The 57,671-nt window shown below is 51.4% G+C and carries 51 protein-coding genes; 27 read left to right on the forward strand and 24 right to left on the reverse strand.

Annotated elements, in window-relative coordinates:
• Positions 1 to 193 precede the first annotated feature (193 nt).
• Positions 194 to 352, reverse strand: coding sequence for a hypothetical protein (locus FFS57_RS25275; RefSeq protein WP_171014032.1), 159 nt, complete (start codon positions 350 to 352; stop codon positions 194 to 196).
• Between the two features lie 647 nt (positions 353 to 999).
• On the opposite strand from FFS57_RS25275, the gene FFS57_RS17320 reads away from it, so the two are divergent.
• The 4 genes from FFS57_RS17320 (at position 1,000) to FFS57_RS17335 (ending at position 6,860) form a co-directional block, all read left to right on the forward strand.
• Positions 1,000 to 3,012, forward strand: coding sequence for a M13 family metallopeptidase (locus FFS57_RS17320; RefSeq protein ID WP_137939076.1), 2,013 nt, complete (start codon positions 1,000 to 1,002; stop codon positions 3,010 to 3,012).
• 972 nt (positions 3,013 to 3,984) lie between these two features.
• Positions 3,985 to 4,833, forward strand: a complete 849-nt coding sequence (locus FFS57_RS17325; RefSeq protein ID WP_137939077.1) for a TauD/TfdA dioxygenase family protein — start codon at positions 3,985 to 3,987, stop codon at positions 4,831 to 4,833.
• A complete protein-coding gene (locus FFS57_RS17330; protein ID WP_137939078.1) occupies positions 4,818 to 6,263 on the forward strand; it encodes an FAD-binding protein in 1,446 nt (481 codons plus the stop codon). The genes FFS57_RS17325 and FFS57_RS17330 overlap by 16 nt, the downstream gene beginning before the upstream one ends.
• 75 nt (positions 6,264 to 6,338) lie before the next feature.
• Complete coding sequence (locus FFS57_RS17335; protein WP_137939079.1) at positions 6,339 to 6,860, forward strand: phenolic acid decarboxylase; 522 nt, start codon at positions 6,339 to 6,341, stop codon at positions 6,858 to 6,860.
• A gap of 123 nt (positions 6,861 to 6,983) precedes the next feature.
• Here FFS57_RS17335 and FFS57_RS17340 read toward each other — a convergent pair whose 3' ends face one another.
• From FFS57_RS17340 to FFS57_RS17350, 3 genes are all read right to left on the reverse strand, one after another.
• The gene (locus tag FFS57_RS17340; RefSeq protein ID WP_137939080.1) at positions 6,984 to 7,874 is read right to left on the reverse strand and encodes a LysR family transcriptional regulator; all 891 of its coding nucleotides are present in this window, start codon (positions 7,872 to 7,874) and stop codon (positions 6,984 to 6,986) included.
• 1,028 nt (positions 7,875 to 8,902) lie between these two features.
• Positions 8,903 to 9,760, reverse strand: coding sequence for a class I SAM-dependent methyltransferase (locus FFS57_RS17345; RefSeq protein WP_137939081.1), 858 nt, complete (start codon positions 9,758 to 9,760; stop codon positions 8,903 to 8,905).
• Between the two features lie 913 nt (positions 9,761 to 10,673).
• Positions 10,674 to 11,972: an MFS transporter gene (locus tag FFS57_RS17350; protein WP_249384047.1), complete on the reverse strand. Its 1,299-nt coding sequence runs from the start codon at positions 11,970 to 11,972 to the stop codon at positions 10,674 to 10,676.
• A gap of 71 nt (positions 11,973 to 12,043) precedes the next feature.
• On the opposite strand from FFS57_RS17350, the gene FFS57_RS17355 reads away from it, so the two are divergent.
• The 9 genes from FFS57_RS17355 (at position 12,044) to FFS57_RS17395 (ending at position 20,657) form a co-directional block, all read left to right on the forward strand.
• Positions 12,044 to 12,937 (forward strand): LysR family transcriptional regulator, encoded by an 894-nt coding sequence (locus FFS57_RS17355; RefSeq protein ID WP_137939082.1) that lies wholly within the window; start codon positions 12,044 to 12,046, stop codon positions 12,935 to 12,937.
• A 163-nt stretch (positions 12,938 to 13,100) separates the two neighbouring features.
• Complete coding sequence (locus tag FFS57_RS17360) at positions 13,101 to 13,742, forward strand: carbonic anhydrase (RefSeq protein ID WP_137939083.1); 642 nt, start codon at positions 13,101 to 13,103, stop codon at positions 13,740 to 13,742.
• A gap of 145 nt (positions 13,743 to 13,887) precedes the next feature.
• Positions 13,888 to 14,547: a carbonic anhydrase gene (locus FFS57_RS17365; RefSeq protein ID WP_137939084.1), complete on the forward strand. Its 660-nt coding sequence runs from the start codon at positions 13,888 to 13,890 to the stop codon at positions 14,545 to 14,547.
• Between the two features lie 107 nt (positions 14,548 to 14,654).
• Positions 14,655 to 15,759, forward strand: a protein-coding gene (gene prfB / locus FFS57_RS17370; protein WP_137939085.1) for a peptide chain release factor 2 whose coding sequence is annotated in 2 segments (ribosomal slippage) — positions 14,655 to 14,735 and positions 14,737 to 15,759 — 1,104 coding nt in all. Because the reading frame shifts where the segments join, the coding sequence is not laid out codon by codon here.
• 103 nt (positions 15,760 to 15,862) lie between these two features.
• Positions 15,863 to 16,324 (forward strand): Ivy family c-type lysozyme inhibitor, encoded by a 462-nt coding sequence (locus FFS57_RS17375; RefSeq protein ID WP_137939086.1) that lies wholly within the window; start codon positions 15,863 to 15,865, stop codon positions 16,322 to 16,324.
• Positions 16,325 to 16,410: 86 nt separating this feature from the next.
• A complete protein-coding gene (gene lysS / locus FFS57_RS17380; protein WP_137939087.1) occupies positions 16,411 to 17,919 on the forward strand; it encodes a lysine--tRNA ligase in 1,509 nt (502 codons plus the stop codon).
• Between the two features lie 228 nt (positions 17,920 to 18,147).
• Positions 18,148 to 18,327, forward strand: coding sequence for a hypothetical protein (locus FFS57_RS17385; protein WP_137939088.1), 180 nt, complete (start codon positions 18,148 to 18,150; stop codon positions 18,325 to 18,327).
• Positions 18,324 to 18,548: a transposase gene (locus tag FFS57_RS17390; RefSeq protein ID WP_137939089.1), complete on the forward strand. Its 225-nt coding sequence runs from the start codon at positions 18,324 to 18,326 to the stop codon at positions 18,546 to 18,548. The genes FFS57_RS17385 and FFS57_RS17390 overlap by 4 nt, the downstream gene beginning before the upstream one ends.
• 894 nt (positions 18,549 to 19,442) lie before the next feature.
• The gene (locus FFS57_RS17395; RefSeq protein ID WP_137939090.1) at positions 19,443 to 20,657 is read left to right on the forward strand and encodes a hypothetical protein; all 1,215 of its coding nucleotides are present in this window, start codon (positions 19,443 to 19,445) and stop codon (positions 20,655 to 20,657) included.
• Positions 20,658 to 20,736: 79 nt separating this feature from the next.
• Here the strand turns inward: FFS57_RS17395 and FFS57_RS17400 are convergent, their stop codons facing one another.
• Positions 20,737 to 23,115 carry a zinc-dependent metalloprotease family protein gene (locus FFS57_RS17400; protein ID WP_171014033.1) on the reverse strand — a complete coding sequence of 793 codons (2,379 nt, stop codon included), beginning with the start codon at positions 23,113 to 23,115 and terminating at the stop codon, positions 20,737 to 20,739.
• A 411-nt stretch (positions 23,116 to 23,526) separates the two neighbouring features.
• Between FFS57_RS17400 and FFS57_RS17410 the strand changes: the two genes are divergently transcribed.
• From FFS57_RS17410 to FFS57_RS17440, 7 genes are all read left to right on the forward strand, one after another.
• Positions 23,527 to 24,852 carry a phytase gene (locus tag FFS57_RS17410; protein WP_137939093.1) on the forward strand — a complete coding sequence of 442 codons (1,326 nt, stop codon included), beginning with the start codon at positions 23,527 to 23,529 and terminating at the stop codon, positions 24,850 to 24,852.
• A gap of 340 nt (positions 24,853 to 25,192) precedes the next feature.
• Entirely contained in the window at positions 25,193 to 25,885 is a 693-nt protein-coding gene (locus FFS57_RS17415; RefSeq protein ID WP_137939094.1) for a choice-of-anchor J domain-containing protein, read from the forward strand.
• A gap of 107 nt (positions 25,886 to 25,992) precedes the next feature.
• Complete coding sequence (locus FFS57_RS17420) at positions 25,993 to 26,421, forward strand: post-PEP-CTERM-1 domain-containing protein (protein ID WP_137939095.1); 429 nt, start codon at positions 25,993 to 25,995, stop codon at positions 26,419 to 26,421.
• Entirely contained in the window at positions 26,411 to 27,829 is a 1,419-nt protein-coding gene (locus FFS57_RS17425) for a PA domain-containing protein (protein ID WP_137939096.1), read from the forward strand. Before FFS57_RS17420 ends, FFS57_RS17425 begins: the two co-directional genes overlap by 11 nt.
• Before the next feature lie 539 nt (positions 27,830 to 28,368).
• Entirely contained in the window at positions 28,369 to 28,794 is a 426-nt protein-coding gene (locus FFS57_RS17430; protein ID WP_137939097.1) for a post-PEP-CTERM-1 domain-containing protein, read from the forward strand.
• Positions 28,784 to 30,193, forward strand: coding sequence for a PA domain-containing protein (locus FFS57_RS17435; RefSeq protein WP_137939098.1), 1,410 nt, complete (start codon positions 28,784 to 28,786; stop codon positions 30,191 to 30,193). The genes FFS57_RS17430 and FFS57_RS17435 overlap by 11 nt, the downstream gene beginning before the upstream one ends.
• Before the next feature lie 241 nt (positions 30,194 to 30,434).
• Complete coding sequence (locus FFS57_RS17440) at positions 30,435 to 31,772, forward strand: dicarboxylate/amino acid:cation symporter (RefSeq protein WP_137939099.1); 1,338 nt, start codon at positions 30,435 to 30,437, stop codon at positions 31,770 to 31,772.
• An 82-nt stretch (positions 31,773 to 31,854) separates the two neighbouring features.
• Here the strand turns inward: FFS57_RS17440 and FFS57_RS17445 are convergent, their stop codons facing one another.
• The 3 genes from FFS57_RS17445 to pmbA all read right to left on the reverse strand — a co-directional run bounded on the left by FFS57_RS17445 (position 31,855) and on the right by pmbA (position 34,880).
• Positions 31,855 to 32,637 carry a tetratricopeptide repeat protein gene (locus FFS57_RS17445; RefSeq protein WP_137939100.1) on the reverse strand — a complete coding sequence of 261 codons (783 nt, stop codon included), beginning with the start codon at positions 32,635 to 32,637 and terminating at the stop codon, positions 31,855 to 31,857.
• 245 nt (positions 32,638 to 32,882) lie between these two features.
• On the reverse strand, positions 32,883 to 33,512 hold the full coding sequence (locus FFS57_RS17450; RefSeq protein WP_249384048.1) for a DNA-3-methyladenine glycosylase family protein: 630 nt from the start codon (positions 33,510 to 33,512) through the stop codon (positions 32,883 to 32,885).
• A gap of 9 nt (positions 33,513 to 33,521) precedes the next feature.
• Positions 33,522 to 34,880: a metalloprotease PmbA gene (gene pmbA, locus FFS57_RS17455; RefSeq protein ID WP_137939101.1), complete on the reverse strand. Its 1,359-nt coding sequence runs from the start codon at positions 34,878 to 34,880 to the stop codon at positions 33,522 to 33,524.
• A gap of 128 nt (positions 34,881 to 35,008) precedes the next feature.
• On the opposite strand from pmbA, the gene yjgA reads away from it, so the two are divergent.
• The 3 genes from yjgA to FFS57_RS17470 are packed head-to-tail and all read left to right on the forward strand — an operon-like array spanning position 35,009 to position 36,830.
• Positions 35,009 to 35,557, forward strand: coding sequence for a ribosome biogenesis factor YjgA (gene yjgA / locus FFS57_RS17460; protein ID WP_137939102.1), 549 nt, complete (start codon positions 35,009 to 35,011; stop codon positions 35,555 to 35,557).
• Positions 35,554 to 36,141, forward strand: coding sequence for a molybdopterin adenylyltransferase (mog, locus tag FFS57_RS17465; RefSeq protein WP_137939103.1), 588 nt, complete (start codon positions 35,554 to 35,556; stop codon positions 36,139 to 36,141). The genes yjgA and mog overlap by 4 nt, the downstream gene beginning before the upstream one ends.
• Positions 36,138 to 36,830: an alpha/beta hydrolase gene (locus FFS57_RS17470; protein ID WP_137939104.1), complete on the forward strand. Its 693-nt coding sequence runs from the start codon at positions 36,138 to 36,140 to the stop codon at positions 36,828 to 36,830. Before mog ends, FFS57_RS17470 begins: the two co-directional genes overlap by 4 nt.
• 78 nt (positions 36,831 to 36,908) lie before the next feature.
• On the opposite strand, the gene FFS57_RS17475 is transcribed toward FFS57_RS17470, so the two are convergent.
• The 5 genes from FFS57_RS17475 to FFS57_RS17495 form a co-directional block, all read right to left on the reverse strand.
• Entirely contained in the window at positions 36,909 to 38,585 is a 1,677-nt protein-coding gene (locus FFS57_RS17475) for a cyclic-di-GMP receptor FimW-related protein (protein WP_137939105.1), read from the reverse strand.
• 78 nt (positions 38,586 to 38,663) lie between these two features.
• On the reverse strand, positions 38,664 to 40,319 hold the full coding sequence (locus FFS57_RS17480; protein WP_137939106.1) for a cyclic-di-GMP receptor FimW-related protein: 1,656 nt from the start codon (positions 40,317 to 40,319) through the stop codon (positions 38,664 to 38,666).
• A 51-nt stretch (positions 40,320 to 40,370) separates the two neighbouring features.
• Entirely contained in the window at positions 40,371 to 40,715 is a 345-nt protein-coding gene (locus FFS57_RS17485; protein WP_137939107.1) for a SpoIIAA family protein, read from the reverse strand.
• Positions 40,716 to 40,848: 133 nt separating this feature from the next.
• On the reverse strand, positions 40,849 to 41,712 hold the full coding sequence (locus FFS57_RS17490) for a DMT family transporter (RefSeq protein ID WP_249384049.1): 864 nt from the start codon (positions 41,710 to 41,712) through the stop codon (positions 40,849 to 40,851).
• A 56-nt stretch (positions 41,713 to 41,768) separates the two neighbouring features.
• The gene (locus FFS57_RS17495; RefSeq protein WP_137939108.1) at positions 41,769 to 42,875 is read right to left on the reverse strand and encodes an aromatic ring-hydroxylating oxygenase subunit alpha; all 1,107 of its coding nucleotides are present in this window, start codon (positions 42,873 to 42,875) and stop codon (positions 41,769 to 41,771) included.
• 433 nt (positions 42,876 to 43,308) lie between these two features.
• Here FFS57_RS17495 and FFS57_RS17500 point away from each other — a divergent pair, with 433 nt between their 5' ends.
• The 4 genes from FFS57_RS17500 (at position 43,309) to folE2 (ending at position 47,247) form a co-directional block, all read left to right on the forward strand.
• A complete protein-coding gene (locus FFS57_RS17500) occupies positions 43,309 to 43,548 on the forward strand; it encodes an exodeoxyribonuclease VII small subunit (RefSeq protein WP_137939109.1) in 240 nt (79 codons plus the stop codon).
• Positions 43,535 to 44,431: a polyprenyl synthetase family protein gene (locus FFS57_RS17505; protein WP_137939110.1), complete on the forward strand. Its 897-nt coding sequence runs from the start codon at positions 43,535 to 43,537 to the stop codon at positions 44,429 to 44,431. The genes FFS57_RS17500 and FFS57_RS17505 overlap by 14 nt, the downstream gene beginning before the upstream one ends.
• A gap of 46 nt (positions 44,432 to 44,477) precedes the next feature.
• On the forward strand, positions 44,478 to 46,334 hold the full coding sequence (dxs, locus tag FFS57_RS17510; RefSeq protein ID WP_137939111.1) for a 1-deoxy-D-xylulose-5-phosphate synthase: 1,857 nt from the start codon (positions 44,478 to 44,480) through the stop codon (positions 46,332 to 46,334).
• A 109-nt stretch (positions 46,335 to 46,443) separates the two neighbouring features.
• The gene (gene folE2, locus FFS57_RS17515; RefSeq protein WP_137939112.1) at positions 46,444 to 47,247 is read left to right on the forward strand and encodes a GTP cyclohydrolase FolE2; all 804 of its coding nucleotides are present in this window, start codon (positions 46,444 to 46,446) and stop codon (positions 47,245 to 47,247) included.
• Positions 47,248 to 47,301: 54 nt separating this feature from the next.
• Here the strand turns inward: folE2 and FFS57_RS17520 are convergent, their stop codons facing one another.
• From FFS57_RS17520 to FFS57_RS17570, 11 genes are all read right to left on the reverse strand, one after another.
• Complete coding sequence (locus tag FFS57_RS17520; protein ID WP_171014034.1) at positions 47,302 to 47,943, reverse strand: retropepsin-like aspartic protease family protein; 642 nt, start codon at positions 47,941 to 47,943, stop codon at positions 47,302 to 47,304.
• 7 nt (positions 47,944 to 47,950) lie between these two features.
• Entirely contained in the window at positions 47,951 to 48,436 is a 486-nt protein-coding gene (locus FFS57_RS17525) for a YajQ family cyclic di-GMP-binding protein (RefSeq protein WP_137939114.1), read from the reverse strand.
• 101 nt (positions 48,437 to 48,537) lie between these two features.
• A complete protein-coding gene (locus FFS57_RS17530; protein ID WP_171014035.1) occupies positions 48,538 to 49,005 on the reverse strand; it encodes a DUF2799 domain-containing protein in 468 nt (155 codons plus the stop codon).
• 321 nt (positions 49,006 to 49,326) lie between these two features.
• Entirely contained in the window at positions 49,327 to 49,638 is a 312-nt protein-coding gene (ppnP, locus tag FFS57_RS17535) for a pyrimidine/purine nucleoside phosphorylase (protein WP_137939116.1), read from the reverse strand.
• 98 nt (positions 49,639 to 49,736) lie between these two features.
• On the reverse strand, positions 49,737 to 49,934 hold the full coding sequence (locus FFS57_RS17540) for a DUF2788 domain-containing protein (protein WP_137939117.1): 198 nt from the start codon (positions 49,932 to 49,934) through the stop codon (positions 49,737 to 49,739).
• Between the two features lie 267 nt (positions 49,935 to 50,201).
• On the reverse strand, positions 50,202 to 51,419 hold the full coding sequence (locus FFS57_RS17545) for an argininosuccinate synthase (RefSeq protein ID WP_137939118.1): 1,218 nt from the start codon (positions 51,417 to 51,419) through the stop codon (positions 50,202 to 50,204).
• Between the two features lie 12 nt (positions 51,420 to 51,431).
• Positions 51,432 to 51,794, reverse strand: a complete 363-nt coding sequence (locus tag FFS57_RS17550; RefSeq protein WP_171014036.1) for a 5-carboxymethyl-2-hydroxymuconate Delta-isomerase — start codon at positions 51,792 to 51,794, stop codon at positions 51,432 to 51,434.
• A gap of 5 nt (positions 51,795 to 51,799) precedes the next feature.
• Positions 51,800 to 52,186, reverse strand: coding sequence for a VOC family protein (locus FFS57_RS17555; protein WP_137939134.1), 387 nt, complete (start codon positions 52,184 to 52,186; stop codon positions 51,800 to 51,802).
• A 99-nt stretch (positions 52,187 to 52,285) separates the two neighbouring features.
• Complete coding sequence (gene argF / locus FFS57_RS17560; RefSeq protein WP_137939135.1) at positions 52,286 to 53,188, reverse strand: ornithine carbamoyltransferase; 903 nt, start codon at positions 53,186 to 53,188, stop codon at positions 52,286 to 52,288.
• A gap of 495 nt (positions 53,189 to 53,683) precedes the next feature.
• Positions 53,684 to 55,507: a tetratricopeptide repeat-containing diguanylate cyclase gene (locus FFS57_RS17565; RefSeq protein ID WP_171014037.1), complete on the reverse strand. Its 1,824-nt coding sequence runs from the start codon at positions 55,505 to 55,507 to the stop codon at positions 53,684 to 53,686.
• 87 nt (positions 55,508 to 55,594) lie between these two features.
• Complete coding sequence (locus FFS57_RS17570) at positions 55,595 to 57,418, reverse strand: tetratricopeptide repeat-containing diguanylate cyclase (protein WP_137939121.1); 1,824 nt, start codon at positions 57,416 to 57,418, stop codon at positions 55,595 to 55,597.
• Between the last annotated feature and the right edge of the window lie 253 nt (positions 57,419 to 57,671).

A 57,671-nucleotide genomic window follows, 5' to 3' on the forward strand; every position in this document is an offset into this window, starting at 1 on the left:
CCACCCACGCCTCCAGCAGCATTGGCATTCCTGATTGGTAACAAAACCTTAGCAATCCACATGGCGGAGATGTGCATGCCGATTTGGCAATGTAGGCATTGAAATTATTTTTGTACGCGACACCCCCTTTGGCTTGAATATGGGCTTTCAGGTCGGGACACGACCTTGTGGCGATGCCACGACGACAGGCCAGTCAGGGCCCGTTTGTTCGTAACACCTGCCGAGTGGCTGCTCCCACGGTTGCTGCCTGGATTGGCATGGTGGCAATCTGCGTCAACTCAGTCAGCAACGTACGCACCAGCACCATGGAATCGGCGATGCCCTCCGCCATCGGCCGGGCAACAGACGACATGGCCGCCGCCCCGTGACAGCGCTTCGACGATCTGGCCGAGGACGCGTGACCACGCAGGCCGATGAGGCCAATCTGTGTTTTCTCAAGCGCAGCAAGACCAGTCTGCCGGCCCTGCCATCTCGACGTGTTCAACGCTGCTCAAAACCTCTACGGACAGTTGAATGTGAGGCACGCCCGGGATGAGAAAAGCCATCCAGGCGACATCAGCCGTGAACAATTCGTAGTCATCAAGTCATTGTTGAAAAGTGCCCGTAAAACATCAGCCAGCAATACATGGATTTACTTGAAGCATTTACGCAGTACTGTATTGACTCTGGGGTGGATGCCATTGGACAAGGCCTCCCGAAGCCTTGTCCAAGTGGCGTACAGTGCATTTGTACTTCATCATAAGAACACCGACGCAACAGAGCCCAAAGGCTGCGATGCCAGCAAGACAGCCTCGTGTATCAAGCGGCATGTTGTGGCGGTTAGACAGGCCCTGCCGCACGTCACTGTGGTCACCTCCGCTGCGAAATTCCAGGTGTGCATGTGACAGTGCAGTCTGATGCCCTGTCGTTTCACGATGACCGGCTCTTTTGTACCCACACTTGAATCGCGGGTTCTTGTCGAGCCGTTGTTTCTATCTGCCAATACAAGGATACTGAAAGATGATTCTCCGCCCGAGCCGCCTGTTCCTGCTCCTAATACTGGCCTTGCCTGCCGCAGCAGCTTCCCCTGGACACGCCGGCATCGAACTCGACCATTTTGATCGCAGCGTTCGTATTCAGGACAATCTATTCCAAGCCGTCAATGGTAACTGGATCAAAAACACGGAGATTCCGGGCGACGAAAGCAGTTGGGGCGCGATGGACGAACTATACAAACTGTCGCAACAACGGGTAGGTGAAATGGTTGAAGCAGCAGTTGCCCACCCCAACAGCACCGAGGCCCGGCAGATGGCTGCGTTGTACCAAAGCTTCATGGATGAGGTACTGGCCGACCAACTCGGCCTTGAGCCGATCAAGCCGCTGCTGGACGAGATCGATGCTGCTACCGACCGCAAGGCATTGACCCGATTGCTCGGTCGCTTGCAGGTATACGACATCCAGACACCGCTACGGCCTTACGTTAACGTTGACGACAACAATCCATCCCAGTACGTGGTGATGGTCGACCAGTCCGGTCTTGGCATGCCCGACCGCAACTATTATCTGGAGGACAGTGCCAGCTTCCACAGTACCCGCACCGAATACTTGCGCTATCTGGAAACATTGTTGCGCCTAGCGAGCTTCCCCGAAGCAGAACGCCGCGCCAGGGCGGTACTGGCCTTGGAACGTCAGCTCGCCAAGAACCAATGGGACAGCGTAGCACTGCGTGACCCTTACAAGTCCCACAACAAATTCAAGCGTTCCAGCCTGACCAAGGCGACACCCAGATTCGATTGGACAGTGCTCCTTGACGGTGCAGAAATGGGGCAGGTCCAGGAAGTCGACGTTCGCGAGCCGAGCTATGTCAAAGCGGTGGGGCAACTGCTGGCGAGCGAGCCAATCGACGTCTGGCGTGACTACCTGCGTTTACGTGTACTTGATGACACCGCGCATCTGCTGAGCAAGCCATTCGTCGAGGCGCGCTTTGCATTTCACGGCAAGACCTTAAGCGGCATGGCACAAATGACCACGCGCGGGAAACGTGCCATTAAAATAGTCAACAGCTCGCTAGGTGAAAACATCGGTAAGCTCTACGTGGCCAAGTACTTCCCAGCTGAAGCCAAGGCCAAGCTCGAAATCTTGGTTGGCAATCTGCTCAAAGCATATGGCCAAAGCCTCGACCAGCTCGACTGGATGAGCCCGGCCACCAAAGCTGCAGCCAAGGACAAGCTATCCAAGTACCGGGCCAAGATAGGCTACCCAAGCGCATGGCGCGATTACACCAACCTGGAACTCCATGCTGACGACTTAATCGGCAACGTGCTGCGCATCAATCAGTTCAAGTACAGAGATAAGCTGACCCAGCTCGGCAAACCGGTCGATCGCGACGAATGGGGAATGACGCCGCAAACAGTCAACGCCTACTACGATGCGCCACTGAACGAGATCGTATTTCCAGCCGCCGTGCTACAACCTCCGTTTTTCCAACCTGATGCTGACGATGCCGTGAACTACGGCGCCATCGGCACCCTGATCGGCCACGAAATCAGCCACGGTTTCGACGACCTGGGCAGCCAATACGACGGTGACGGCAAGATGCGCAACTGGTGGCGGCCGGCAGACCGCAAAAGCTTCAAGAAGCTGGCCAACCGGTTGGTGGTACAGTTCAACGGCTATGAAGCGCTACCGAAGCACTTCGTCAATGGTCGACAGACGGTGGGCGAAAACATTGCCGACCTATCGGGTTTGCAGATCGCCTTCAAGGCCTACCAACTCAGCCTTAATGGCAAACCCTCAGAAACCCTTGACGGCTTTACCGGCGAACAGCGTTTCTTTATCGGTTTTGGCCAACTCTGGCGAGGTAAAGTACGCGAACCCGCACTCCTGAAACATCTCACCGCCGGTGCACACGCACCCAACAACTACCGCGCCATCGGCCCAGTGATGAACAGTGATGCCTTCCATCAGGCGTTCAGCACCAAACCAGGCGATGGTATGTTCAAGCCAGAGACGGATCGCATCCGCATCTGGTAGGTGGTTCGCTGCAAAGAACCGGATGCCCTCTTGGGACAGATCCGGTTTTTTGCAACACGGGCCATTGGCTCAGTATTCCATTACATCCAGTCAGTAGACTGGAAATTACCTTGAATCGACTGCCGCTATGCCAACTACGCACACTCAGTCAATACCTTACCACTTCAAGTAAAGTGAAGTAGCGCTAAGCAATGGTCGGCAAGCGCCTTATGCCATTCCGGCACACACGTCATTTCAGAACCTGTTCAAGGCCTGTGATGAGCGGCCACCAGCAGGGTGAAACCCAGCGCAAAAGCCATGGTGTCGGTGTGATACATGAGGATATTGAGCAGCACATGAGCCCTGATCGTGGTCGCGCAATAAGACATTGAACAGACTCTCAGCCCTTAAAAACCATTGGTCGCAAAAACGCCACGCCAGCCCACCAGCAACGAAAACATAAATACAAATCAATAGGATACGTAAAATAGCATGCCGTATGCACTATGCGTAATGGAATGACCTTATGCCTGTACGAGCCTGAATTGGCCCTACCTAATGACGACCGGTGTAATGACAGGGAATCATTCTGCCAAGACTGGTACCCTTAACGAAATCGACGCGAATCACCGTTTTCTTCCTGCGCCCCCGCGCTACTGCCCAATTGCAACAATGCTGGAATCAAGGGCTATCACGTTCAGTCGCCATGAATGTTCCGATATCGGTAACATTGGGTTCTGTTTTTGTCATCTAGTCAAAATATGAAATTCCACAAATAATCGGGCTATAGCTTGAATTTCAAAATGCTGTTGATTTAAATCATCTCCAACACGCTGCTTCACAAGCATATACCCGCTCCACCTAAATATCACGTCAATCGCTGGATGATTGCATCGTGAATCAATTCTACGGTAGATCCGGGGTATATTTTCCGATAAAAGTGTTGGCTGCCAATTCAGATGAGACACACTTTCAACTACAAAGGTCATGTACATGAGTTACACGGTGAACTACCTCAAGCCTTTTGGGGCACTGATAGAGGCCGATAGCAAACAGACAAAAGTAGATGATCTGGATATCAATAGTCTGCGAGAGATTTTTCGACAGGCACACATTGTGACATTGCGGGGATTTACGACGTTCGACACTCCCGATGCCTTGGCGGATTATTGTGAGCGCTGGGGCAAGGTCAGCGTATGGCCATTCGGCAAAGTGCTTGAACTGGTTCAGCAGGAAAATCCAGATGATCACATTTTTGACAGCAGCTACATGCCCATGCACTGGGATGGCATGTATCGCCCACAAGTGCCGGAGTACCAGATTTTCCAGTGTGTCGAAGCGCCACTGCCCGGCTGCGGCGGGAGAACCACCTTCTCCTCCACCATGCTGGCTTTGAAAAATGCCCCGGCTGAGCATGTCGCGCTCTGGAAGAAAGTAACAGGACACTATCAGCGAAAGATGGAGTTTTATGATAGCCGGACCAATTCGCCCATCATCACAAAGCATCCGTATAAAGACCATTCGGTCATCCGATACAACGAGCCCCATTTCAAGGAAAAGGGTGACCTGATCAATCCGGTGAACATGACGTTTTCGGGCATCCCGGAAGCAGAGGTACTGGCGTTTCATGAAACGCTGCGGCAGGCACTTTATGACCCGCGAAATTTCTACGCACATGAATGGCAGACCGGGGATATTGTGATCACCGACAACTTCTCCCTGCTACATGGCAGAGAAGCCTTTGTCTCCCACTCCCCTCGCCATATCCGGCGCGTTCAGGTGCTCAGCAATCCACCTTACGATAACCCCAGCCTGGAGTCTTACGCGTGTCCACAAAAGTAACTGATATCGTCATCATTGGGGCGGGCCCAGTCGGGCTGATGTGTGCCTATCTGGGGCAACTCTGCGGTTTACGCACAATCATCATCGATAAATCAAACGGGCCATTGGAGGTGGGCCGAGCCGATGCACTGAATGCACGAAGCCTGCAATTGCTTGAAGTGGCGAAGCTGTTCGACACATTGTATCCACTGGGCAAACCCTGCAATACCAGCTCAGTCTGGGCAGATGGCAAATTCATCTCACGACAGTCTGCCTGGTGGGATGCACTGGAGGGTTGTCTTCACAAGCACTTCTTGATGCTAGGCCAGTCTTTTGTGGAAAAACTGCTGGACGGAAAACTCAACGAAATGGGCGCAGCCGTCCTGCGCACCACATCCGTAGAGAATATCGAACTCAATCAGGCAGGATGTCTGACCACCCTGACCAGTGGGGACACCATCCAGTCAACGTACGTCATTGGCGCAGATGGCTCGCAATCCTTTGTCCGCAAGCACTTCAGCATTCCGTTCGAAGTCGTTCGCCCGCAAATTGTCTGGGCAGTGATTGATGGCGTACTGGATACCGACTTTCCCAAGGTACCTGAAATCATCGTCTTCCAGGCGGAAACATCGGATGTGGCCTGGATTCCTCGGGAAGGGGAAATCGATCGGTTCTATGTCCGGATGGACACCAAGGATTTTACGCAGGAAGAAGCCATCGCCAAGATCAATCGGGCCATGCAGCCGCATCAATTGCGCTTTAAGGAGATTGTCTGGTTCTCGCAGTTCTCGGTAAAAGAATCTGTTGCAGAAAAATACTGGGTACATGATCGGGTATTCCTGGCGGGCGATGCTTGCCATATCCACTCGGTCAATGGTGGCCAGGGTCTCAATACCGGGCTTGCCGATGCCTTCAATCTGATGTGGAAAATCAATATGACGCTCAAGGGCTGGGCACCTGCCAAGCTCCTGCAGAGCTATGAAGATGAGCGTCAACCCGTTGCACGAAGTGTGATCGATAGCTCGGGTGAATTGGTGCGATCGACCAAGTACTCGGAAACCGGTACCCACGCTCAGGATTACGTGAAAATTGTGGAAAAACGAGCCGGCAACATTACAGGCATGGGGATTCGCTATGGCAATGGCGGCGCAGAAGGCGCTCGTATACATGACTTTGAAATGCACGACGGCGCTATCAAGACACGCCTGTACTCACTGCTGGATTACACCCGTTTCACGCTGCTGATCTTCAGCGAAGTTGAATTGCCAGTCGACGTACCGCCATTTGTCAATGTGATTCAGATTGCATCGCAAAAATCTGATGCTGGCTATTGGGCAGATAACACCCCGTATAACGGTCAGGCTGTACTGGTCAGGCCCGATGCCTACATTGAATCGGTGACGCCATCAACACAGCTCCACAGCATGTTTGAACAGCGCCACTTGCAGTGACAAGTCAGGTTGGCAATTGCAGCCATGCATTTTGCCAACCTGATTTGATGATTTTTGGTAAACAGAGGTATGTGCATGCGTTTTGACCGAGCAAATCTAAGCCATTTTTTGGGTAAGAGTTTTATCTATACCTACGAAAAAGGTTGGCGCTACGAGCTCTATGTTAAAAATCAATCTATGATTGATTATCGTGTCCACAGTGGAATGGTGGGAGGACGCTGGGTAAAAAACCAGCATGTGAACATTGTTCGAGTGGCTAAGGATATATATCGGGTCTCTTGGGTAGAACCGACAGGAACGAGTGTTGCCCTCACGTTAAACCTTCAGGACTATATCGTACATGGGGCGATTTACTTCCCTCGATGGATCGTAGAGGCACCTGAGAAGATAGCTTGCTATCAAAATGACCACCTGAAAGAAATGGAAGCGTATCGTGACGCAGGCCCCATTTATCCAACAGAGGTTATCGATAGTTTTGCAACGCTGCTCTACATTCGCGACTGCGGCATCAATAACGAGCAGGTCATTGCTTGCCCACCCAGCGAACTACCGGATAACTATCCATTCAGCTTGCCGGACAGAAATCTACTGCCTTAAATCCATAGACTCCGTATTGTGTCTTGCTTGGTGCTATTGGCAGTATTGGCTGCAAGCATGACATCAAGCTTGTCAATATTTCACCTCGCCTAGGGGGCAAAGTGTCTGTCAGGTGGTGAAACACTACGCACGCAGGGCATCAATCAAGTAATCAATCAACAAGCGGACACGAGGAGCAAGATTTTTCCTGCTTGGATACAATATATTCATAGCCTGTCCCTTCTGGCAAAAATCGGGAAACAAGCGGATGAGATTGGAATCCTGGATTTGGTCTACCAAAAAATTGGCAATCAGGCCTACACCCATTCCTAGCTGTACCATTGACATCACGCCAAGAGGGGCATTGCAGAAATGCTTAGGGCTGGTTTTGATATGGTGGCTGTCGCCATTTTGATTGACCAGCGAGAGTACATGATTGGGCAAATTCAGCCGGGTAAGCACAACCCAGTCATGTTGCTCGATATCCTGGATGTGCTTGATTGGTGGCCTATGCTCCAAATAACTACGACAGGCATAGATACCGAGTTCAAATGGAGCGATCGTTCTGCCAATGAGGGATGATGGGGCAAGGTCACCAATGCGGATCACCAAGTCCAGGTTGGTCTCTACCAAGTCCTGTACACCATCATCCAATTGAATATCAAATGTTACTTTTGGGTATTGTTTGCAAAAGGCCGGCAATAATGGGTTCAGCAGGTAGGTTCCAACATCGACCGTTGCACCGATTCGAATCGTGCCTGACACCTCAGAGGACAGATGATTGACTGAACTGATGGCTTCTTCTGCAACCTGCAACAGCCCACGGCTGTATTGATAGAAGGTATGACCTTCTGTGGTCAGATTGATCTTGCGTGGAGTCCGGTTCAACAATCGCACATTCAGGTTTGATTCCAATACAGTCACTTGCTCACTCACCTTTGACTTGGTAAGTCCCAGCGATGCACCAGCAGATGTCAGCGACCCACACTCAACCACTTTATTGAATATTGCAATGCGCTTTAAGTCATTCAACATCACCAATCCCTTTCGCCATACCAAGCTTAAGCAATACATTACCTGCCTCTGTCGTCGCAACGATTGCCATGCCAAGCGCATACCGACAACGCATTTCCCATCAATAGCTGGATGACCACCCCAAACTGATCGTGACTATATCGCTATCCTTATACGTCGAGCACGCTCAGTGGGTAAATGCTTTACTACTTAAAGCAAAGTGAAGTAAAACTAAATAAATTACATATTGATTACATACAATAGCATGTAATTAAATTTTTTAATTTAAAATCAAATATTTAATTATTAAACAACATTGCAATATAACGAAATAATTTTGACAGCAACCGATCTCCGCCTTTGATCGTGGACCGGTAAAAAGACTGTCCACGTCCAAGGCTTCACCTTCTTGGTAATTGTCAGATAGTAAAGGTGGATTCAAGTGCCATCAGGCAGGAATTGCAGCCCCTCCTCGAATATGCATTGTGAACGCTTGTCGAACACACAATGCAGAGGATTGATACACCCAACGGGGAGCATGAACATTGGCGGAAATACGCCAGCCGCCCAATATCGCTTATGAAAGGTTTCATTACTGATGACCAATCACGAGAGCTCCGTATCAGAAGCGTGTTCCAACGGGGTGGCTGGCCAATTGATCGAACTCGGGAGTGGAAACTGGGGCGGACTGCCCGATTTCATCCCGTCGCTCCCGCTCCATCAGATGTTTCTTGCATGAGATGGATGGAGGAAATTCAGTTACCACAAGTAGAGACTATCGCTAGCAGGGGTCGATAGTGAGCCCACACAGAGCAGGAGACATCCGGATTCAGAATCGCTCCAATCACATCAGCAACTCACTCAAGGTTAGCAGCAACATGCATTGCAACTCGACAGTGATTAGCTCCTGAGCGGGCACCACCACCCGCATTGTGAGCAATGGGCATCGCATTGGGCCGATGCGGCCTCCTGGGATCTGACAGCTATATACTCACCCAAGCTTACCTGCAAATAAGCCCGTTAACACAAGCTTGGAATAATTAAGATATCTACTTAATTTTCTGGAAAACAAATTCGTTACAAGCCATCCCACCTGCATTGGTTACAAGCTGAAGTAATGAATAACCCCGGTCCTTGTAAAAGTAGAAAACCTGCTCCGGCTTTGACACCTCAAAAGGATAACCCCCAATCCAATCTATTTTGTCATACCACCAGCTCATACCTCTATTCACACTGTAATTTCTAATATAATCGAAATAAACCTTAGGCTGGCGCCTGATTAAATGAATAAGAAAAGATCTTACTTCAAGCGGCAGATACACAGCCACGGCAAAAATATTCTTTAGCCCACCGGGCAAGCGGTTGTACATTTTCTTTATTGCAGCCCAGCGCCTGGACGCTCCACCTTGATCATTATAAAGTGCTATAAATAGTTTTCCGTTTTCTGCTACATTTGAATCGACATTAGCAATGGCTGACCACATATCACCCGTATGATGCAATACCCCCCAAGAATACACAACATCAAACTTACCCAAACCATTCAGAAAATTTTTATCAAGAACAGAACCAGTTTGGATTTTCCAGTCATCATCATTTTCGAAATAACGATGTTTAAGTTCTTTTGTACATGCAACGGATTGTGGATCGTAGTCAAAGGAAATCACTCTCGCTCCCAATCGCTTGGCTGCGAGAGAAAATAAGCCACTTCCACTACCCGCATCAAGAAAAGACTTACCCTTCAACGTTTCAACTTCAAGCATTTTTTTGAGGCTAGCAACAGCATTCTGTATTCTCACCTCATCAAGTACATCTAGAAAATTGGCCCAATTATCCCCAAAAGAAAAGCGTTCGCCACTGCTGACCTCTTTCGCATGAGCATTAAGTATATTCGTATCTACCACCATCCACCTCCCAGAAAGGATTCATAATTCAGGTGACACAAATGAACTTAATATGCATTTCAAGTGAAACATCATCTAATTTCACCACCAAAAGCAAATTAAGTCTTTACAAAACAACACCCTAACGCTTGATCACCCATTCAATCAAATGCCATACATGACAAAAAAACAACATAAATCACACATATTAAAAGTCGAAACAGCAATGACACTCTTTATAAAAGCCAGAACACATTCAGTTAGTTAAAAAACCATCATGATATGACAATTATCAGACTATAGAATTTTTGAATAAATACCACGCAAGCCAACAATGTAAAACATATAAAAATGCAACGTCCGGCACCATACCACAGCCTACTGACAAAAATATCAAATATCAAATAATTGACGTTGCCAGACCAGCAAAAGCAGTCATAGGTAAACCTGTAACATCACACTTTACCAAATAAGAATATAAAGATAATCATGACATAATCAAAATAGCATTTAAGGACACTATTCTGATCATAGTGAAGCATACCGAAAAAAGAAAAGTTTTGTATTTTTACCTTATCCGGGTTATCACTTTTGCTTTATGGCTTGAGGTCATCAACTCACAGGCTCAACCCAATCCGTTATATACGAGTGATTTGTCATGCGATTTGCAGGGTGACACTTTGCACAAGCCATTGATTTGGCCTGTTGACCACTTTGCTGATGGACTTGAAGGAATTTATTGCAACATATTGTTTTTAAAATATTAAAAAGATGAGATCAACTAGTCCGGCAAACCAGCCGATCCATTCCCCGCAAGCCAGAATCTATCTACTACCAACACCTCAAGGCCTATTGTGTAGCTTGCTTTCAAATCGCCATCATCGATGTAAATCAGCATCATTGATAACAGCCGGTGACTCAACCCCCTATTACAACCTTAAGCAACCACAGGCCGTACAACACGCAACCTAAGTGTAATGACCCCACACACCAATAACGCCACGCCCAATGCCGATGCAATGCCGGGCCATCCACCAGTACGCCATAACATCCCTGACCAAGAACCAATCATGCTGGACCCCAAATAATAGGCTGTCAGATAAAATGCGGAAGCCAAGGCTTTGGCTCTTAAGGCTCGGCGGCCAACCCAACTGCCAGCCACAGCATGAGCAGCAAAAAAACCAAAGGTAAACAGCGCAATGCCCAGTATCAAAGGCAATAGGTGATCAGCCAATGTCAACCACAAGCCAAGCAACATGGCTCCTATCATCACCCACAACACATTGCGACGACCAAAGTGATCAGCCAGTCGCCCGACCCACGTTGAGGCTCCTATCCCAACCACATACAGGGCAAACACAAAACCAATGGCACCTTGGCCAAGATTGAACGGCGCAACCAACAACCGATAGCCAAGATAGTTGTAAAGACTGACGAAACAGCCTGCCAGCAAAAATGCCAACAAGAACAACATTGGTAAACCAGGGTCACGAAGATGAAGCATCGCATCTTTGCGCCACTGCACAGCATCGAATCGGGCTGGCATGAAATGACGTGATGCAGGCAGACTACGCCAGAACTCCCAAGCAGCTAACAATCCCATTCCGCCCAATACAGCGACAGCCACTCGCCAGCCAGCCCAATCAGCCAATATGGCAGCAGTGAAACGCCCACTCATGCCGCCCAGTGCATTCCCCGCAATGTACAAACCCATTGCATAACCCAACGAACCAGGCTCTACCTCTTCACTAAGATAAGCCATTGCCACAGCAGGTAAGCCAGCCAACGCGATACCAAATAAAGTGCGCAACAACAGAAACTGTTGATAACCACTGGCAAATGCGCCCATGACCATCAGAATGGCCCCCAACAACAATGCCGCACTCATGGTCTGTTTGCGCCCTATTCGATCAGCCAGAAGGCTTGCAGGTATCAAGCTCAATGCAAGGCTACCGGTCGAAAATGACAACACCCCGCTGGCGGCAGCAGGAGACAGGTCAAAAGTGCTGGAAAACAGTGGCATCAATGGTTGCATGCCATACAACATGGCAAAAGTGGCAAAGCCTCCTACAAACATGGCACGTGCTGTAGCGCGAAAGGCAGGCGTACCTGCTTTCAAACGGTCAACAGAAGCCACATTCTGGGTCAAGCCTGCAACAGAGGGGATTTGATCAGCACAAACAGAACGACTGGTGGACATGACAACTTTCAGTGACAACAGATAAGGCGTTGTCATGCAGCTTAGATTTGCTTAAACAACCAGTCCAATATATATTTTCGCATTAATTAATACTTTAAAAGTATTAAATGGAACTACGACATCTCCGTTACTTTGTCACCGTGGCTGAAGAACTGCATTTTACCCGTGCAGCGCAACGGCTACACATAGGCCAACCACCACTTAGCCAACAAATCCAAGCGCTGGAGGCTGAGCTAGGAGTGCCATTATTCGAACGCCATAAGCGAAAAGTAGTGTTGACTGACGCAGGTCAGCATTTTCTGCTGCGGGCCAGACAGATCTTACAAGATACCCGAGATGCAACAGAGGAAGCACGCCGAGCAGCACGTGGTGAAATCGGTGAGCTACGTATCGGCTTTACCTCGTCCCTACCGCTGACACCAGTCTTGCCTGCAGCGTTGCACGCCTACCGCCAATACTTCCCCAAAGTGACGCTGACTTTGCATGAAATGTTCACCTTCGATCAATTCGATGCACTACTACACCAACGCATCGACGTAGGATTTGTACGCTTCAACGGTCTTGAACCTGCGGCCGGTATTGTGGTCAAGGAATTACGTCGTGATCGCCTACGTGCAGTCGTCAACCTGAGTCATCCATTGGCAGGTAACGACAGCCTTTCAATTGCGCAATTGCGAACAGAAGATCTGATTGGCTACCCAGCAGGTGTTGGTACAGGCCTGATTGCGGTGTTACGCGAGTTATGTGCTGCTCAAGGTTTTGAGCCAAGAATCACCCAGGTTGCAGGTGAAGCTACCACCCAGATTGGATTGGTTGCCGCCGGATTGGGAATTGCCGTGTTACCCTCCCCCTTGGAATGTGTCAAGGTTGAAGGAGTCCGATACGTCCCGCTGATCGATGTTGGTGCATATCTGTCAATGGGTATTGCCACACGCGAAGGTGACGCATCACCCTTGGTGAACGGCTTCATGACACATTTACCGCCAGATCTGACAACGTAAGCATCACTTGACGTTCTGTACACTGCGAACAAAGGGCAAGTCACGATACAATTTACCGTGGAATTCACGAAATCGCATACATACAACCAGGAAAACCCCGGTTTTCAGCGAACACGACATACCGCACAATGCGCGGCGACAGAAACCAGCACGGATACATTCAATGGACGATCTCAGCAAGTTTCTCCAAGGTTTTCAACGCTTCAAGCAAAAATATTTTGCCGACGACAAGGCGCTTTATGAACGACTGACACAGGAAGGGCAAAAGCCATCCACCCTGGTGATTGGCTGTTGTGATGCCCGTGTCGACCCGGCCCTGATTACCGATTGTGCACCCGGTGACATGTTCGTCATCCGTAACGTGGCTAACCTGGTCCCGCCACGTGAAGTCGGTCCGACCAACCAGGGCGTGTCTGCCGCCTTGGAGTTCGGTGTATCGGTCTTGAATGTGGAGCGCATCATCGTGCTAGGTCATGCCCACTGTGGCGGCATTGCAGCACTCATGAAGGATGACATGGGCAGCGCATCAGCCGGTTACCTTGCCCGCTGGATTGGCATTGCAGAACCCGCCCGACAACGCGTATGGGAAGAATTTGGCGAAAGACCCATCGAAGAACAGATTCGTGCCTGCGAATTGGCCTCTATCTTGGTATCACTCAACAACCTCCTGACTTTTCCTTGGATTCGCGAACGCGTCGAGCAGGGTCAGCTGAACCTGCACGGTTGGTATTTTGACTTTGAACAGGGCGACCTACTGGGCTATCACCCCCCCAGTGGCGAATTTGTCTCACTGGGAAGCAAATAAGCTCCCACCACCCGGCGGCACACATGACCGCCGGGTCAATAGTTTGACTACACCTTACGAACTACCCCGACCTCACCGTCAGATCAATTCTGCCTGATCATGCTACTTGCTAAGCTATTCCCACATTCGCATCAGGGAAATCATCATGCAGGATATCGAGCGTTTTCTGGCTGGATTCCAGCATTTCCAGCAAAAATACTTTGTTGACCAGCCCGAGCTGTTTGACGATCTGCGTCAAGGCCAGCATCCAGCCACTCTGCTGATCGGATGCTGTGACTCTCGCGCCGACCCAGCCCTGCTGATGGGCTGTGACCCAGGCGATATCTTCACGATTCGAAATGTGGCCGCCTTGGTCCCGCCACTGGAACAGGGCACCACCAATCAGGGTGTTTCCGCAGCAATGGAATTTGCCGTATGCGGCCTGAATGTGGCACGCATCATCGTACTTGGTCATGCATGCTGCGGCGGTATCCGGGCACTGATGCAGGGTGCCGATCAATTGACGCCAGACAGCTTTCTCAGGCGATGGGTCAACATTGCCAAACCAGCTCGTGATCAGGTCCTGCGCGATCCCAACCTACTTACTCCCGAAGCCCAGCAGAAAGCTGCAGAACTCGCATCCATCCTGGTCTCGCTGGAAAACCTACTAACATTCCCCTGGATACGGGAACGGGTCGAAACGGGCAAATTGACCATCCATGGCTGGTACTTCGACATTCAGCAAGGTGCTTTACTGGCCTACTCACCACGACGTGGCACCTTCCTGCCCATGGTCTGCCCGATCGACCGCAAACCAGCCTTCTGACCTGTGGCTTTTCACACCACAGCAGCCCGCAACCCCTCGATTCTGGTACAATTTCCGGTTTTCAGTTAATGAACTGGCGCAACACGCCCGTACAAGGATTGCCGGACATGGAAGCAGAACGCCTCAATCAGATCGTCAACTCGCTACAAGACCTCGCTGCTCGAAACGATGAGCTGCGGAGGTATCTTTGACTACGATCAGAAAAAAGACCGACTTGAAGAAGTTACCCGCCTGACGGAAGACGCCAGTATCTGGAGTGATCCCAAAAAAGCACAGGAACTGGGCAAAGAACGCAAGCTGCTTGAGGGTGTAGTCAACACCATCGATAGCGTTGCCGGCGCCATTGCCGACAGTCTGGAGCTGTTTGAAATGGGTAAATCGGAAGAAGACTGGGACACGGTCATGGCTGTCGAAGCTGATGCCGCCGACATTGAAAAGCGGGTAGCCGATCTGGAATTCCGCCGAATGTTCAACGACCCGATGGATCCGAACAACTGCTTCATCGACATCAAAGCCGGTGCCGGTGGTACTGAGGCGCAAGACTGGGCAGGCATGCTGGAGCGCATGTATCTGCGATACAGTGAGCGCAAGGGGTTCAAGGTCGAAGTTCTGGAAGAGTCCGAGGGTGAAGTGGCCGGCATCTCCAGCGCTACACTGAAAATCTCTGGTGAGTATGCATACGGCCTGTTACGCACCGAAGTGGGCGTTCACCGCCTGGTTCGCGTATCACCGTTCGACTCCAATGCACGTCGCCATACATCGTTCTCCAGCGTGTTCGTATATCCCGAAGTTGACGACAGTTTCGAAATCGAAATCAATCCGGCAGATTTGCGAACCGACACTTTCCGTGCCTCAGGTGCGGGTGGTCAGCACATTAACAAGACCGACTCGGCGGTACGTATCACCCACATGCCGTCTGGCATCGTCGTGCAATGCCAAAATGACCGTTCGCAACACCGCAACCGCGATGAGGCCATGAGCATGTTGCGTGCCAAGCTTTATGAACTGGAATTGCGCAAACGCAACGAAGCCAAACAGGCACTCGAAGACAGTAAATCCGATATCGGCTGGGGCCATCAGATCCGTTCATATGTCTTCGACCAATCCCGCGTCAAAGATCTGCGCACCAACGTAGAAGTGGGTAACGTCAAAGGTGTCATGGATGGTGATCTGGACATCTTCATCGAAGCCAGTCTGAAACAAGGCGTGTAACCAGGCCTTGAGGCTGACCGGCAGCATTTGATGCTTCATCGGAAGACCCGTGCCGGTCAATGCGCCGGCCAACATCAGCGCTGATCACTAAGGATCGACCCACATGCTCAAATACATTGCCATTGTGTTGTTGACGGGAATGACCTTGTCGCTACCCAGCCTGGCTGGCAACACCGCATTACCGAAGCGAGCCGAAGGCGATTATCTATTCAGCCTGATCAAAAAACCGGGCTACAAACAAGCTTGGCAAGCCATGCTTGCTGGCAGCAATGCGCCGACCTGGATCAAGCAGGCCAGCGGCCCTTCGAGCCCCAGCACACAGCTTGCCTATCAAGGCCACCACTACGAACTGGCCAATAGCTGCAAACAACACGATTGCGGCAATAATCGGGTACTGGTTCTATTCGACGTGGCAAAACGTCAAGCCTGGGGGGTTTGGGCCAAACTGCCTGATGACACACCGGTAGCACGCTCCGTTGAGCCAGAGTTGACCTGGTATGGCAAACCGGACGATACGATCCGTCAATTGCTGACAACTGAACTGGATCGTGAACTTAAAAACTGAGGGTTCACCACCTGAGGCAAACATGCCACAACAACTGACCTTCACACACTTTGCCCGCCTGGATCGGGCTGCAACAAGGTAAACATATGAACGAGAACATTGAAGCAGGTGCACCGCATCAAGACGAAAATCAACTCATCGCCGAACGCCGTGCCAAGTTGACGGAAATCCGCAAACAGGGCGTAGCCTTCCCCAACGACTTCAAACGCGAACATCTGGCTGCTGATCTGCATGCCAAATACGCTGGTGTAGAAAAAGAAGCGCTGGAAGCTGACAAGATCGAAGTATCGGTCGCTGGTCGCATGATGTTGAAACGGGTGATGGGTAAAGCCAGCTTTGCCACCCTGCAAGATGGTTCCGCTCGTATCCAGCTGTACGTCGCTAACGATTCCGCTGGCGAAGAAGCCCACGGCGCATTCAAGCACTGGGACTTGGGCGATATTCTGGCCGCACGTGGCACCCTGATGAAAACCCGTACCGGGGAACTGACCGTACTGGTAACCGAAATCCGCCTGCTGGCCAAGGCATTGCGCCCGTTGCCTGAAAAATTCCACGGCATGACCGATCAGGAACAGAAGTATCGCCAGCGTTATCTGGACCTGATCTCCAACGAACAGAGCCGCGACACCTTCATCAAACGCTCCAAGATCATCCAACGCGTGCGAGAAGTCATGGTCAACGAAGGTTATCTGGAAGTCGAAACCCCGATGATGCACCCCATCCCCGGTGGTGCAGCGGCCAAGCCTTTCACCACACATCATAATGCACTGGACATGCAATTGTTCCTGCGCATTGCACCGGAACTGTATCTGAAACGACTGGTGGTTGGCGGCATGGAACGCGTGTTCGAAATCAACCGCAATTTCCGTAACGAGGGGATGAGCACCCGTCATAATCCCGAGTTCACCATGATGGAGTTCTATGAAGCTTACGCTGATTACAAGCGCATGATGGAGCTCACCGAAACCGTGATTCGAGAATGTGCACGCGCCGTACACGGCCACGCCGTCGTCGAATGCCAGGGTAAGGTGGTGGATCTGTCCAAGCCATTTGCACGCCTGACAGTGACTGAAGCCATCCTGAGGTACAACCCGCAATATACCGAAGCACAACTTAACGACCGCGCTTGGCTCAAGGAAGAAATCGAACGCCTAGGCGGCAAGCTGGTGATGACTGACGGCATATCCGGCCTGCAATTCTCGCTATTTGAAGAAACCACCGAAGAAAAGCTATGGGAGCCAACCTACATCATCGATTATCCAATCGAAATTTCCCCGCTGGCACGTGAATCCGACCAGCACAAAGGCATTACCGAGCGCTTTGAATTATTCGTACTGGGTCGCGAGCTGGCCAATGGCTTCTCGGAATTGAATGATCCGGAAGATCAAGCTGAGCGCTTCCTGGAACAAGTTCGCCAGAAAGACGCCGGTGACGACGAAGCCATGCATTACGACGCTGATTACATCCGCGCACTGGAACACGGCATGCCGCCTGCCGGCGGCTGCGGTATCGGTATCGACCGCCTGGTCATGTTGCTGACCGATGCACCTTCAATTCGTGACGTTATTCTGTTCCCGCAAATGCGCCCCGAATAGAATCCAAACCTGTTCAGCCATATGTAGGTTTGCAGAGGTTGTGTAAATTTTGAGCATTTAGGTGAAAAAACCCGTGCTCATTTTAAGAAAGCCCCGACTTTAAGTCGGGGCTTTTCTTTTTCATACATGGAATAGGCTGTGTTTAGGCAGCTCTGCACGAATCCAGTTTTCGTTAAACTAGCAACCTCCCGAAACTAGCAGCCTCCCGCCCTTCGAGAGCGCTCTACCATGCAAGCATCGGGTCAACTGAGTTTCAGCGACATCGAGTACGCAGGCAAAAAGAAAAAGACACGGCGTGAGCTGTTTCTGACCCGGCGGGATGCACTGCTACCTTGCCCTCAAATGGTCGCGCTGATTGCCCCCACTATTCACCCAGCAAGCTGCGAGGCCAATAGCCCTGGGATTTGACCTGCACGCTGCGTATCCATGTGGCCCAGATCGCCTACAACTATTCCGCCCCCGGGATGGAAGATGCACTTTACGAGATCGCAGTGCTGCGTCAATTTTGCCGGGTCGAGCTGACCCATATTCCGGACGAAAGCTCGATTTTACGCTTTCGTCACCTGCTGGAAGCGAACCAACTCGCGGGCGAGCTATTCGGCTTGATCAAGCAGCAGCTGGATGCATAAGGTTTGTTTCTGAAACAAGGCACGATTGTCAATGCCAGCCTGATTGCCGCGCCGAGCTCGACCACCATGCGGGCGACTTCCAGCTTAAAGCTGGCATCATATTCAGTGCGTTTAGACGTCATGTTATTTCCTCGTTAGGATAAATAATGCCCTATCGAGGTGTCTGCTGGGATTAGACCACTACATGCGGGTTGGGGATGGATAGCTGAATGAAGCAGGAAGTAAAACGCCTCGACCAACCGTTAAACAGATGCACTTGGCTTCGGTCATGTGTAACCAAAGTCACGGAAACGGGCGGTGGATTGCAGATGCCTGTTTTGCTGCTGGTTGATATTGTCCGGAAGGCGGCAAGATATTGTCAAAATCATACGTGCATCAGGATAAGTCAATATTAATTAACAAACCATATCCGCAATAACGCATTATGGCTGATATGACAGGTTCTCTTGCCCGGGGCTTGGCATGACAGGATATGCATGACGCACATGCCGTCATTCATCGCTGTGTCGGTATTTGCTCAGGGACACAATGAAAAAGGCAGTCAATCTGCCTTGCTTCGCTTCATCTTTGGCCGAAAACGCCTTGCTCGTATCTTGTCTGGAATCAGGCAAATTGGGCGGTTTTTCGCGGCATCCTTCAACATCTCACCTAGCAACCCAGTGATCGATATCATTTGGCCCGACTGTTGCATTCATTCGAATTCAACACTGAAAATTAGAACATAAGGCATTGATAAGTATCAAAAATCAAACCAACAACAACTATGCAACCCGGCACTTGCCCGTCTAAGATAGAAAGCAGCCAAGCGCAGCAATTGGCCATCAGACACATTGCTACAGATATTAAAACCATCTTCCCTGCATTCCCGTACATATCCCTTCAGAGGAGGCTGTGATGAGAGTCTCGCTGTTGTTCATGCTGTATTTGCTGGCATTACCTGTCAGGGCAGATGTCTTCGACCTGACTGCGACCGTAGGTGGCACCACGGTCAACCGCAGTTTTCGTACCGTCGATGATGCAGCCGATGCGTTGCGCGATCAGGGTATACAAGCGCTGCAACCCAGCTATTCCGGAATCGAAACGGTGCAGATGCAGCTGGATTTTCGCGGTGTTGGCGTGCAGTTGGCATATCCACAAACCAACAGCACCTTGCTGACATTCCAGATTCCCGAATTGGGTATCGACCAGCAGTTTCAAGGTGCCACACGCGATGACAGCCAATCCCAATTCAAGGACTATCTGAAAAAGAATCCCGAACTGCTGGAGCGCTTGCAGAAGCAGTTGGTGCGTGCCTCCGCCGTTGATCCTGTCGCAGGTAACCCGAACAGCCTGGTATCACGCAGTGTTCAGCAGGATTTCAGCACTGGGCTGCTCACTGTCAGTGAGCTGGACAACGGCAGCCGCAATCGGTCCACCCTGATTGGGCTAGGTGTCAGTTACAGTCGGATGGTGAATCAAAGTGTACTAAACCCGCGTGACATCGACAGCAGCAATACCACCCTTCCCTTCTCTTACACCAAGCGTTTTGACAAGCCGGGGCACGAATTGGTGGCAGCACTGAATCTGGGACAAACCGAGGTTGAAGGCGCCAAAGCCTATGATGCTGGCCTGCAGGTGGCCTATCGACAACCGGTCTCTGATAACTGGTTCATCGGCATGAATGGCAGTCTGCGTGCGACCGGCTCGAAAGATCTGGGCTCGGGGGCTGGTATTGCGGGCTTGACCGTCATGAGTTCATACCTGATACGGGCCGATAATTGGGGAATCACGATCGGCAACATGGTGGGCTTTTATTCCACCCTGAAAGTCAAAGTGGGGGATACATCCTACAACCCTGGCATCCGCAACACAGTTTTCCGGAATGGAATACTGGCTGAACAAAAAACCAGCATGACTTTTGATTACCAACCTGTGACCATCGAATATTATCTGATCGATACCCGCTATACCGGCACCAAGTTGTATAACAGGAACCAGGATGAAATTGGCGTGACCATTGGCAGCAAACGCTCACCCAATGCCAGGGCATCCTCCATGCGGGGTGGGTTGGCCTATCTACGCGCACCCCATTCCAAAGGCGTGCAATTCAGCTTTGGCTATTGGTTCTGACCTGCTGGCACGGTATGGCAGGAACAAACAAGGGCAGCCAGCGCTGCCCTTGCCAAATGATGGTGCCAGACCAGCCGTGTCAGCGCGAAATACGAGAGATCGTTTGCGACAACGGTCCATCTGACAAACTCAGTTCCCAATACCCACCAGCTTGCAGTGCCTGAGTGCTAAGCACAATCTTGCCATCCACGACAGACATCGCCAAGGCTGTGCGACGCCCATTGGCTGCCACGTGCACTACGGTCAGGCCTCGTCCTTTCGGCCATGTGAAGCTTGCCTTGCCCGCCTTTTCGGTCACTTGTACACCCAATTCGGCAGTGGCTTGTACCGTTACCGGTTTTGCCCATTGCTTGAGCAGGTTTCCGCTGTAATACAGTTCGACCTTGCTGAGCTTCACATCCGCCTTCAGTTTGAAGGTGACGGACTCCTGCTTCACCGCATGATCTGCCACCTCGGCAATCACAGGTTTCAGCCAGAATGCCTGACCAGCCTGATCCACCGCCCGTATCCAGTACCCATTGTTGGACATGGAACGGAAGGCGGTCTCGCTCACCGTAGCAGGCAACGTTACCGCCAATGCCTGACCCACTACCGAATCCAGCGAAAATTGAGCCCCAGCCCGTTGACTGCCAATCAGGTAGTGCACGACAGACACTGTGGTAGCCGCACTGCGTTCAAGGTTTGCCATGGCGGTCTTCGTCAGTGCTGAGGGGTCAACCAAACCATTCTGCTCACCATGTCGACGAATGCCGTCAGTGGTGTAGTCAGAAATCCATTTCGGATAGCTATAGGACATCACATCCTTATAGTCACTGGCCGCATACCGATTCTTGAAAGTACCTTTAAGTAGATTGATGCCGGAATAGGCACCCATTTGCGCGCCGCCCGCATATGGGTAGCCCGAATCTTCAAAAGTATGATGGCGACCGAAATTGTGCCCAACTTCATGTGCGATCAAGTCTGCCGCATACTCGGAATCGGCATGACCAAAATCCGTATCCTTGGTTGCATCATCGCTCCAGGTACGTGCCCCGACTGATGCATGGCCAGGCACATATCCCAGACCTTGCGAACCCCAGTCAGGCGACACGCCAAAATAGAATTCATATTTGCCGGCATTTTCCGCCAGATGCAATTTGTTCACTTCCACCAGATCACTGTTGGCATTGGGCGCCTCGGCGTAATTCGTGATCATGGGGGTATGTGCAACGACCTGCACATCCGAGATCGGGTACATGGTTTCCAGCACGTCTTTCACCATAGTCACACTCTGCAATGGCGCCGGCGTACCACCCGCACCACGCTGAATCGGGACCAGATGCACTTTCATGCGTGTCTTCAAACTGGTTACAGGCTGTATTGAAGCCTGCGCCACCTTGTTGTTGGAAGGGTCCATCGCGGTGACGCGCAAGGTTTTGAACTTGCCGACGTTTTCCTTGGCAATCACAGCGGTGTAATTGTTGGTTTGCTCATCAATCGCCCCGGTGACGAAGGGGTAGGTATTGTTTCCGCTCAAGGGGCTGGTGAACACCACATTCCCATTGGTATCAAGCCCATCTACCCATACCGTGGATTGCAGCAGCAACGTCGCATTGGTTGTACCCACACGCGCAATCAGCATGAAGGGTTTGTTTGGAATCAATGCCAGGTATAGGCTGTTCGAAGCCATGATGCTGGTTTGCCCCAACGACAGATTGACTGTCAGATTCGATGTCTTGTCGGTTTGAAGTTGAACGGTCGGGCCAATCAACACCGTACCACTCTTGGTTACCAGCTGTAGCGCGCCACTACCCGCCTGTGCTGTATTGATCACAACAGACAAATGGTTATCATCCGTGATCGTCGGCACATAATCCACCCCATTCCAGCGAATGGCCGCCAACTTGCTCAGGCATTGGCCAATCATATTGGTAGTTGCGCCGGATTGGATAATACCGCCCGAGGGTGCAACCAGTGTCACCGGGCACCAAACCGGTGACAGGCTCGGGTTTACACTGCCAGTCAGCGTCACTCTGCCACCGTCGTCGAGCACTGCCGTAATTTCAACAACGGTACCGGTTGCCTGCAGCAAAGATGGCATGCTGAAGCGCAATGCAATCGCATTGTTCGCATCAACCATTTTTTCCAACGTGACGCTACGCCCACCTACTGTCAGTTCAATCACCCGATTCAGATTGCTGCCCGTCAAGGTAACCAGTTCGCCCGGCTGTGGTGATTGAATGGATGCAGCGGTCACAACAGGCGCATTGCCAGTTGGAGTGGGTGTTGGCGTAGGCGTCGGTGTGGGTGTCGGGTTGGGCGTTGGCGTGGGTGATGGTGTTGACGATGGGGTACCACCACCGCCACCACCGCCTCCGCCACAAGCAATCAATGCCATGGTAGCCAGGGCAACTGCAATGGCAGAAGCCATCGAAACCGGACGGGATTGGGGCTGTTCAGTTTTGATCAAACGCAACATCGGGTGAAGCCTCCTTGCGACTCCAAATCATGCATTGGCGCGCCACGCCTAGCGTAGAGCGGATTAACACAACATCATACAATAGCACATTAGAATATTCAATTTAGTTAATATTAGACAGCATCAGCTATTGCACCCATCCCTCCACCGCCACATCCACAACCTCCATCCAACCCTACATGCCATTTTTACATCCATATGGAACACTGGGTGGCGATGACATCCAGCACGCGCTCAACCACATCATTAATTGAACATATTTATATACAAATCATAGACTATTTACGGGTAATCCATGCCAGACCGTCATTACCTTGTCATTAATGTCACCTAGCCTGAAATTGAGGCAAAACAATCACTGCGATCTTGCAGTATTTGTCTCGCCAATCTTCAATCGCCAGGAGAGGAAAAATGGAGAAACAACCCTTACTGAGTTGGCTGGCCGGTATCGCCTTGCTGTTGCATCAGCCAACCACCATTGCAGGGGATCAATCAATCGTGAGACTGATGGCACGTTTTGAAACCGAAGCCAATTTTGATGACAAGGCAGGCGGCAAAGCCAACGCCGATGACCCCGCAATCTGGGCTCACCCGGATCGGTCAGCAGAGAGCTTTGTCATTGGTACCTTGAAGGAAGGCGGGCTGACCGTGTTTGATCTACACGGCAAAACGTTACAGCGGGTTGCCACGCCCATCGCGCCCAATCCAGGCGATAAACCAGGCCGTTTCAATAATGTGGACATCCTGCCGCAGTTCGAACTGAACGGTCGGATAGTAGATCTGGCGATCGTGACTGATCGCGGATCAGACAAGCTGCGTATCTATCGCATCAACCCGGGCTACAAGCACCGTGGCACACAGCCCTTGACCGATATCACCTCGCCACACGTGCCTTGGGTCTTCAGCCAAAGCCAACATGAAGTCAACCAGCAACAGACCGCTTATGGACTGGCAACAGGATGGTTGCAAGGTCAACCAATCGCTATTGCCAGCCAACGCAACCAGTCCCGGCTTGCCAAGCTGGTGCTGATTGCGCTGCCGGATGACACAGTCAGCTACCGGTTGCATGAGCGTATCCTCCTGCCCGGTCGATTCACGTTACCGGATCATCACACATGGTCACCATGCCTGGGTAATGATGGCGAATCGGCACAAATTGAGGGCATGGTGCTGGATAGCCAGCAAGGCATGCTTTATGCGGCACAGGAGACCGTTGGAATTTGGGGAATTCCCTTGAAACATGTTGGCAAACCAACGTTGCTGGATAAGGTGAAAACCTTTGGTGTGCCCTACGACCGCATCTGGGATACAGAGGAAGAAGAATACAACTGCACCTATCGCCTGGATCAAGATCGTGGCTTTGGCGGCCATCATCTGGCTGCAGATGTAGAAGGCCTGACTTTGCTACGTCAACAGCATGATGATGATACCTACCTGCTCGCCTCCAGCCAGGGGGACAGCAGCTTTATGGCTTATCGCATCAAGGACAGTGGCAACTTGAAAGCCAAAGGACGGTTCACCATCACCGATGGGCATCGATCTGACAGCGTACAACGCTGTGATGGCGCAGCGGTTAGTACCGCTGCATTAGGGCTCGACTTTCCCGATGGATTGCTGGTAGTACACGATGGAGACAACACACCCGTCGTACTTAATGACAAGGGTAAACCTCGAGAAAACACCAACTTCAAGTTGCTACCGATACAACAGCTGACTGATGCGCTGAATTTGGATTAACTGTTCACCAAGCCGTCACCCTGAGGGGACTGAATAGTCCCCTTCAGCCTGAACGTCACTTTTTCAGTCGCAAATTTGTAGTGCAATGCACCAATTTGTGGCACCGGAATAGTGAAACATCAGTCACAACGCGTAATTCTCTTTTTCGCATTACAACATACCGAATATCAAATATAGAAGTGATCGCCAGTCAATTGCACCGCGATGGTGCATTCAATTTGAAACCATCACATTTGTTTACATTTACTGTCATTAATGAATTAAATGTTGTTAACATATGAAACGGATTGCAGATGATCGCATGTCCGATTTCACACAAACAATAATTCAAGGAGAGGTAATGAAGGCTATTCGTACCTTGTCAGCATTCGTATTATTCGCTTTGGCTGGCACCGCAAGTGCAACGCCGCTGATCGAAGGCTTTGACAACATCACATCCCTGCCTGGCGCTGGCTGGTCTTTCATCAATAACAGTACCGATGCGGGCTCTACATGGTTCCAAGGTAACGAGGGCATTTTCGGCGCCAAAGACGGTGCCGCCAATTCCTATATTGCAGCCAACTTGACCAGCACCAACAGTATGCTTGGTACCATCAGCAATTGGTTGCTCAGCCCCACTTTATCGCTGCGCGGTGGCGAAACCCTCTCGTTCCTGACACGCACAGAAGCAGGCTCCCTCAATGCAGATCGACTGGAAATCCGCCTCAGCAAAAATGGTAATACCAGCCAGGTTGGCAATGCCACCGATAGTCTGGGTGATTTCAGCCTGCTATTGTCCTCGGTCAATCCGAACCTTGTCCCTGATGGATTTCCAACTGACTGGCAAATGTTCAGCGTAGTCATTCCCGACCTGAAGGGGCTGACCGATGCTCGCCTAGGTTTCCGTTATTGGGTGACCGATACCGGTATCAACGGCAGCAATGGCAATTACATTGGGCTGGATAACGTCAGCGTCGTCCCGACACCATCCTCACTGGCCTGCCTGGGCCTGGGATTGTTCGGTCTGATGGCCTCCGTGCGCCGCCGTACTTGATTCTCAATCGTTAACGAATTTCTCGACCGGCGCGTCGAGCTACCTGTGCATCGTCTCGATGCCACAGCAGGCAGACTGTTGCCGTCGATTTGATAAAGGATTTCGTGATGAAAACCCGTCTCATCCATCGTGCAGGTATGTTGCTGGCCACCTTGCTGGCCATTGGTTGCGCCCATGCCACAGACACAACCCCAGTTGCAGACCACACCCAAGTTGAAATGAAAGTGTATCGCGACCCCGTCACTGGCCAGCTGCGCGAGCCAGAACATGATGAATTGGCCAACACCAATCGCGTCAAACGTGCGGTACGCGCCCAACCGATGGCCGCACCTGTTGCCCAGCCACAAATGAAACGTACTCGTAGTGGCGGCGTTGCCATGATGGTGACCGAAGACCAGATGAACTATTCCGTCGCCGTTCGCAAGGCGGATGGCTCTGTCGACATGCATTGCGTAGAAGGCCAGGAAGCCGCCGAAAGTCTGTTGAAAAACGCCCCTACCGCCCAAACGCAAAAGGAACACAGCCATGAACGTTAAACAGTTGACCCGAAATGTTACGCTGGCCTTGATATTGGGCGCCATGCCGTTGATCGCCCAGGCAGCAGCGGAAATCATCGTCGTCAATGCCGATGAGCCCGGTGAAGGCTTCAATGACCCGACACCAGTACAGCCTATTGGTGGCAATAATGGCTTGACGCTTGGTCAACAACGGCTGAACGCGTTCCAATACGCCGCCAACATCTGGGGACGGCAGCTGGACAGCGCCGTGCCAATTCGTATCAAATCCAACTTTGACCCGTTGGCCTGCGAAAAAGACAGTGCCACGCTTGGCAGTGCCGGGCCGCTGATGGTGAACCGCGACTTTGCCGGTGCTCCACGAACCAATACCTGGTATCACGGTGCACTGGCCAATAAGTTGCTGGAGGCTGACGATTTTGAAGGCGAACCGGTTATCCGTGCCCGTTTCAACTCCAATCTGGGCAAGGAAAACTGCCTGGAAGGCGGTGGCTTTTACCTGGGACTGGATGGCCAGCATGGCCACCTGACCGATCTGGTCGGTGTATTGCTGCATGAATTTGGCCATGGTCTGGGTTTTTCGAACCTGACCAATGGCCAGACTGGCCGTCGTTACAATGGCATTCCCTCCATGTGGGACTACCACTTGTACGATCTGACAGCGCAAAAGAGCTGGGTAGAGATGACCGATGCAGAACGCGTTGCCTCCGGCGTCAATTCACGTAAGCTGATCTGGCGCGGTCAGAATGTGACTCAAGCCGCACCACGCGTCCTGCAAGGCGCGCCCGAACTGCGCATCAGCGGCCTGGCCTCGGTCATTGGCACTTACCAGATCGGTACTGCCAGCTTTGGCCCGCAGATTACTGCAGCAGGCACCTCAGCAGAAGTCATGCCCGTCGTCGATCAAACCGATGGCCGTGGCCTGGCGTGCGACCCGCTGACCGCCAATAATGCGTCGGCAATTCGCGGCAAGATTGCCCTGGTTGACCGTGGCACGTGCTCGTTCAACATCAAGGTGAAAAATGCTCAACTGGCAGGCGCTGTGGGCGTGCTGGTTGCCGACAATGCCGCCGGATCGCCACCACCCGGACTGGGTGGATCGGATCCCACCGTGACCATTCCGGCAGTCCGCATTACGAAAGATGACGGCGAGAAGTTGAAATTGGCACTCAAGCAACGTTCACGTAATCGCAGTGGGATTTATGCCGCACTCGGGATCAGTGCCACACAACGTGCTGGTAGTGACGAAGCTGGCCGCCTGCTGATGTTTGCTCCCAATCCTTACCAGCCAGGTTCGTCTGTTTCGCACTTTGATACCAGTGCGAGCCCGGATTTGCTAATGGAACCGTTCAACACTGAAAGCGTGAAACGTAATCTGGATGCACCGCATGACCTGACGTTCCCGTTATTGCGCGATCTGGGCTGGTAAGTCAGCCTACGACACTTTGGTGCATATGCTGCACCAAAGTGTTGCTCAATCAACAACAGCATGTCCAATTGCGGGCAAATATGCAACGCAGCCTTGATTACGCCAATTAACATCATTAATTTCGGATGTAAATAATTAACACATCAACCCAAAAACATAATGGGTTTAGAACAAATCAAATCAACACCTACCTATTAAGTTCAAATACTTAATAAAACCTACCCTTCCTCATTGATTGGCAATATGTGCATATAAAGCTCATATTTGCCCCACCACCCTCACTTCAAGCAACACGCTGGAACAGTCCTTGCTAAGCCAGTCATGGCATAGCGGGTCATGACATTTTGCACAGCGCAATGATCTGAAAGAAAAATCACGACCGAGCAATAAACCACCCATCGCCACTCAAACAATAGAGAAATAACATCAATTTTCTTCGAAAGGGTATTGCAAACAGCAATAAGAATGCTGTTAATATAAATAACAGAACACGCCAAGATTGCGAGTTCAAATAAATAACAAGAGAGAGGGAATAAATCGTGAAACCAATCACAACAATAGGGATCGCGGTATTGGCGGGTGGCCTGCTGGTGGCCACCCCCGCTTTTGCAACAGAGGATGCCAGCACCAACGAAAGTCAATTGAAGGTGTATCGTGATCCGGTCACAGGCAAATTGCGCGAAGCAGAGCATGATGAACCCAGCAAGCCTGCGGCACGCTCCAAACGCAGCATTCAACCGCTGGCTGCACCGGCAGCAGTGATCGAGCCACAAGCTCGCCGTACCCGCAGTGGTGGCACAGCCGTCAAACTCGGCGAAGAACACATGAACTATTCGGTGGCGGTCCGGAAGGCTGATGGTTCCATCGATACCCATTGCGTTGAAGGTAAAGCCGCTGCAGACACACTACGCCAAAACGGCACAGTTGTTTCCAAGCAAGTTGAGGAGACCAGCCATGATCATTAAACGCTGCGTTCTCTGCGTTTCCACCGCGCTGGCATGCCTGGCAATACCAACCATGGCATCGGCTGCCGCCCAGATCATCATTGTCAATGCCGATGGCCCAGGCGAAGGTTTCAACGACCCGACACCAGTCGCGCCAATTGGCGGTAATGCCGGCACGACACTAGGGCAGCAGCGCCTCAATGCTTTTCAGGCTGCGGCCGATCTGTGGGGCAAAAAACTGAATAGCTCCGTGCCCATTCGTATTCAATCCAACTTCGACCCACTGGAATGCGACAAGGATAGTGCCACGCTAGGCAGCGCGGGCCCACTTGAGGTTGGGGCTGATTTTCCCGGTGCCCCTAAACGCAACACCTGGTACCACGGCGCACTGGTCAACAAGCTGTTGGGGCAGGATGACTTTGATGGTCAGCCGGTGATTCGCGCACGTTTCAACAGCAATCTCGGCCAGGAAAACTGCTTGGCAGGTGGGGGCTTTTATCTGGGGCTGGACGGCAATCACGACAAGTTGACTGACCTGGTTGGCGTGCTGTTGCATGAATTTGGCCACGGCCTGGGCTTTTCCAATCTGACCAATGGCCAGACGGGCAAGCAATTGAATGGCAAGCCCTCAGCCTGGGATCATCTACTACTGGACACCAGCAACAACAAACGCTGGTCCAACATGACCACCAGCGAACGCGTTGCATCAGGTACCAATGCACGCAAGCTGGTCTGGACCGGCTCGAACGTGACTCGCGAAGCCAGTAAAGTGTTGAGCAAGGGCGTCCCGGAGCTGCGCGTGACCAGTCCCAGCCTGATCTCGGGCAATTATCTGGCAGGGCCCGCTGACTTTGGCCCGAAACTGACGGCACAAGGTCTGGCCGGTACCGTAGCCGGCTTCGCTGACCAAGCTGATGGCAAGGGCCTGGCTTGTGATGCGATTTCGTCCGGCAATGCAGCCCTGCTGATTGGCAAAATTGCGCTGATTGATCGTGGGAATTGCAACTTCACCACCAAAGTCAAAAATGCCCAAGTGGCGGGTGCCGTTGGTGTCATCGTGGTAGACAATACCCCCGGCTCCCCTCCACCAGGTTTGGTTGGCAGTGATGAGACCGTCACCATCCCGTCGATCCGTATCACGCAACAAGACGGCGACAAGCTCAAGTCCAGCTTGAACAGCGGCCGGACACTACGGGTCACGCTGGGATTGAACACCAAGCAATATGCGGGTGCCGATCTGGTCGGCCGGGTGCAGATGTATACGCCCAATCCCTATCAGCCTGGTTCATCGGTTTCACATTTCGACACCCTGGCCAGCCCGAACCTGTTGATGGAGCCGCACAATACCGATGAGGTGAAACGATCTGTGGACAGCCCACAGGATTTGACTTACCCACTGTTGCGAGACATTGGCTGGTAACACCTAAAAAGTATCAGGTCGGGCACGATGCATCTGCCCAAACCAGCCATGGTCAACGACGCCCGGCCACTGGTTACAAAGTAAAACGCCTCCCGGCAACCTACATGACAAGTAGGTTGCCGTCTTTTTCTGACCATCGTTCATATATTCGGTGTCGGATATCCACAGTCCGGATTGCCACAATAGCTTGGCCAATCAACGCTGCAGTATTGTCACGGCTCCCCACCATTGAGCCAAAGCAATGAAAAAGCCCTTCTATAAAGTCCTGTACGTACAGGTACTGTTTGCGATTGTGGCCGGCGTACTGCTCGGTTATTTCGAACCCAAACTGGGTGTGGATCTGAAGCCGCTTGGCGAAGGCTTCATCAAGCTGGTCAAGATGATCATCGCACCGGTAATCTTCTGTACTGTCGTGCACGGTATCGCCGGCATGCAGGACATGAAAAAAGTAGGCCGTGTTGGTGGCAAGGCACTGATCTACTTTGAAGTCGTCTCCACCATTGCGCTGGTAATCGGCCTGCTCGTCGCCAACGTATTTACCCCAGGTGCCGGTTTCAATGCCAACGTCGCCACGCTGGATGCCTCTGCGGTAGAGAAATACACGCAGAAAGCCCATGCTCAGTCCACCGTCGATTTTCTGCTGAATATCATCCCCAACACCTTCATGGATGCGTTTGCCAAAGGCGATATCCTGCAAGTACTGTTGCTGGCAATCCTGTTTGGCTTCTCGCTGTCCATGCTGGGCAACAAAACCAAGCCAGTGACAGATCTGATCGACAATCTGTCCCATGTCCTGTTCGGCATCGTCAACATCGTGATGAAAGCCGCCCCGATTGGTGCGTTTGGCGCTATGGCCTTCACCATTGGCAAATATGGTATCGATTCGCTGTTGCCAATGGCAAAGCTGATGGGTGCTTTCTACCTGACCTGCATCCTGTTTGTGGTATTGGTGCTGGGCAGCATTGCCCGAGCCATGGGTTTCAGCATCTTCAAATTCATCCGTTACATCAAGGAAGAACTACTCATTGTGCTGGGTACCAGCTCCAGCGAAAGCGCCCTTCCCCGCCTGATGAATAAAATGGAACGTCTTGGTTGCTCCAAACCCGTAGTGGGCTTGGTAGTACCGACTGGTTACTCGTTCAATCTGGACGGTACCAATATCTATATGACCATGGCTGCCTTGTTCATCGCCCAAGCAACCAATACGGATCTGACCCTAGGCCAGCAGCTGACGATTCTGGCTGTTGCCATGCTGACTTCCAAAGGCGCAAGCGGCATCACTGGTGCAGGCTTCATCACCCTGGCTTCAACTCTGGCAGTCATTCCGAGCATTCCGGTAGCCGGTATGGCCCTGATTTTGGGCATCGACCGGTTCATGAGTGAGGCCCGTGCGCTGACCAATTTCGTCGGCAATGCGGTAGCCACCGTTGTGATTTCCCGCTGGGAGAAAGAACTGGACCAAGCCAAGCTGGAACGGGTCTTGTCTGGTGCACCAGATGAAGAACCGGAAATGCCTGAAGTACTCAGCCATTTGACCAATACTGAAGCATCACCCCGCAATGTTCAGTTACAAAACTGAATCTCCAGATAACAAACAGCCCCGATTTCGGGGCTGTTTGTTTTTTAGCGATAGCACGATTCGGTCCTGCCGGTGAACCGGATCAATCCTCCAGCTCATCTGCTGCACGCTGCTGGTCCAGGCGCTCCATCGCCTCCACCGAAACCGCTTCCGCAGCCTCGTTGTAAAACTGCGTCGCCTGATCCATCTTCTTGTTACCGAACAAATTGATCAACGCATTCGCGTACTCGATACGCGCCACTGCAGAATCCGGCATCAAGGCAATTGCTTTGTCAAAATGTTCGATGGCTTGATCCTTGCTGGCACCATAGGTCAACCCAGCCATCATGCCGCCTACTTTACCGACGATCTCTGCATGGTAGCTGCCATAAGCCGCATGGGCTTCCCCATGCTCAGGTGCAATCGCCAGTGTTTTATCCAATGCAGCCTTGATCTTGCCAGCCAAGCCCTCTGCAAGTGCCTTAGCAATGGAGATGGTCTGACCATAACGGCCTGCTGCCATGGCGTAGAAATAATAGCTGTTGGGATTATCCGGCATGACCTCCTGAGCCGCTTCCGCCAGCGTCATCGCAGTCTGGAATGCCTCCATCTTGGCACGCTCATCATCCAACAATGCCGCTGCGTGAATCGCCAATGCCTTGGCAGCAGCGGTCAATCCTTCGCCGCCAGCTTCAGTTCCAATTGCATAGGCCTGCTCAAAATTACCCTGATGGTATTGGCGCCACGCCTCTTGTGCCTGTTTGTCTGCTGGATAAGGTTCGCAATCGCCACGATGCAATCTTGCCCAGTTCTTCTTAAGTGCCGTGCTGGCGTAGACATAGTTGTCCGACGGGTATGGAAAGGTCTTCCACTTCAGTGCTGCCATGCTGCGCTCCCTTATCGTGGGCAGCTTACGCACCGTCAAGCGTCTGACGCTGTCTAGTGGTGCCGTTCAGCCGACCCTATTGTGATGGGGCTCCTGACAAATGTACCAGTCGTTGCGCATGGCGGCAGGCATGATGACGACATATTGCAATGCCTGCAGACATTTCGTTCGGGCGCAGCAACCATGTCATGCCAAGGCCCTGGCTTTGTACGTCCATTTCGGACATCACATCGCGACCAGTCAAATCAATACTGAATCGGCAATGGCTCAAGGCTACGCCACATATACCATGTAGCGACCGAATGCCATGGCTGCCAACGACGCGCCACCTCTCGCATCTTCAGTTTGCTGATCGGCTGGCCATCGTTGTAATGCATGCTCATGGCACGCTGCAGGCCGATATCATCCACCGGCAGCACATTGGGCCGTGCCATGAAGAAAATCAGGAACATCTCGGCGGTCCACTGCCCGATGCCTTTGATGGAGGTCAACCGCTTGATCACTTCTTCATCGGTCAACTGCTCCCACTCCGCAGCTTGATATGGCGTGGCGATGAAATAGTGGGACAGCTCGTGCAAATACATGGCCTTGCGACTGGAAAGTCCACAACCTTGCAGATCAGGCAATTCATGTCGCAACAAGTCATGTGGCGACATCTCACCTACTTTTTCCAGCACACGCGCCCAGATCGACTCTGCCGCCTTCAGTGAGACCTGCTGGCCCACAATCGAACGCGCCAGCGTAGTGAATGCGTCACCACGGCTACGCATGTGTAACGGCCGATTACCAGCAATCAGCTTGGCTAACAGCTCATCAGCCTCAGCCAGCTCTTGCGTAGCTTGTTCCCAATAAGAAGGCGTAACGATTGCGTTCAAACGATAACCTCAGTTTCCCGCAACCATCATGCGATCAATCAAAATCGAACCGCATTGCTTGCTGCCACGTACCAGCACATCGTTGCCTACTGCAACAATGCCCTTGAACATATCCTTGAGATTGCCCGCGATGGTGATTTCTTCAACAGGGTACTGGATCTGGCCATTTTCCACCCAGAAGCCAGCCGCACCACGTGAGTAATCACCCGTCACCGGATTGATACCATGTCCCAACAATTCCGTTACGACCAAGCCGCGATCCATCTTGTGCAACAGTGCCTCAAAATCCTCACCCGTGCTATCCACCAACAGGTTATGGCAGCCACCTGCATTGCCAGTGGATTGCATACCCAGCTTTCGGGCGGAATAGCTGCCCAGGAAATAGCCATTGAGGACACCATCTTTCACCAGCTCACGATCACGGGTCAACACACCTTCCGCATCGAAGGGCGAACTCGCCAGACCTTTGACCAGATGAGGCAACTCACGAATCTGCACAATCGGGGAAAAAATCTGCTGCCCCAAGCTATCCAGCAGGAAGCTGGAACGACGATACAACGCACCTCCACTGACCGCGCTGACCAGGCTACCAATCAAGCCGGCCGCCAATGATGCCTCAAACAGCACCGGCACCTGGGTAGTATTGATTTTGACGGCGCCCAGACGACGGGCAGTCCGCTCTCCAGCAATACGGCCAACTTGTGCGGCCGATTCCAAATCAGCTGCGGCGCGGGCAACGCTATACCAATAGTCGCGCTGCATGGCACCATCCGCTTCGGCAATCACGGATGCCGACAGGCTATGGCGCGAGGATTCATAGCCATCACAGAACCCTAGGCTGTTACCGTAAATGAAATGCGATTGCTGAGTGGAAACCGTCGCCCCTTCAGAGTTGCTGATACGGGGATCGGCTGCTTGTGCAACTGCTTCACATTCACGAGCCAGCTCAATCGCATGCTCAACAGGCAGAGCCCATGGAAAACAGAGGTCAATCGCGGGGGTTTGCCTTGCCAGCAAAGCAGGATCTGCCAACCCGGCACAATCATCTGCTGCGGTATAGCGAGCGATCGACAATGCTGCCTTGACAGTATCAGCAATCGCACGCGGCGAAAAATCCGAGGTACTGGCGTGGCCTTTTTGTTGCCCAATGTAGACAGTGACCCCCACGCCTTTGTCGCGGTTGTATTCAATGGTTTCCACCTCACCCAACCGTACCGTCACATTCTGGCCGAACCCTTCAGATATCTCGGCTTCACAAGCGGTTGCGCCATTGGACGCGGCTTGGCGCAAGATGTCTTGAACGATATCGGTCAGGCGATCACGGGAATAGGCAAAAGCCTCGTTTGTGGCTGTTACGGTTTGTGTCATGAGGTCTTTTTCTTGTGCGGTTGCATGCGGTTGCCGACATCAACGCTGCCGGTAAACGGTCGTTTCAGCTATCATACCAAAGTTTCCAGACTCCTATTCATCATCAGGGTGTGACTCCCTGCAATGCCATGCATCAAGAAGACCAAGAACCCATTAGCAAGACCCGCCGCAAACAGGACATGCAAGATCTGCAAGACCTGGGTGCTGCCCTGGTCAAACTGTCGAAAGACCAATTGAAACAACTGGATCTGCCGGAAAAGCTGCGCGATGCCGTCAAAGAGGCACAACGCCTGACCGCTCATGGTGCGATCCGTCGCCAACTTCAGTATATTGGCAAAATCATGCGAGAAGTGGACCCAGTACCAATCCAGGCTTACCTGGATCGGCTATCCGGTGAATCAGCCGAGCATACAGCCTGGTTACACCAACTGGAACGCCTGCGTGATCGCCTGATGGCAAGCGATGAAGCCCTGCAAACCTTACTTGCGCAACACCCTCAGCTGGATGTGCAGCAAATGCGTACCATGATCCGCAATGCCCGTAAGGAACGCGAGGAGAACAAGCCGCCAAAACACTTTCGCGCATTGTTCCAAACCCTGCGTGAGCTGATTCCAGAACCCGCATTGCCAGGCCGTCCCGCTACCAGCCAGTCCACAGAACAAGGGGGTGAAGCATGAACCAAGTTTTGCGAGTCGGGCTGGTGTCGATTAGCGACCGCGCCAGCCAGGGCGTTTATGAAGACAAGGGCATCCCTGCACTGACTGATTGGTTGCAAACCGCCGTGAATAACCCGGTCGACTTTGTAACCCATCTTATTCCAGATGAACAACCCATTATTGAAGCCACTTTACGCGCCTTGGTGGATGACGATGGTTGCCATCTGGTGCTTACCACCGGCGGCACAGGCCCAGCCGAGCGCGATGTTACACCTGAAGCGACACTAGCCGTCGCAGACAAGGTCATGCCGGGCTTTGGTGAACAAATGCGGCAAATCAGCCTGCATTATGTGCCGACGGCCATTCTCTCCAGGCAAGTAGGGGTGATTCGAAAAGGCGCGCTGATCCTCAACCTGCCTGGTCAACCCAAAGCCATCAAGGAAACGTTGGAAGGCGTCAGGGATGCCGCAGGAGAAACACGGGTATCAGGTATATTTGCAGCGGTGCCATACTGCATCGACCTGATTGGCGGACCTTACATCGAAACCAATGAAACCATCATCAGGGCATTCCGCCCCAAGTCAGCACAGAAGCCAACGCCATGAGCACCCTCGACCTGCCCTGTGTTGAGATTGATCATCCCGATGCACGCCACAGCATCATTTGGTTGCATGGATTAGGCGACGACGGCCACGGCTTTGCACCAATTGTGCCAGTACTGCGCCTGCCAGCCGATGCGGCCGTTCGGTTTGTCTTTCCGCACGCACCAATGCGGCCGGTCACAATCAATGCAGGTTATGTCATGCGGGCCTGGTATGACATTCTGGAAATAGGGGACTTGAACCGCCGATTGGACGAAACCAACATTGTCGAATCTGTTGCCGCCGTTCATCGCTTGATCCAGTGCGAGATTGATCGTGGCATTCTTGCCAATCACATTGTACTGGCAGGCTTTTCCCAAGGCGGCCTGATCGCGCTGAATGCAGGCCTGAGCTTTGCTCAGAGGCTGGCTGGGATTGTTGCCTTGTCCACTTACTGGCCAGAGGCCGAGACTCCCGTGTTGGCACCTCATCCACAACAGGCCTCACTGCCCATATTTTGCGCGCATGGTGATTTCGATACGGTTGTGAACCCCAATCTAGGTCAAGCCGTGCGTGCCCGTCTCCAGTCATTGGGCTATCAAACCACCGCATATCGTTACGACATGGGGCACGAGGTCTGCCAGGACGAAATTCTCGATCTGTCAGACTGGCTACAACAGCATCTGCTGACAGAACACGCCCCGTCAAGCTGACATTTGACGGTAATATCGCCAAAAAAACGGGCAGCGTAAACACTGCCCGTTTTTTATGAAAGTATGTATTCAAGCGATTCAGTCGGAATCTACACGCGCCCAGACCCAATCGGCACCACGTGCCAAAATCTCCTTGAAGCGGACGTTGATTTCACGCCCCATCGAAACCAGGCTGACCTGCTTGTCCAATAGGTAATCCGCAGATCGCATCACGACGCCATTCACTTTCTGGGGATTGGATTTAGCCTGGGTGAAAATACCCTGGCTACTCGCCAGCAAATTGGCAGCATCCAAGTTACTCACCGAATATCTGCTCTGAATGTCACGGGCCTTGATTTCAACAGCTATTGGTGAATAGGCCAGCACCTGAATACCTGCATACATTTGCCCATCCGCCACCCGAGATAGCCGCCGCACCAGGGCCAGCTGCCATTGATCCGTTTTTTCCGGGCGCAAGCCAATCAAGGTATCCAGGCGAATCCAGTCATTTTCTACCACAGGCAGGACCGCACCATACCCGCCATCACTCTCATTGTTCACAACCCAGGTTTCAAAATCGCCAACGGTATGTTTCTGCAGGGTCGTGGCCAATGCTTGCGCTTGTCGCTGTCGTGTTCGGTCAGTGACAAAACCATACTGCCGCATGTCAAGCATTTCTTCAGCATTGAAGCTTTGCCGCCGTTCAGGGTCTGCAGTCCGGTCGTTGTCATATTTCACATGGTGGTAGATTTCTTTCATGCCGTGCATGACATCTATCATCTTACGAACTGGCACCCTGTCGCTATTCCGCTTCGGATGCCCACCACCGTCTGACGACCACGCCTGCAACAACAACTTGAGAAGCTCTGATGCGCCAGATTGGCGAAATGCCTCATCCAGACCAATGATCTTGCCGCCATCCAATGCATTTTTTACCAACGTCAGTTGTTCAATCAGCTCATATGTACCCCAATACCGGCCAAGACTGGCTGGCTCAGCTGGTTGATTACTCAAGCGTATGGCGGGTGACGCCCCAGTCAGATCAATCGCATACTGATGACGTCCATTCAGCAACTTTCGCTCGATCGTCACATGATGCGACCATAGATCCAACCATTGATCCACCATATCCAATTGCCGCGCGGTCAATGCACCGGTATTGACGGTCGCAAGCATCATGATCTGGATGAATTCATCCGCACATGAAGTATTACGCCCGGTCACTGCGTCATACAGCTGGAATGCATCACTATCAACACCCTTGACCTCCGCCAGACGGTAGACCTGATTGACTGTCGCCCAGAATTTCTTTTCCGGTGTCAGGAAACGGAAATACTGCCACTTGGCCTGCACGCCCAAATAGTTCAAGGTTCGGGCAATACAGCGAGGTAAAAAAGGCTCCAGTTCGGGCCGATTGCCATCTCGAACTTCCTTGATCATCATCAGGTAGGCATGGATCATGTGGTGGGCCAAGGTCATGATCAAATGCCATAATTTGCTCTCCACCGTTTTCGGCATACGGGGGTTTTGCAAGTATTGTAGGCATTGCGTCTCAAATGCAGTCTGAACCTGATCGTCCAGCCACATTAATGACTGCAACGAGGTTGCGTTGATAGGCACCTCGCCACCAATAAATCGATTCACCTCTTCCGCCACCAATTTCGGCAGCGCAGCCAAATCGCCTGTCTGAACCGTCTTCCACCAGCTCTGAGCCGCTTTGACGCCATCCAATGGGTCTGCAGCCTTTTTCCAAGGCAAGGTGATTTTACCAAGCATACTGACCACCACACGTTAACAGGTCCATCACATCCCGTACCCCGGAGATGACTAAAGTGTGTTGATCAGCCCACATGGTCAAGCCCCAGCACCAGTCACGTTGAAATCGACGATATCGAATCCGTCCCCTTGCTCCCTGCGGACAATCGGCTCCAAGCGGTAGGTTTTGCCAGATTCCGTGACCGTATAAGGGCGGCCGGTCAAGTACACGCCACTACGTAATAGGACCGAACAACCCGTCATACCTTCCAAGCTAGAACCAAACAGTATTGCAAGTTCATTATTCAACTGACGCTCTTCATCCGGCGCAGCAAAATCAATCGAGATTGGTACAACACGCGCCCCCACCACCTCAACACCAATCAAACTCTGACGTTCCATATTCATTTGCAGGCGGCGCACTACGCCCACCTGCCATTCAGCATGCATGTCGGTCTTGATCCCGACCAGACTACCAATACGTAACCAGTCGCTATGTACCTGCGGCAAACGTGCACCGAAGCCGCCTAGACTGATGTCCTGCACCAACCAGCTTTCAGCATGCTGCTCAAGCTCCACAGGCGTCGAGGCACACTCATCCAACCATCGTTGGGTATCTTCGGTAACGAAACCAAACTGCTCAATGTCGCGCTTTTGCCGCTCAAGTAGCTCTACCTGAGTAGGCGCTGCGTCATGCTGCCGAAATTGCGAGAACACCACAGCCCGGATGACATCCGTTACGCCATGCACAACAGTCAGTCGACCATAGGCAGGCAAACGTGGCCATTTTCTTTCAGGCGGCGTCAGGCTCCAGTAAAACAATAAATGCTGCAGCACTTGCTTCAGACTGGATACGGGCGCCCCCAAACCTGAACTGCCAGCAGAAATTGCGGATGGATTATCCAGAGCACGGGCCAGTTCCTGCAAACGGACACCTGCCTCACCGGTGCCGATGAAGCGCACCCGTGGTCCATATTGCATACCCGCCACCAAGCGACCGGGGGGGTGGGTTGCAGACAAATCGTAGTAGAAACAGCTTTTTGTATCTGGCGCACTGGTGATGTCCAAGTACTCTGACACGTCATCGATTGTACGCTCGGCCAAGTCGATCTGCTGCGGTAACAGGCTATCCGGCGACGATGCTGCCAGAAACAGGGTCTTCAGGAATTCAGCCTGAGGAGTGGTCGGGCGCTCGCTATGGTCATACAACGTCACCACCGTGCGCTCCAACCGATTCGCCTCCACAAACATCCACAACCGCGACAGCGAATGCCAAACAATATCTTCAACGGGGCCATATTGAAGCAGCATGATCTTGTGCATCATGACCACACCGTGCAGACCTCGTGCCGCCAACTTGCCCAATTGTTCAGAGGTGATTTCGGCACCACGGCCACCCATGGCATGTGCATCCAACGTCATCAGGTAAGCAGCAACCAGCGCCTTCCAGTAATCGCACAAGGCACGCCAAATAGCGCGCTCACGAAACTTGGCGGCCCGGGTCTGCGCTAGATATTCATGCTGCAACTTACGCTGAAAGGCATGGCCAGCAGCATCCAACAGCATGATCACACTAGTACGCACTGCCAGCCGATAACCCTCAGCATGAGTCACCGACTCAATCCAGGCAGTCACTTCCTGAATCGATTTGAATGGATCCCCTTGTGGCAAATCAATCAACAGGCGTTGTGCAGTCTTGACATCGCGCATCGGGTGATCAGGTTTGGAGACAATACGTCGCAGCCAGCTTGTCATGGTTCTTATGTATTTTGGTTCAGAGCAAGGATCATGTAACGATTGAGCAGCCTATTCAGTAGCCCAGCCTTCCGCCGCCTCAATGGTGTCGAACAGCTGTACATCAATATTGATGAACAAACGGGATACCCAGGCACTCCACGCAACCCATTGGTCGTTGGTCACTACCGCAATCTTTCCGAAATCGGCTGCGTGGGTACGAGTAAATTTTATCTCCTCCCAAGCCATATCCAGCGTATAGCCGGTCATGTCTCGCAGATCCAGTAGCAGATTAGGTTTACCGTGGAACTTGATGGCATACAACACATCGTCTTCGAACTGTTTGTAATCAGCCAGCATGAATTCGCCAAAGACAGCGACATTGACCGTATTACCTTGTTGTTTGATAGTGATCATTGCGGGACCTTATCAGTTTACTACCGACTGAACTTATCAATCTTTTCAAGCAAATATAATACAAGCATGAACGGGAACTATTCCATTGTAGTGTATATCCCGTCAATCGACCAATCAGCACCTTGCCTGACGGTCATTTCCGGCATACAGACAGGCGTGTCGCCATTGCGCCAGACAGGATCACCAATACAATACCACTCCAAGCAGATATAGATGGAATGTGATCCCAAACCAACCAACCCGCCAGCGCTGAAAAGACCACCGTGCTATAAGCCAGACTGGCCACCATCAAAGTTGCCCCTGTCGAATAGGCTCTCGTCAAGGCAAGCTGGGCAAGGGTTGCAGAAGCCCCCATACACAATAGTATTAACGCACCCGCCCCGGTGATGGCACTGAAGCGGTGCACCAGCATCCAGGCACCCGCCCCTAAGCTGGAGATCAGCGAAAAATAAAATACCACTCGGTATTCAGGCTCACCAATCTGGCCCAGCTGACGTACATTGATCATAGCAATTGCCGCCAGAAAGCCGGAACACAGACCTAAGAAGCCCTCGAATAGCTTGTCTTGCTCAAAGGTCGGCTGTAACAGGCAACTGACGCCGACAAATCCCACAACCACCGCGCCCAACAGTCCCCAGACGGGTCGCTCGTGGTACCACCAGATCAATAATGGAGCAATAAACAGTGAAGAGGTGTAGTTCAACGTGACTGCGGTTGGCAACGGCAATGCCACGATTGTGTAGAAATAAAGCGATAAGGCCCCAAGACCAGAGAGGCTTCGATAGACATGGTTACGCCAATACGGAGTGCGTAGTGAATCCCCACGAATCAGGATAATCAACCAAACCACCAGCAAGCCAACAAAAGATCGGTAGAACACCAACTCTGCGGGAGTGAAGTAAGCGGCGCCAATCTTGACGCATACACCCATACAGGCGAACAGCACGCCAGCCACCAACATCCACAACGCGCCGGTCTTACTTTGCAAAGAAGACATCAATAAAAAAACGGAGCTTATGCTCCGTTTTCAGGCAAGATAACTTAATGAGCATATCAAAACCGAGGTTCGATTTCCCGGCGCAGGAAGGCATGGAAATGCAACATACCATCTTCCATGGGTGACTGGTACGGGCCAACTTCATTCCGCCCCTCAAGCCAAAGCGCCTTACGACCTTCATCCATGCGCTCGGCAATCTCTTTGTCTTCAACACCGGTTTCCATGTAAGCACTCTGTTCTGCATCGCAGTACTCAGGCTCAAACAACGCGATATCTTCCGGGTAATAGAACTCGATCACGTTGATTGTTTTATCCACTGCCACCGGGATCAGTGTCGAGATTACCAAGCAATGTGGATACCATTCCACCATGATATTAGGATAATAGACCAGCCAAATTGCACCATGTTTAGGTGCCTCGCCATTGCGATAATTCAGTACGGCTTCGTGCCATTTACGGTAGATGTCTGAACCTGCCTTCTTCAGCTCATTCAACACACCAACCGTTTGCACACTGTACCAATCGCCGAATTCCCATTTCAACTCATCGCAATTGACGAAATTACCCAAGCCTGGGTGGAACGGGACAACATGGTAATCTTCCAGATATACCTCAATGAAGGTCTTCCAGTTGCACTTCAGCTCGTCAATTTCAATCTTGTGCAGCTTGTATCCAGAAAAATCCAAATCTTCTGCCACGCCCAGATCGGCCAAATCCTTCGACACATCTCGTGCGCCGTTGAACAGCATTCCATTCCAGTTCTGCAATGGGCTCTTGTTCAGGTGCAAGCAAGGATTCTGCGGAAAATGTGGTGCGCCTTTAAGTTGGCCATCCATATCATAAGTCCAACGATGCAACGGACAAACAATATTGGTGGCGTTGCCATTACCTTTCAACATAATGGCTTGACGATGACGGCAGACGTTGGAAAGCAATTCGACGCCATGCTCGTTACGCACCAGCATCTTCGAATGCCCCATCCACTCCAACGTCTGATAATCCCCTATTTCCGGCGTCATCAGCTCGTGGCCGACATAGCCCGGGCCGTATTTGAACAGCACCTCCTTTTCTATCTCCAGGATGTGTTCGTCAAAATACCAATGAACCGGAAGCTGCGGTTGCGCCGCAACATGCAACGCGTTTGCGTTAGCCAGATCAGACATGTCCAGACCCCTCTAGAAGCCAAAACAATCCGGTCTCGCCAGGCGAGGATACGGAGTGGCAAATTACCAAAAAATGGAAGTCGCGTATTGTGCCCCCACCCCCCCCCCGGGGCAAGCAAAATGTTTGGGGAAAAGCTATATCAAATGAAGACCATAGATTTTTTGATCAGGATCAAAATCTCCCCTCACAAAATTTGTTCTACGATCAGTTACCTACCTCAAAACCAACACTTTGCAAAATCCCTTTCCATTTCCGCGCCTTGCAAAGGGTTAACTTGAGCGGAACCGCATGATTTTTGGCCTCGCGTCTCGTATTCTTATAATTTATGCCAAGACGACTGGCGATCAACTCGATGTTGCAAAGTTGGTCGCACCTAGTGGCATGCGGTATCATCAGCGATTACCCCATACATTCATTCACGCTCGAGATAGCATGCCGAAAAGCCCGAAAACTGCAGCGCCCGCTTCCTTTGAAGCCGCGTTAAGCGATCTGGAAAAGCTGGTGGCCGAGATGGAAAGTGGCCAATTGACGCTGGAAGCCTCGCTGGCTGCCTACAAACGTGGCGCGGCACTCCTACAGTATTGCCAAACCACCCTGCAGGATGCGCAACAACAGGTTCGCATCCTGGAAAACGACAACCTTCAACTGTTCGGTCAAGATGAACAATCCTGAATTCCTCGCCTGGGCAAATGATCGCCAGCAACACATCGAAACGGTGCTGGCGCAGTTGATCCCCAGCCAGACCGTCCTGCCACAGCGATTACATGACGCCATGCGCTACGCCACACTTGGTGGCGGCAAGCGTGTCAGACCACTATTAGTCTATGCCAGTGGTACGCTGATGCAAGCCAGCCCGGCACATCAGGATATTGCTGCCGCAGCAGTTGAACTGATCCACGCATACTCATTGGTCCATGATGATCTGCCTTGCATGGACAACGATACGTTACGCCGAGGCAAGCCCACCTGCCATATAGAATTTGACGAGTCCACTGCATTATTGGCGGGCGATGCCCTTCAAACCCTGGCATTTGACCTGCTTTCGAATCAACCTGCCGCGGCCTCGCCAACAGCACAGTTGAAAATGGTGGGCCTGCTCGCACAAGCTGCCGGCTCACATGGCATGGCAGGCGGCCAGGCGATCGATCTGGCTTCTGTCGGTCTGCAGCTGTCATTACCAGAGCTGGAGCAGATGCACATTTTGAAGACCGGGGCTTTAATTCGTGCCAGTGTATTGCTCGGTGCCCATGCAGGCTCGTCAATCAATGACAGCGAATTGAGACAGCTTGACCATTTTGCCAAGTGTATTGGATTAGCCTTCCAAGTCGTCGATGATATCCTGGATGCCGAGTCGACCTCTGCAACACTTGGCAAAACCGCTGGGAAAGATGCAGAACAGAACAAGCCGACCTACGTCTCCTTATTGGGATTACGCGACGCCAAAGCACATGCACAAGCCTTACTAGCGGACGCCCAGGAAAGCCTCACCCAGTTTGGTGAGCGTGCTAACCACCTATTGGCGCTGGCGGATTTCATTGTCGCCCGCAAATTCTGATCGATTGACGTATCGACGCACACGCCTCGCATACAGAGAAGCCAAGATGTACGACCTATTGAACACTATTTCCTGTCCGGCAGAGCTACGAAAGCTGGAACGTAGACAACTAAAACAGCTGGCCGATGAGCTGCGTGAATTTCTTGTGGAATCGGTCAGCAAGACCGGTGGCCACTTGGCTTCCAACTTGGGCTCCATTGAGCTGACTATTGCGCTCCATTACGTCTACAACACGCCAGAGGACCGGTTGGTTTGGGATGTCGGGCACCAAAGCTACCCACACAAGATCCTGACCGGACGCCGGGAGGCCATGTCCCGATTACGCATGAAAGATGGCATTGCAGGCTTTCCCAAACGGGAGGAAAGTGAATATGACACGTTCGGCGTTGGTCATTCTTCCACTTCGATTTCCGCCGCGCTTGGCATGGCAGTCGGCGCCAAGCTGAAGGGCGAAGACCGGAAAACCGTTGCCATCATTGGTGATGGAGCAATGACTGCAGGGATGGCATTTGAAGCATTGAATAATGCCGGGGCTATGGATGCCAATATGCTGGTCATCCTCAACGACAATGAAATGTCCATTTCACCCAATGTGGGTGCACTGAACAATTATCTAGCCAAACTGATCTCCGGAAAGTTCTTCAATAGTGTTCGCAAGGGCGGCTCCAAGTTATTGGAAGCCGTACCACCGGTCCATGAGTTTGTGCGACGTGCGGAAGAACATACCAAAGGCATGTTCACGCCGGGGACATTATTTGAAGAGTTCGGCTTCAATTATATCGGCCCGATTGACGGACATGATCTGGATGGCCTGATCCCCACCCTGCAAAATCTGAAGAATCTGGAGGGGCCACAATTCCTGCATATCGTGACGCGTAAAGGTCAAGGTTACAAACTAGCCGAAAATGACCCTGTGCTGTATCACGGTGTCAGTAAGTTCGACAAGGAAAATGGGATTGCTGGTGGAAAAACAGGTGGCAAACCAACCTATACCCAAATCTTTGGCGATTGGTTGTGTGATATGGCCAGTCAAGACTCACGCTTGGTAGGCATTACACCAGCCATGCGCGAAGGCTCGGGCTTGGTGCGCTTTGAAAAAGAGCATCCGGATCGTTACTTTGATGTTGGTATTGCTGAGCAACATGCCGTGACCTATGCCGCAGGTTTGGCATGTGAAGGAATGAAGCCGGTTGTTGCGATTTATTCGACCTTCCTGCAACGCGCTTATGATCAACTCATTCACGATGTTGCACTACAGAACCTGCCAGTGGTATTTGCCATTGATCGAGCTGGCTTAGTAGGTGCTGATGGCCCCACTCACGCTGGCGCTTTCGATATTGCCTATCTGCGTTGCATCCCCAATATGATGGTGATGACGCCGTCAGACGAAAATGAATGTCGTCAGATGCTATACACAGCTTTCCAGCAAGATTGCCCCACTGCCGTACGCTATCCCCGCGGTACCGGACCAGGTGTTGAACTTCAATCCACCATGACTACGTTACCCGTCGGCAAGGGCGAAATTCGTCGCCGAGGTAGACGTGTGGCCATATTGGCTTTTGGTTCCATGATGACACCAAGCTTAGCGGCAGCCGACCAGCTTGATGCCACTGTTGCCAACATGCGTTTTGTCAAACCGCTGGACAAAACGCTGATCAAACAATTGGCCACAGAGCACGATCTGCTGGTCTCGGTTGAAGAAGGCTGCATCATGGGTGGAGCTGGTTCTGCGATTGCCGAGGCGTTATATCAGGCTGGCATCGCGACCCCGTTGTTGCAACTTGGCCTACCTGACAGCTATGTCGAACATGGCGATCCCGCCCTGCTGCTCGCAGGTTGCGGATTGAATACGGAAGGCATTGTCAACCGCATTCAGGCTCGCTTGGCAGCATTGGATCAATAGTTATTATCAATCGCTTTCCGAAAGTAAATCGGATAAACTTTACATACCCGACTTGTTTAATCGGGTATTGCCCGCATCATATCAAGCAATACCCGTCACAGGAAAAGCCATGACATCTGCAGATACACAAGCCATTGCTGACGTACAGAATTCGCCGGATCATCGCAATCTGGCCATCAACAAGGTCGGCATCAAATCCATTCGCCACCCGCTGAAAGTGGCTGACAAGGCCAGTGGCGTGCAACACACCGTGGCCATGTTCAATATGTATGTGCATTTGCCCAAGCACTTCAAAGGCACTCACATGTCACGCTTCGTGGAGATCCTCAACAGCCACGAAAAGGAAATTTCGGTCGAATCGTTCGAGACCATGGTGCGTGAAATGGTAGACCGCCTAGAAGCTGAATCTGGCTACATCGAGATGAGCTTCCCTTATTTCATCAACAAGACTGCACCGGTTTCCAGCGTACAAAGCTTGCTAGATTATGATGTCACCTTCATCGGCGAAATCCGCAACGGCCAATATACCCAGACTATGCGAGTCCTAGTGCCGGTAACCAGCTTGTGCCCTTGTTCTAAAAAGATCTCTGAACGTGGTGCCCACAATCAACGATCTCACGTGACCGTATCGGCTCGCACCAATTCATTGGTCTGGATTGAGGAGTTGGTACAGATGGTCGAAGCCCAGGCATCTTGTGAACTGTACGGCTTGCTGAAGCGACCGGACGAGAAGCATGTCACCGAACGCGCCTACGACAATCCGAAGTTTGTTGAAGACATGGTTCGTGATGTTGCGGCACAATTGAACGCCGATCATCGGATCGATGCCTATGTGGTGGAGTCGGAAAACTTTGAATCCATCCATAATCACTCAGCCTATGCATTGATTGAAGCTGATAAGACTGCAAACTGATCAGCCAATAAAAAAGCGGGTTTCAAAACCCGCTTTTTTATCACACAAAATCCATCAGTAACGCTGTGTCAGCGTCATGGTCGTACCTTCACGCTGCATTGCCAGCCGGTTCAGAAAACTCATACCCAACAACACCATGCCGCCCGTGTGCTCACCTTCCGAGACAGAACCTTCCACATCATACAAGGTAATGTCATTCACCTTGACAGCGCGAAGCTTGACCACATAGACAGGTGCTAAGCCATTCGCCGTCTGAGTCATTCCACGTCGTCCACTTTTATAGTCAATACCCGCACTCCGTGCCTGTGATGCACTCATCGACACCAAACTGGCACCCGTATCAACCAGTGCGCGCATATTGGCACCATTGACACTGATCGTAGTAAAGAAATGACCTGTTTCATCGGCATACAGTGTAGTCTTGCTTCCAGACCCTCCACCACCACCAATACGCAATGGTGCTTCACCTAGCCCCACGGTTTTCCGCTTGCCATCAATGTCGAATGTAGCGCGCCCTGACTCGACTGACACTAGCTTGACAGCATTGAAGGTTTCGCCAATCGACATCACCTTCTCTTTACCACCATCCACCCGGACCACGGCCTTGCTCCCCATCACGCCAATTAAGGCAACTTCTGCCGCCATCGCTGGCATAAACGTCCCCAGCATGACGGAAAACATGAGCCATTTCTTCACACCAACCTCAATCCCGAAAGTTTTGATACTGCAGTGGAAACTCCGTAATGTCTTTACGTACCAATGCAATCGTATCCTGCAGGATATCACGTTTGGCACCAGACACTCGGACTGCATCACCCTGAATGGATGCCTGCACTTTCAATTTACTATCTTTGATCAGCTTGACAATCTTCTTCGCCAATTCGGTTTCAACACCAACCTTAACAGTGATGGCCTGCTTGACCTTGTTACCGCTGACTTTTTCCACCTTGCCTTCGTCCAGACAACGAACATCAACGTTTCGCTTGGCCAGTTTAGCACGCAGAATATCCTTGACCTGATCAAGCTGAAATTCATTGTCTGAAAATACGGTCAGTATCTTCTCAGCTTGTTCGACACGCGCATCGCTTCCCTTGAAATCAAAACGCGTACTGACCTCTTTATTGGTCTGGTCAACCGCATTACGAACTTCAACTTCATTCACTTCGGAGACGATATCAAATGAGGGCATGGGTCAATCCTGCTTGATTCTAAAGCAGACTATTTTACTTGATTCCGCCAGTCACAGCAGCTAAACCACATACAGTACTACCCGCTCAGTGAAAACTTCCATTATGGGCGCCAGCCATGATCCATGCGGATCGCACGATCAATACGGATGCGTTCTTCTTCGCGCAGGATAATCCGACGTCGTAGCAAGTTGCGGTCATTTTCACTACCTACTTGCTTCAGCTGCTTCTCCAAAGATGTAATCTCGCGATCTAAACGATCCCGATCATCTTCCAAGACAGCACGTTGTCGCCCTTGCTGATAGCCATTCAGAAACTCTGGCTCACCACGCCCGACACATACACCCGCATAATGGCGGCCATAACGGCCAGCGTTATAGCCACTTTCCGCTGTACAGTAACGTCGTAACCCCTGCTCTCGGCCATCAAAATAAGCCTTCCGATCAGGTACTATCCCCAGCTTGCCGCATGCTTCAGTATGCGATATTACACGCCCGGAATCATAACCATATGCACCATCCCGGATGCCTTGCTCATACCAGTCAACTTGACGGCATTCGCGCTCAGACATGGACGCACAACCTCCTGCCAACAAGACAGAAGCCAACAGCACCGGGATAATCGAAAAACGAGAAAAAGTGTCAGTATCCATTCGCGAAGATTAATGCGTTTGCGCTGAATGTGCCATTAACAACACTAACATCCAATCTTGCCACGCATGCAATCACGCCATAAAAAAGCCGAAAACCAAATCTACTCGGTCTTCGGCTTTTTACAAATACATCCGCAATCATCTTGCGGCGCCAGGAGAAATGGTGATGTTAGTAGAGGAGAAGAACTATCACCACAAAGGACCCGGTTTCACCAAGCAAAGCGTTGTGAAAACACCCCCTTATCCAAAATGGCATACATAGTGAAGTGTTTCAAGGACATCAATGTCAAAAGTAGAATGACCAGGCACCTCAAACAACTGCCCGCCTTTATAAGTTACCCAATCCTCAGTATCAACCAATCGGACCTTACATTGCCCCTCAATCAACTCCATCACCTCAGGCGAGCCCGTATTGAATGTAAGCTGCGAAGGCAAAATCACCCCAACAGATATGCGTGTACCATCAGCCAGCAATACAGTGTGGCTGACACACTTGCCATCAAAATAGACATTGGCTTTTTTGACTACGCTAACTTGATCGAACTGCGACATCCGGCCTTCTCCTGACGATGTAATGAACTACAATGACGGGCACTCAATACTTGGCAAGGGAAGTACTTAGGTTGTTCCGAGCCCATCTTTTGGGATAACTATCCGATAACCTTGGAAATAACAGTCTTGATCAGGAATCCAACTACGCCAAAACCCAAGGTACCAAACATAACGATTGTGCCATATTTACCAGCTTTGGATTCCTTGGCCAGATCATAGACGATAAAACCCATGTACAAGATCAATCCAGTCACACAAATCTGCAACGACAACTCTGTGAACAGCTCTTCGCTCATTGCTGCAACGCACCATTCAATTGGCAAAAAGAAAACTGCCTAAATCGATTCGCACACCAATCACCAATCAATCTTCCTCAACATCGTGCAGCAAAGACTTGCTGGTACTCAAGGGAAGACACCTGGCTGGTATGCTGCCGATCAGCAGCAAGTTCCGTATATTTTAACCAATATTTCATTGCATAGCAGCAATTTACTGCAACATTTCATACACTTGTTTAAAGAAAAAGCGTGCCATAGGCACGCTTTTTGTGGGAATCATCGTAATCAACCGCGTTTTCGGGCAGCTATTCTCATACGAAGTGCGTTCAGTTTGATAAAACCACCTGCATCAGCCTGATTATAAGCGCCGCCATCATCATCAAAAGTAGCAATCGCCTGATCAAATAGCGAATCCTTTGAATCGCGTGCCACAACCGAGACTCCCCCCTTATACAATTTGATGCGGACCCAGCCGTTGACATTCAATTGGGTATGATCGATCAACACTTGCAAGGCTTTACGCTCCGGGCTCCACCAGTATCCGTTGTAGATCAGGCTGGCATAGCGGGCCATCAAGTCATCCTTCAAATGCCCCACTTCACGGTCCAGTGTAATTGATTCAATTCCACGGTGTGCCTTGAGCAAAATGGTACCGCCAGGTGTTTCATAACATCCACGTGATTTCATGCCAACGTAGCGGTTTTCCACCAAATCAAGACGACCAATACCATGCTTGCCACCAAGCTCGTTCAATTTCGCCAACATGTCATGCGGCTTAAGGCGTATGCCGTTGATAGCAACAGCATCCCCTTGCTCAAATTCAACATCAATGTATTCCGGCGTATCCGGTGCCGCCTCTGGAGATACCGTCCAGCGCCACATCGACTCTTCGGCTTCTGCCTTGGGATCCTCCAGATGGCGCCCCTCAAAGGAAATGTGCAATAGGTTGGCATCCATGGAATATGGCGCGCCACCTTGCTTATGCTTCATCTCGATGGAAATGGCCGCTTTTTCTGCATAATCAAGCAATTTTTCGCGCGATAACAAATCCCACTCGCGCCAAGGTGCAATTACTTTGACACCAGGTTTGAGGGCGTAGTAACCCAACTCAAAACGGACCTGATCATTCCCCTTACCCGTTGCACCGTGGGATACCGCATCTGCACCAACTTGATTCGCAATTTCGATCTGACGTTTCGCAATCAACGGTCTGGCTATCGAGGTACCAAGCAGGTATTCACCTTCATAAATTGTGTTGGCACGGAACATCGGGAACACAAAATCACGCACAAACTCTTCGCGCAAATCATCGATAAAAATGTTCTCAGGCTTGATACCCAGCTTCAGGGCCTTGGCTCGAGCGGGCTCCAGCTCCTCTCCCTGACCGATATCCGCAGTGAAGGTCACCACTTCGCATTGATAGATATCCTGCAGCCACTTGAGAATGACTGAGGTATCCAGACCGCCAGAATAGGCAAGCACGACTTTCTTGATGTCAGACATAGGTTCGACTCTCTACGATACAACTTTGAAATAACAATCCGACCGCATCGGCACGGCCTCGATACAAATCTGGCATTGCAACTCACCAAGCGCCTGCTGATAAGCTTCACTCAGCACCGGTAATACGCTTTGTGCCGTTCGTGCCATGACGATATGGTCGCGCTTATCAAGCATATGAATTTTCAGGTGGACAAACGCATGTTTCACATCACCGGCCCCAACAAAATAGTCATCCAATCGAATGGCACGACTTTTGATCTCATCCAGCAAAAACTCGCCAGATGCGAACAGGGTGTCATGCAAACGACGGAACAACTCCCGACGATCTACATATGTTTCGAGGTTGGCGGTATATTCGAGAATCAGGTGCGGCATGGCAATCATTCAGGTTGGTGACAAACAGCCTCGATGTTTTGTCCATCAGGATCGAGAACGAACGCGCCATAGTAGTTGGGGTGATAGTGGGGGCGCAAACCTGGCGAACCATTGTCCTGCCCACCCGCAGCAATGGCCGCGTGATAAAACGCATCAACCATCGCACGACTGTCGGCCTGAAACGCTATATGCATGATCGGCTTATGCGGGGTACCTCGACTGATCCAGAAATCAGGTTTGGGGGCCACGCCAAAACCAGCCCCTTCATAACCACCCGCCTCTTCACCTTTGAATTCATACAACATACTGTAGCCCAATGGTGCCAGCGCTTGCTGGTAGAAAACCTTACTCTTTGCATAGTCACCGACTGAAATACCAATATGATCCAGCATCATGCGATCCTTTCAACTTGGGTCATAGCATCTGCCATCATTTGATTTGACTGATTATCAATGCAGTCAATCCCGTCGTCCAAGAGTAGCTGCCCCACATCAGGCCAAGCGCCCCAGCAACAGATACTCAAGTAACGCTTTTTGGGTATGCATGCGATTTTCAGCTTCGTCCCACACGACCGATTGGGGGCCATCAATCACTTCCGCAGTAACTTCTTCTCCACGATGTGCTGGCAAGCAATGCATGAACAATGCGTCAGGCTTGGCTGCCTGCATCATGTCGCTATCCACCTGCCAAGCCGCAAACAGCTTTTTACGATCATCCTCCTCATCTTCCCAACCCATACTGGTCCAAACATCGGTAGTCAGCAAATCTGCATTGCGTGCCGCTTCCATTGGATCAGCAAATACCTTGAGATTGCTACAGGCATCATCGCCAGCATCCAGTTCAAACCCTAGCGGCGTAGATACATTCAAGGTGAAATCAAAGATTTTTGCTGCCTGCAACCACGATCTCGCAACATTATTACCGTCACCAATCCAAGCCACCGTCTTCCCAGTTATCGCACCGCGGTGTTCTACAAAGGTGAAGATATCCGCCATGATCTGGCATGGATGGTGTTCATCCGTCAGTCCATTGATGACGGGCACACGCGAATATTGTGCAAAGCGCTCAATAATGTCCTGGTTATAGGTACGAATCATCACGATGTCGACCATGCGTGAGATGACGCGTGCTACATCTTCAATCGGTTCACCACGACCCAGCTGAGTTTGCCCAGTGGTTAAGTTCAGTGCAATTCCACCCATTTGATACATGCCAGCTTCAAAACTGACGCGTGTTCGTGTAGATTGCTTCTCGAACACCATGGCCAGGGTCCGATCTTTCAGCGGCTGATAGGCCAGATAGTTCTTGAACTGGTGTTTGATCCACTTGGCGCGCTGGAACAGGTATTCAAATTCCTCGCCAGTGAAATCCTTCAACTGCAGAAAGTGTTTCATACTCATAGTGCACCCAATTGCCCTGCCAATACATGGGGGCGATAGTGTAAGCCGGCATCTGCCGGATGATTGGTAAAGACCTTGCTTAGCAAGCAATGAACCACCAAGCAAGTTTTTCCGCAGGAAATCAAATTTGTTCGATGCCGACAACCACGTTGACTGTCATGATCCAGCTGAATGGGTAATCATGGGCTATTCACAAACATCTTCCCCATAAACACCCCAAAGAATGGAATTTTGACGCGGAAAGGGCCATATTTAACCCAATCAGTTGCGCCTTGCAACTATAAATTTCTTTAATGCGACAAATTGATACGAATTTGCGACATTCCTTACCAGGGAAAGTCGAGGGGATTGAAAGGTACGCCGCAGTCTCTTGGCAATAGCGATCCGCGTTCAGCAAACATACCCATTTCACTTAGAACTCAAACAAATACCTAGCAGCAATGTACTTCCACACAGACAGCATCCTAGCCTGCCGAAGCACTTGGATACTTAGCCAAAGGCGGATTCAATACGACTACGCCCACTCTGCTTGGCACGATACAACGCGGCGTCTGCTCGGCTGAGCAATCGGTCTGGCTCAGTACCATCTTTTGGATATTCTGCAATACCAGCAGAAAAACTCAAGCCAACCAAATCTGCCCCATGATAAGTGATGCGCTGTTCACACCACTTACCCAACATTTCAGCCGTGCGCATGACAGCCGTTGACGTATCGATATCGTGCATTACCACACAGAATTCTTCCCCACCATACCTGCAGGCGAAATCGCTCCCCCGCACCGACGACTGTAGCAAATCCGCAAAAGCCACCAGTACGGCATCACCAAAAGCATGGCCACGGCTATCGTTGATTGCCTTGAAGTGATCAAGATCAAATAACACAACACACAAGGTAAAGTATTGCCGAGCAGCCAATTGCAATGCAGCCCGCAATTCGTCTTGCAAGTGGCGACGGTTGTATAGGTTAGTCAACGGATCGCGAACCACCAGTTCCCGCAACTGATCACGCAACGATTCCACCTCAACCACTTTGTTTCGTAACGAAAGATTCAGCCGCTCAAGATCACGCGCGGCATGTTCAGCCTCTGCCTGACGGGCAAGCGCGAAATCGCGCTCCATCCGAGTCCTGGCAATCTCATGTTGAATAGCCATGCTCTGCACCCTCGCTCCAGTGGCCAATCGAGCCATATCTTCCTTTGATGCAAAGAAACGCTTAATCGTAGTCAAAGCTTGCTGTGCATCACCTTGACGTTCGTAGAGCTCAGCCAACGACTTGAGTGTTTCAATCTGATAATGTCGATCCGGTACCTTATCCGCCAAACGTAACGCCTGCTCCATCAAAGCCAACTCCGTCACAGCATTACCATCCCGATGTGCCAGCAAAGCGTCAACCCAAAGGCAATGCACCAAGCAAGCATCATCAGATACAGACTGCGCCATCTGACGGGCATCATCCAGAAACTGTCTAGCCGTATCGGTTTCACCTCGAATGGCAAAGGTTTGTGCTGCGATGGCGTTGAAAAAAGCCAAATCTCCGGTCTCAACCCAATCTGTACGGCCAAGCAACGGGGCAACCAGCTCATAGGCAGCAGAGGTCTGCCCTTGCGTGATGTGATAAAGCGCAAGATTGCCAACTGCAATCGGCCTGATAAATGGCAAATTGACAGAACGGGTGATATCTACCGCCATCGACAACAAACGCAAGGATTCAGCATGGCTCCCCAACATCAGGTGCACATAGCCAAGATTCATACTGATCTGTGCAATACGGGGTAAGGAGCCAATCCGCTCCGCTATCTCCAGCGCGCGATAGAAATACCGCAATGCGGACTCGGTGTCATTCAGCTCAATGCAACTGGTGGCCAGCGTATTCAGGGTCAATACCCAATCCAGCGGATCTCGCTCAGTTTCCGGGGCCTCTAACGAGTTCTGTAACAATGCTCTTGCACGCGCCCGGTCCCCTCGCCGGAGCAGGACTAATGCAACACCATCAACAGCAAGCCAGCTGCCACGGCGATCCAGCCGCCGTACAAAGCACTGCCGAGCATGCTCAAACAAACCCTGAGCGTCATTCAACGCACCAAAGCGCGTTTGGTGGAAGCCTTGATTCAGCAACGCCCATCCTAAGCCTACCCAATCCTCACAGCCTGTCGCCAATTGTTCAGCATGTGCCGCTAACCGAGGCACTTGGGCTGGATCGACAAATTGGCAGTCCCAGGCCAGATCGTTCAAACGTTTGATCTGCACCATAACGGCACCCACGCCATTTGGTGTCGTTCCCTGCGGCCCACCGGATGTTGATGCATCAACCATGATCTTTACCATGCCATGACACACAGTCACTTCACGCATGTTGGCGTACACTAACGGCGCAGATGCCACGTTCGTTTCGATACAACTTCAAGGTAGCCCATTCTGAGCGTTGAGAGTGCCCACTATTGATATGCCGTCAACTCCACAGACAAGCACTCGGCCTCGCCCAGTCTGTTTAGCCTGATACAACGCACTATCTGCCAGATTAAGCAATGCCTGTTGAGTCAGGGCATGAAACGGATATTCCGCAACCCCTGCCGAAAAACCAATACCAGCAAGTGTTTTGCCATCACATTGCACATGGGCGGATCGGACCATTACCAGCATGCTTTCCAGACGCTGGGCTGCATCTTGTGCTGTTGCTCCAGGGAAAACGATACAGAACTCCTCACCACCGTAACGGCACGCAAAGTCGCTTCCCCGGACGCTACTTTTCAACACTTGTCCCAGCATGACCAATACTTCATCACCCAAAGCATGGCCGTAACCATCGTTAATCGCCTTGAAGTGGTCAACATCGATCAATGCGACGCTGACTGGATACTGCTGACGTTCCGCCAAGTGTAAAACTGCTGGCAATTCCTCCTGAAGATGCCGGCGGTTGTATAGATTGGTCAGTGGATCACGCAGCGCTTGCTCCTTCAACGCTTGTTGCAGCTGCTCAATCTCTTCCATACGCCGCTCTAACTCATGATTCAAGCGAAGCAGTTCTCGATTGGCGGCATCTGTACGCTGCATCGCTTCCAACGCATCATCACGCTGAGTCTCAACCCGCTCCAACTCATGCAAAGTCTGCAAAGTCTGCAATTTTGCCCGCTCTGCAATACGAGACGTCTGCTCAACCATCGCCTGATAGGTCAGCAGCGTGTCGAAGGCTTGCTGAAAATGCCCTTCCCTTGCATGACTGTTGGCCATTTCACGTAGGATATGCTCAACGTAAAAACGCTCTTTCACCATGCTGAAACGTTGCGTCGCCATCTGTAGTTGCAAGGTCGCCGCCGCATATTCACCTTCGGATCGATGCAACAAGGACTGTACCCAGCAACAATGCAATTCGATATCAGGCTCTGCAGATTGATCGATTAATTGCCGCGCACGATGTAAGTGCCGTTTGGCAGGCTCAGCCTGATCGCGCTCTGCAAAGGTATGGGCGGCTACCACGTGGTAAAACGCATACATGGCAGAATCAATACTGCCTGGCAGATCCATTCCAAGCAGTGGACGAATCGCTTCAAATGCCCCCTCTGCATCCCCCGTGGCCAAGTAGGACAACGCTAGATTCGCAGCTACCAATGGCACCAAAAAGGGGTGTGCATCCAATTGCAGCAATTCACTCGCCTCTCGCTGTAGCAACAAGGACTCTTGCGGGTTACCAGCACACAATTGCATATACCCAATGTTCGACAGCAACATGGCACGTTCTGGTGCCGCCCCCTGTAAACGACCGATACTCAAGGCACGATACAAGCATCGCATTGCGGCCAGATCATCACCTTTTCTAAGGTAGACGACACCCAACGCATTGTATAAGCGCATCAAGTCCAATGGCATGAGTGCAGGGTGATGCGGCTCCAGAATCGGCAAATACCAATGCAATGCCTCTTCGTACAGTCCGGCCTTGGAAAGACGCATTCCCTCCCAAAAGCGTAATAGTGCATCGAGTCGCGGGTCATCAAGTGTCGCCTGCGCAGTTCTTGCAGCACCCACATAATATTCGCCATCAGTAATACCACGCTGCCTCAAGTGGCAATAACCCAAAATCAGATTGGCATAGGCCTGACCACTGACGTCACTTGCAACAGTTGCCATGGCAAGTGCTTTCTCCGCCAATTGGCGGGATCTTGCGGGATCAGAATAGTTCACCTGCCATGCATCCAGATTCAGCAAGGCAATATCAGAGACAGAGACCATGAATTCAATGAGCAGTTTAGGGAGTCAACCAGTAGCCGCAACCACCTGCAGCCTGATAAATTACAGAATCAGAATAGGCCCGTGAGCCAATTATGGGTGAATCAAACCACCGGTTTCCATATCAGCAAATCTGCTACCAAACGTATCCTCTTCATTTGGCGCCGCCAGCAATATATTCGAAAACTTGGATATGATTCATCTTATACTAGTATTCAAAGCAACCAAGGCGATTGAACGCGAACTGCCGACATCC

The organism is Chitinivorax sp. B, from assembly GCF_005503445.1.
Lineage (GTDB): Bacteria > Pseudomonadota > Gammaproteobacteria > Burkholderiales > SCOH01 > Chitinivorax.

Coding starts and splice junctions, on each gene's coding strand:
- FFS57_RS25275 (WP_171014032.1), bottom strand. CDS start 352: ATGTCGTCTGTTGCCCGGCCGATGGCGGAGGGCATCGCCGATTCCATG.
- FFS57_RS17320 (WP_137939076.1), top strand. CDS start 1,000: ATGATTCTCCGCCCGAGCCGCCTGTTCCTGCTCCTAATACTGGCCTTG.
- FFS57_RS17325 (WP_137939077.1), top strand. CDS start 3,985: ATGAGTTACACGGTGAACTACCTCAAGCCTTTTGGGGCACTGATAGAG.
- FFS57_RS17335 (WP_137939079.1), top strand. CDS start 6,339: ATGCGTTTTGACCGAGCAAATCTAAGCCATTTTTTGGGTAAGAGTTTT.
- FFS57_RS17340 (WP_137939080.1), bottom strand. CDS start 7,874: ATGTTGAATGACTTAAAGCGCATTGCAATATTCAATAAAGTGGTTGAG.
- FFS57_RS17345 (WP_137939081.1), bottom strand. CDS start 9,760: ATGGTGGTAGATACGAATATACTTAATGCTCATGCGAAAGAGGTCAGC.
- FFS57_RS17350 (WP_249384047.1), bottom strand. CDS start 11,972: ATGACAACGCCTTATCTGTTGTCACTGAAAGTTGTCATGTCCACCAGT.
- FFS57_RS17355 (WP_137939082.1), top strand. CDS start 12,044: ATGGAACTACGACATCTCCGTTACTTTGTCACCGTGGCTGAAGAACTG.
- FFS57_RS17360 (WP_137939083.1), top strand. CDS start 13,101: ATGGACGATCTCAGCAAGTTTCTCCAAGGTTTTCAACGCTTCAAGCAA.
- FFS57_RS17365 (WP_137939084.1), top strand. CDS start 13,888: ATGCAGGATATCGAGCGTTTTCTGGCTGGATTCCAGCATTTCCAGCAA.
- FFS57_RS17375 (WP_137939086.1), top strand. CDS start 15,863: ATGCTCAAATACATTGCCATTGTGTTGTTGACGGGAATGACCTTGTCG.
- lysS (WP_137939087.1), top strand. CDS start 16,411: ATGAACGAGAACATTGAAGCAGGTGCACCGCATCAAGACGAAAATCAA.
- FFS57_RS17385 (WP_137939088.1), top strand. CDS start 18,148: ATGCAAGCATCGGGTCAACTGAGTTTCAGCGACATCGAGTACGCAGGC.
- FFS57_RS17395 (WP_137939090.1), top strand. CDS start 19,443: ATGAGAGTCTCGCTGTTGTTCATGCTGTATTTGCTGGCATTACCTGTC.
- FFS57_RS17400 (WP_171014033.1), bottom strand. CDS start 23,115: ATGTTGCGTTTGATCAAAACTGAACAGCCCCAATCCCGTCCGGTTTCG.
- FFS57_RS17410 (WP_137939093.1), top strand. CDS start 23,527: ATGGAGAAACAACCCTTACTGAGTTGGCTGGCCGGTATCGCCTTGCTG.
- FFS57_RS17415 (WP_137939094.1), top strand. CDS start 25,193: ATGAAGGCTATTCGTACCTTGTCAGCATTCGTATTATTCGCTTTGGCT.
- FFS57_RS17420 (WP_137939095.1), top strand. CDS start 25,993: ATGAAAACCCGTCTCATCCATCGTGCAGGTATGTTGCTGGCCACCTTG.
- FFS57_RS17425 (WP_137939096.1), top strand. CDS start 26,411: ATGAACGTTAAACAGTTGACCCGAAATGTTACGCTGGCCTTGATATTG.
- FFS57_RS17435 (WP_137939098.1), top strand. CDS start 28,784: ATGATCATTAAACGCTGCGTTCTCTGCGTTTCCACCGCGCTGGCATGC.
- FFS57_RS17440 (WP_137939099.1), top strand. CDS start 30,435: ATGAAAAAGCCCTTCTATAAAGTCCTGTACGTACAGGTACTGTTTGCG.
- FFS57_RS17445 (WP_137939100.1), bottom strand. CDS start 32,637: ATGGCAGCACTGAAGTGGAAGACCTTTCCATACCCGTCGGACAACTAT.
- pmbA (WP_137939101.1), bottom strand. CDS start 34,880: ATGACACAAACCGTAACAGCCACAAACGAGGCTTTTGCCTATTCCCGT.
- yjgA (WP_137939102.1), top strand. CDS start 35,009: ATGCATCAAGAAGACCAAGAACCCATTAGCAAGACCCGCCGCAAACAG.
- mog (WP_137939103.1), top strand. CDS start 35,554: ATGAACCAAGTTTTGCGAGTCGGGCTGGTGTCGATTAGCGACCGCGCC.
- FFS57_RS17470 (WP_137939104.1), top strand. CDS start 36,138: ATGAGCACCCTCGACCTGCCCTGTGTTGAGATTGATCATCCCGATGCA.
- FFS57_RS17475 (WP_137939105.1), bottom strand. CDS start 38,585: ATGCTTGGTAAAATCACCTTGCCTTGGAAAAAGGCTGCAGACCCATTG.
- FFS57_RS17480 (WP_137939106.1), bottom strand. CDS start 40,319: ATGACAAGCTGGCTGCGACGTATTGTCTCCAAACCTGATCACCCGATG.
- FFS57_RS17485 (WP_137939107.1), bottom strand. CDS start 40,715: ATGATCACTATCAAACAACAAGGTAATACGGTCAATGTCGCTGTCTTT.
- FFS57_RS17490 (WP_249384049.1), bottom strand. CDS start 41,712: ATGTCTTCTTTGCAAAGTAAGACCGGCGCGTTGTGGATGTTGGTGGCT.
- FFS57_RS17495 (WP_137939108.1), bottom strand. CDS start 42,875: ATGTCTGATCTGGCTAACGCAAACGCGTTGCATGTTGCGGCGCAACCG.
- FFS57_RS17500 (WP_137939109.1), top strand. CDS start 43,309: ATGCCGAAAAGCCCGAAAACTGCAGCGCCCGCTTCCTTTGAAGCCGCG.
- FFS57_RS17505 (WP_137939110.1), top strand. CDS start 43,535: ATGAACAATCCTGAATTCCTCGCCTGGGCAAATGATCGCCAGCAACAC.
- dxs (WP_137939111.1), top strand. CDS start 44,478: ATGTACGACCTATTGAACACTATTTCCTGTCCGGCAGAGCTACGAAAG.
- folE2 (WP_137939112.1), top strand. CDS start 46,444: ATGACATCTGCAGATACACAAGCCATTGCTGACGTACAGAATTCGCCG.
- FFS57_RS17525 (WP_137939114.1), bottom strand. CDS start 48,436: ATGCCCTCATTTGATATCGTCTCCGAAGTGAATGAAGTTGAAGTTCGT.
- FFS57_RS17530 (WP_171014035.1), bottom strand. CDS start 49,005: ATGTCTGAGCGCGAATGCCGTCAAGTTGACTGGTATGAGCAAGGCATC.
- ppnP (WP_137939116.1), bottom strand. CDS start 49,638: ATGTCGCAGTTCGATCAAGTTAGCGTAGTCAAAAAAGCCAATGTCTAT.
- FFS57_RS17540 (WP_137939117.1), bottom strand. CDS start 49,934: ATGAGCGAAGAGCTGTTCACAGAGTTGTCGTTGCAGATTTGTGTGACT.
- FFS57_RS17545 (WP_137939118.1), bottom strand. CDS start 51,419: ATGTCTGACATCAAGAAAGTCGTGCTTGCCTATTCTGGCGGTCTGGAT.
- FFS57_RS17550 (WP_171014036.1), bottom strand. CDS start 51,794: ATGCCGCACCTGATTCTCGAATATACCGCCAACCTCGAAACATATGTA.
- FFS57_RS17555 (WP_137939134.1), bottom strand. CDS start 52,186: ATGCTGGATCATATTGGTATTTCAGTCGGTGACTATGCAAAGAGTAAG.
- argF (WP_137939135.1), bottom strand. CDS start 53,188: ATGAAACACTTTCTGCAGTTGAAGGATTTCACTGGCGAGGAATTTGAA.
- FFS57_RS17565 (WP_171014037.1), bottom strand. CDS start 55,507: ATGGTTGATGCATCAACATCCGGTGGGCCGCAGGGAACGACACCAAAT.
- FFS57_RS17570 (WP_137939121.1), bottom strand. CDS start 57,418: ATGGTCTCTGTCTCTGATATTGCCTTGCTGAATCTGGATGCATGGCAG.